This window comes from Streptomyces himastatinicus ATCC 53653, assembly GCF_000158915.1.
GTDB classification, from domain to species: domain Bacteria; phylum Actinomycetota; class Actinomycetes; order Streptomycetales; family Streptomycetaceae; genus Streptomyces; species Streptomyces himastatinicus.
Window position 1 is genome coordinate 4673779 of the sequence record NZ_GG657754.1, and the last position, 55575, is coordinate 4729353.

A 55575-nucleotide genomic window follows, 5' to 3' on the forward strand; every position below is an offset into this window, starting at 1 on the left:
AGCGGACGAAGACGCCCGCTTGGCCTGCCAGGTCGAGGAAGTACTGCGGTGCCACGCCCAGCACCACCGTGACCGCTACGCCGATGGCGATGGCCGAGGAGGTCAGGGGGCTGGGGACGGCCACCGACGGGCCGTCCGTGCGGGGTTCGCTGAAGAACATCAGCACGATGACCCGGATGTAGAAGAAGGCCGCGATCGCCGACGAGATCACACCGATCACGACCAGCGCACCCGCGCCCCCGTCCGCCGCCGCCTTGAAGACGGCGAACTTCCCCGCGAACCCACTGGTCAGCGGGATTCCGGCGAAGGCCAGCAGGAAGACCGCGAAGACGGCGGCCACCAGGGGCGAACGGCGGCCGAGACCGGCCCACTTCGAGAGGTGGGTGGCCTCGCCGCCCGCGTCGCGCACCAGGGTGACCACGGCGAAGGCGCCGAGGGTCACGAAGGAGTACGCGGCGAGGTAGAAGAGGACGGAGGAGATGCCCTCGGGGGTCGTGGCGATGACACCGGCGAGGATGAACCCGGCATGGGCGATGGAGGAGTAGGCCAGCAGCCGCTTCACATCGGTCTGGGTGACGGCGACGATCGCGCCGCCCAGCATGGTGACGATGGCGACGCCCCACATCACCGGCCGCCAGTCCCAGCGCAGCCCCGGCAGGACGACGTACAGCAGCCGCAGCAGCGCACCGAAGGCCGCCACCTTGGTGGCCGCGGCCATGAAGCCGGTGACCGGGGTGGGGGCGCCCTGGTAGACGTCCGGCGTCCACATGTGGAACGGGACGGCGCCGATCTTGAACAGCAGGCCCATCAGCACCAGCGCCCCGCCGAGGAGCAGCAGCGCGTCGTTGCCCATGGTCCCGGCGAGCGCCGGGGTGACGTTGCGGACCTGGCCGTCGACGACATCGGCGATACCGGCGTACGCGACGGTGCCCGCGTACCCGTACAGCAGGGCGATCCCGAAGAGCAGGAACGCCGAGGAGAAGGCGCCGAGCAGGAAGTACTTGACGGCGGACTCCTGGGAGAGCATCCGGTGGCGCCGGGCGAGCGCACACAGGACGTACAGCGGGAGGGAGAAGACCTCCAGCGCGACGAAGAGGGTCAGCAGATCGTTCGCGGCGGGGAAGACGAGCATGCCGCCCACCGCGAAGAGGACCAGCGGAAAGACCTCGGTGGTGGTGAACCCGGCCTTGACCGCGGCCTTTTCACCCTCGCCGCCGGGCACGGCGGCGGCCTGGGCCGCGAAGTTGTCGACGCGGTTGCCGTGGACGACCGGGTCGAGCCGCCGCTCGGCGAAGGTGAACACCGAGACCAGCGCGACCAGGAGAATGGTGCCCTGGAGGAAGAGCGCGGGCCCGTCGACGGCGATGGCACCCATGGCCGCGACATGGGCCTTCCCGGTGCCGTAGTCGCTCGCGGCGAGACCGATGACGGCCGCGAAGGCCGCGGCGAGGGAGACGACGGAGACGAACAGCTGCGCGGCGTAACGCTGGGCGCGCGGCAGGAACGCCTCGACCAGTACGCCGATGATCGCGGCGCCGAGCACGATCAGGGTGGGCGCCAGCTGCCCGTACTCGATGTGCGGCGCGGGGATCTTGTCGGGCGCCGCCGCCGCTGTCGTCCACAGGCTGTGGACAGTGGCCGCGTGGGTCACTTGGCACCTCCGGAAGCACCGTCGTGGGAAGCACCCTCGGGCTTGGGGCTGTAGTGGAACCAGCCCGCGTCAGTGACGGGGTGATCGGGCTTGGGATCCTTCTCGTCCACCACGGACAGCGTGTGGTCGACGGCCGGGTTGACGATCGCCGTCAGCGGCTTGGGATAGACGCCGAGGAAGAGCAGCAGCGCGATCAGCGGCGCGACGACGAGCAGTTCGCGCGGCCGCAGATCGGGCATGGACCGCACCTCCTCCTTCACCGGGCCGGTCATCGTGCGCTGGTAGAGGATCAGGACGTACAGCGCGGCGAGCACGATGCCGAGGGTGGCGATCACTCCGGCCACCGGATAGCGGGCGAACGCGCCGACGAGCACCAGGAACTCGCTGATGAAGGGCGCGAGCCCGGGCAGCGAGAGGGTGGCCAGACCGCCGATCAGGAAGGTGCCGGCGAGCACCGGGGCGACCTTCTGCACGCCGCCGTAGTCGGCGATGAGCCGCGAGCCGCGCCGGGTGATGAGGAACCCGGCCACCAGCATCAGCGCGGCGGTCGAGATGCCGTGGTTGACCATGTAGAGGGTGGCGCCGCCCTGGCCCTGGGTGGTCATGGCGAAGATGCCGAGGATGATGAAGCCGAAGTGGGAGATCGAGGCGTAGGCGATCAGCCGCTTGATGTCCCGCTGGCCGATGGCCAGCAGCGCTCCGTAGATGATGCTGATGAGCGCGAGGACCAGGATCACCGGGGTGGCCCACTTGCTGGCCTCGGGGAAGAGCTGGAGGCAGAAGCGGAGCATCGCGAAGGTGCCGACCTTGTCGACGACCGCGGTGATCAGCACGGCGACCGGGGAGGTCGACTCGCCCATCGCGTTGGGCAGCCAGGTGTGCAGCGGCCACAGCGGCGCCTTCACCGCGAAGGCGAAGAAGAAGCCGAGGAACAGCAGCCGTTCGGTGCTCGCCGCCATGTCGAGCTGTCCGCTCGCCCGGGCGTCCACGATCTGCTGGAGCGAGAAGGTGCCGGTGCCCAGGTCGTCGGCGGTGACCGCGTAGAGACCGACCACCGCGGCCAGCATGATCAGCCCGCCCGCCAGGTTGTACAGCAGGAACTTCACCGCGGCGTAGGAGCGCTGGGTCGCCGTCTCCTCCTCGGACCGCTCCCCGGCCCGGTCCCCGAAGCCGCCGATGAGGAAGTACATCGGGATGAGCATGGCTTCGAAGAAGATGTAGAAGACGAAGACGTCGGTGGCCTCGAAGGAGATCACCACCATCGCCTCGACCAGCAGGATCAGCGCGAAGAAGCCCTGGGTGGGCCGCCAGCGGCGGTTGGGCCGGGCGCCTTCCAGGGGATCGGCGTCATGCCAGCCCGCCAGGATGATGAAGGGGATGAGCACGGCGGTGAGCGCGATCAGGGCGACCGCGATGCCGTCCACGCCCAGTTCGTAGCGGACCCCGAAGTCCTTGATCCAGGCGTGGGATTCGGTGAGCTGGAAGCGGCCGCCGTCCGGGTCGAAGCGGACCAGGATGACCGCGGCGAGGGCGAGGGTGACCAGGGAGAAGGCCAGCGCCACCCACTTGGCGGCGGCCCGCCGGGCGGCGGGCACCGCGGCGGTGGCGACCGCGCCGAGCGCGGGCACCGCGGCCGTGGCCGTGAGCAGGGGAAATGACATGACTCAGACCGCCCTCATCAGCAGGGTCGCGGCGATGAGCACCGCCGTACCGCCGAACATCGAGACCGCGTACGTACGGGCGTAGCCGTTCTGGAGCTTGCGCAATCGGCCGGAGAGTCCGCCGACTCCGGCAGCGGTGCCGTTGACCACGCCGTCGACCAGCTTGTGGTCGACGTAGACCAGACCGCGGGTGAGGTAGCGGCCGGGCTGGACGAGCGCGACGTGGTTGAAGTCGTCCTGGAGCAGGTCGCGGCGGGCGGCCCGGGTGAGCAGGGAGCCGCGCGGCGCGGTGCGCGGCACGGGCTTGCGCCCGTACTGCGCCCAGGCGAGGGCGACGCCGATGGCCAGGACGACCATCGTCCCCGCGGTGACCGTCGCGGCGCTGAGCGGGGAGTGGCCGTGGCTGTGTCCTGTGACCGGCTCCAGCCACTTCAGGAACGCGTCGTTCAGGCTGAACAGACCGCCCGCGAAGACCGATCCGAAGGCCAGGACGACCATGGGGATCGTCATGGACTTCGGCGACTCGTGCGGATGCGGCATCTCGCCGGGGCGAACCTCGATACCGGGCTCGACGCTGGGCGCCTTGTCCGGGTCGGGCGCGGGCTCCCACCGCTTCTCGCCGAAGAACGTCATCAGCATCACGCGCGTCATGTAGTACGCGGTGATGGCCGCGCCCAGCAGGGCCGCGCCGCCGAGGATCCAGCCCTCGGTGCCGCCCTTGGCGAAGGCCGCCTCGATGATCTTGTCCTTGGACCAGAAGCCGGAGAGCCCCGGGAAGCCGATGATGGCGAGGTAGCCGAGCCCGAAGGTGACGAAGGTGACCGGCATGTACTTCCGCAGGCCGCCGTACTTGCGCATGTCGACCTCGTCGTTCATGCCGTGCATGACCGAACCGGCGCCGAGGAAGAGCCCCGCCTTGAAGAAGCCGTGGGTGACCAGGTGCATGATCGCGAAGACATAGCCGACCGGGCCGAGCCCGGCGGCCAGGATCATGTAGCCGATCTGCGACATCGTCGACCCGGCCAGGGCCTTCTTGATGTCGTCCTTCGCGCAACCGACGATCGCACCGAAGAGGAGCGTGACCGCGCCGACCGCGACCACCGCGGCCTGTGCGTCGGGCGCCGCGTTGAAGATCGCGCCGGAGCGGGTGATCAGGTAGACGCCCGCGGTCACCATGGTCGCCGCGTGGATCAGGGCCGAGACCGGGGTCGGGCCCTCCATCGCGTCACCGAGCCAGGACTGGAGCGGCACCTGGGCCGACTTGCCGCACGCGGCGAGCAGCAGCATCAGCCCGATGGCGGTGAGCTTGCCCTCGCTCGCGTCCTCCGCGTTCGCCAGCACGGGGGCGAAGGCGAAGGTCCCGAAGGTCGTGAACATCAGCATGATCGCGATGGACAGGCCCATGTCGCCGACGCGGTTGACGATGAACGCCTTCTTCGCCGCCGTCGCCGCGCTCGGCTTGTGCTGCCAGAAGCCGATGAGCAGGTACGAGGCGAGGCCGACGCCCTCCCAGCCGACGTACAGCAGCAGGTAGTTGTCGGCGAGGACGAGCAGCAGCATGGCCGCGAGGAAGAGATTGAGATAGCCGAAGAAGCGGCGGCGCCGCTCGTCGTGCTCCATGTAGCCGATCGAGTAGATGTGGATCAGCGTGCCCACACCCGAGATCAGCAGCACGAAGGTCATCGACAGCTGGTCGAGCTGGAAGGCGACGTCCGCGCGGAAGCCGCCCACCGGAATCCAGCTGAAGACCTGGCTGTGCAGGGCGCGGTCGTGCTCGCCCCGGCCGAGCATGTCGGCGAAGAGCACGGCGCCGATCACGAAGGAGGCGCCCGCGAGCACCGTGCCGAGGTAGTGGCCCGTGCGGTCCAGCCGCCGGCCCCCGCACAGCAGCACGGCAGCGCCGAGCAGCGGGGCCGCGACGAGCAATCCGATGAGGTTCTCCACTTGAACGCGACCCCTTCTAGAGCTTCATCAGGCTGGCGTCGTCGACCGAGGCCGAATGGCGGGAGCGGAAGACGGTCACGATGATCGCGAGGCCGACCACGACCTCCGCCGCCGCGACGACCATCGTGAAGAACGCGATGATCTGGCCGTCGAGGTTGCCGTGCAGCCGGGAGAAGGTGACGAACGCCAGGTTGCACGCGTTCAGCATCAGCTCGACGCACATGAAGAGGACGATCGCGTTCCGCCGGATCACGACCCCGGCCGCACCAATGGTGAACAACAGGGCGGCCAGGTAGAGGTAGTTGACCGGATTCACTTGGCGGCTCCCTTGCGGTGCTCGGCGTCCTCGGAAGCGCCCGCGGCGCCCTCGGCACCCTCGGCCTCGGTGCCCTCCGGCTTCCGCCGCCCGAGCCAGCGCTCCGAGCGCTGCTCCAGCGCCGCCAGCTCCGCCAGCGCCTCACCGGAGACGTCCCGGACCTGGCCGCGGCCGCGCAGCGTCGCGTTGACGCTCAGCTCGGACGTCGTGCCGTCGGGCAGCAGACCGGGGATGTCCACCGCGTTGTGCCGGGCGTAGACACCCGGGGCGGGCAGCGGCGGGACGTGCTTGCCGGTGCGCACGCGCTCCTCGGACTGCTCGCGCTGGCTGCGCGCGCGCTCGGTGCGCTCGCGGTGGGTCAGCACCATCGCGCCGACCGCCGCGGTGATCAGCAGCGCGCCGGTGATCTCGAAGGCGAAGACGTACTTGGTGAAGACCAGGGCCGCCAGGCCCTCCACATTGCCGCCGGAGTTGGCCTGCCCCAGCCCGTCGAAGGTCTTCAGCGAGGCGTTCCCGATTCCGGCGCACAGCAGGATGCCGAAGCCGAGCCCGCACAGGGCGGCGAGCCAGCGCTGCCCCTTCAGGGTCTCCTTCAGCGAATCGGCCGCGGTGACGCCGACCAGCATCACGACGAAGAGGAAGAGCATCATGATCGCGCCGGTGTAGACGACGATCTGGACGACGCCCAGGAAGTACGCCCCGTTGGCGAGGTAGAAGACCGCCAGGACGATCATGGTGCCCGCCAGGCTGAGGGCGCTGTGCACGGCCTTGCGCATCAGGATCGTGCACAGCGCGCCGATCACGGCGACCGTGCCGAGCACCCAGAACTGAACGGCCTCACCGGTGGAGGTGGTGGAGGCCGCCGCGGCCAGTGCGCCGCTCATGCCTCCACCTCCTCTTCGGCCTGCTCGCCGTCCTTTTCCGAAGACCCTGAAGACCCTGCCGGCTCGGGCGTTTCGCCCTTGCTGACCGCGACCTGACGGGTGGTCCCGGGCGCGGCCTCGGTCACCAGCCCGCGGTAGTAGTCCTGCTCGTCCGTCCCCGGATAGATGGCGTGCGGGGAGTCGACCATGCCGTCCTCGAGGCCCGCGAGCAGCTCTTCCTTGGTGTAGATGAGCGATTCGCGGGTGCGGTCGGCCAGCTCGTACTCATTGGTCATGGTCAGCGCCCGGGTGGGGCACGCCTCGACGCACAGGCCGCACAGGATGCAGCGCAGATAGTTGATCTGGTAGACGCGGCCGTAGCGCTCACCCGGCGAGTAGCGCTCCTCCTCGGTGTTGTCCGCGCCCTCCACGTAGATCGCGTCCGCCGGGCAGGCCCAGGCGCACAGCTCGCATCCGATGCACTTCTCCAGCCCGTCCGGATGCCGGTTGAGCTGGTGACGTCCGTGGAAGCGGGGCGCGGTGGGCTTCTTCTCCTCGGGGTACTGCTCGGTCAGCCGCTTCTTGAACATGGCCTTGAAGGTCACGCCGAAGCCGGCCACCGGGTTCTGGAAGTCAGACACCATCGGCCTCCTTTCCGTCACTGACAGTGTCGGGGCCACCACTGACAATCAGCTCCCGTTCCTGTCGGGAGCGCCGTCGCGGTACGGGCGGCAGGGACTGGCCGGGCAGCGGCGGCACCGGGAATCCGCCCGCCATCGGGTCGAAGGCGGGCTCGGGGCCCTCCTCCACCGCCGGTCCGGCCTCGCCCTTCGCAGCCGCCCCGCGGTCGCGGAAGATGTCGACGACGAAGGACAGCAGCAGCAGCGCGATCACCGCGCCGCCGACGTACAGCACGATCGACTGGTTGTCGTAGTTCTCGTTGCGCAGCGCCCGCACGGTGGCGACCAGCATCAGCCAGACCATCGAGATCGGGATGAGGACCTTCCAGCCCAGCTTCATGAACTGGTCGTAGCGCACCCGGGGCAGCGAGGCGCGGATCCAGATGAAGACGAACAGCGACGAGACGACCTTGCCGACGAACCACAGCAGCGGCCACCAGCCGTGGTTGGCGCCCTCCCAGAAGGTGCTGATCGGCCAGGGAGCCCGCCAGCCGCCCAGGAAGAGGGTCACGGCGACCATCGAGACGGTGACCATGTTGACGTACTCGGCGAGCATGAACAGCGCGAACTTGATCGACGAGTACTCGGTGTTGAAGCCGCCCACCAGGTCGCCCTCGGACTCCGGCATGTCGAACGGCGCCCGGTTGGTCTCCCCGACCATCGCCACGATGTAGATGAGGAACGAGACCGGGAGCAGCACCACGTACCAGCGGTCCTGCTGGGAGGCGACGATCTGCGAGGTCGACATCGACCCGGAGTAGAGGAACACCGCCGCGAAGGACAGGCCCATCGCGATCTCGTAGCTGATCATCTGGGCGCAGGAGCGCAAGCCGCCGAGGAGCGGATACGTCGACCCGGACGACCAGCCCGCCAGCACGATGCCGTAGATGCCGACCGAGGCGGTGGCGAGGATATAGAGGACGGCGATCGGCAGATCGGTCAGCTGCATCGCGGTGCGGTGCCCGAAGACCGACACCTCGCCGCCGGACGGGCCGAACGGGATCACCGCGACCGCCATGAAGGCCGGGATGGCCGCGACGATCGGCGCCAGGACGTAGACCAGCTTGTCGGCGCCCTTGACGACCACGTCCTCCTTGAGCATCAGCTTCACGCCGTCCGCGAGGGACTGGAGCATGCCCCAGGGGCCGTGCCGGTTCGGGCCGATGCGCAGCTGCATCCAGCCCATCACCTTGCGCTCCATGACGATGGAGATCAGCACCGTCAGCATCAGGAACGCGAAGCAGAAGACGGCCTTGATCAGGATCAGCCACCACGGGTCGCGGCCGAACATCGACAGGTCTTCTGCGGCCAGATACCTCATCATGCGGTCACCTCCGGCTCGGTCGCGGAAGCGGTGATCGTGACGACGTCACCGGGGCGGGCCCCCAGATCGCGCTGCGCACCGCCGCCCGTGGAGGCCAGCGGCAGCCAGACGACCCGGTCGGGCATCGGGGTCACGCACAGGGGCAGCTGGACGGATCCGGCCGGGCCGGTGACGCGGAGCGTCTGGCCGTCGGCCACCCCCGCCTCCTCGGCGGTCGCCGCCGAGAGCCGGGCCACGGCGGCGTGCCGGGTCGCCGCCAGCGCCGGATCGCCCTCCTGGAGCCGTCCCTGGTCGAGCAGCAGCCGGTGACCTGCGAGCACGGCCTCGCCCTCGGCGGGCCGGGGCAGCGGGCCCCCGGTCTCCAGCGGGGCGGTGGCGCGCAGCCCCTGCCAGGTGCCGAGCCGGGTCAGCTCGGTACGGGCGGCCGCCAGGTCCGGCAGGCCCAGGTCCGTATCGAGGGCGTCGGCCAGCATGTGCAGCACCCGGGCGTCCGGGAGAGTGTGACGGCGGGTCATCTGGTCCGGTTTGAGCGCGGCCTCGAACGGCCGGGCCCGGCCCTCCCAGTTGAGGAACGTGCCGGACTTCTCGGCCGCCGCCGCGACCGGAAGCACCACGTCCGCCCGCTCGGTGACCTCCGAGGGCCGCTGCTCCAGGCTGACCACGAACTCCGCCGCGTCCAGGGCGGCCACGGCCCGTGCCGGATCGGGCAGATCCGCCACCTCGACCCCGCCGACCAGCAGCGCGCCGAGCCCGCCGCTCGCCGCGGCCTCCACGATCTGGCCGGTGTCGCGGCCCACCTGATGCGGCAGATCGGTGATCCCCCACACCGCGGCGGTCTCCTCGCGGGCCCGCGGATCGTGCGCCGGACGGCCGCCGGGCAGCAGCCCGGGCAGTGCGCCCGCCTCGATCGCGCCGCGCTCGCCCGCCCGGCGCGGGATCCACGCGAGCGTGGCGCCGGTGGCGGCCGCGGCCCGTACGGCGGCGGTCAGTCCGCCCGCCACCGACGCCAGCCGCTCGCCGACGACGATGACCGCGCCCTCCTGGCGCAGTGCTTCGGCGGCCCGCTCACCGTCCTCGTCCAGCCCCGTGCGTCCCGCGATCGCGTCCAGCCACTCGGTCTCGGTGCCGGGCGCGGCCGGCAGCAGGGTGCCGCCCGCCTTCGTCAGGCCCCGGGTGGCGTGGGTGGCGAGCGAGAAAGTGCGCTGGCCGTGCTTGCGGTGCGCCTTGCGCAGCCGCAGGAAGACGCCGGGAGCCTCCTCCTCGGCCTCGAACCCGGCCAGCAGCACCGCGGGCGCCTTCTCCAGCGCGGCGTACGTCAGACCGCTGCCGTCCAGGTCACGGCCGCGGCCCGCGATGTGGGCGGCCAGGAAGTCGGCCTCCTCGTCGCTGTGCACCCGGGCCCGGAAGTCGATGTCGTTGGTCTCCAGGACGGTCCGCGCGAACTTGGCGTACGCGTACGCGTCCTCGACAGTCAGCCGGCCGCCGGTCAGCACCCCGGTGCGGCCGCGCGCCGCGGTCAGCCCCTCGGCCGCCGCCGCCAGGGCCTCGGGCCAGCCCGCCGGTTCCAGCTTCCCCGACTCGCGGTTGCGCACCAGCGGGGTGGAGAGCCGGTCGGGGAGCTGGGCGTAGCGGAAGCCGAAGCGCCCCTTGTCGCAGATCCACTCCTCGTTGACCTCGGGATCGTCCGCGGCGAGCCGCCGCATCACCTTGCCGCGCCGGTGGTCGGTGCGGGTCGCGCAGCCGCCCGCGCAGTGCTCGCACACGCTCGGCGAGGAGACCAGGTCGAAGGGGCGGGAGCGGAACCGGTACGCGGCGGAGGTGAGCGCGCCCACCGGGCAGATCTGGATGGTGTTGCCGGAGAAGTACGACTCGAACGGGTCGCCCTCCCCCGTGCCCACCTGCTGGAGCGCGCCGCGCTCCAGCAGCTCGATCATCGGGTCGCCCGCGATCTGGTTGGAGAAGCGGGTGCAGCGCGCGCACAGCACACAGCGCTCGCGGTCCAGCAGCACCTGGGCCGAGACCGGGACGGGCTTTTCGAACGTCCGCTTCTGGCCCTCGAAGCGGCTGTCGGCCTGTCCGGCGCTCATCGCCTGGTTCTGGAGCGGGCATTCACCGCCCTTGTCGCAGACCGGGCAGTCCAGCGGATGGTTGATCAGCAGCAGCTCCATCACCCCGCGCTGCGCCTTCTCGGCGACCGGCGAGGTGAGCTGGGTCTTCACGACCATGCCGTCGGTGCAGGTGATGGTGCAGGAGGCCATCGGCTTGCGCTGGCCCTCCACCTCGACGATGCACTGGCGGCAGGCGCCCGCGGGGTCGAGCAGCGGATGGTCGCAGAAGCGCGGGATCTCGATCCCGAGAAGTTCGGCGGCGCGGATGACCAGCGTCCCCTTCGGGACGGAGATCTCGATCCCGTCGATGGTGACGGAGACCAGATCCTCTCGCGGCACCGCCGCCTCCCCGCCTCCCGAGGGTGCGTTGGTGGTCACGGTCATGCGGTCACCCCCAGAGTGGTGCGCGGCTCGTCGGCCCAGACGGTGGACTTGGCCGGGTCGAAGGGACAGCCTCCGCCGGTGATGTGCTGCTCGTACTCCGCGCGGAAGTACTTGAGCGAGGAGAAGATGGGGCTGGCGGCGCCGTCGCCCAGCGCGCAGAACGACTTGCCGTTGATGTTGTCGGCGATATCGGCCAGCTTGTCGAGGTCGGCCATGCGCCCCTTGCCGGCCTCCACGTCGCGCAGCAGCTGCACCAGCCAGTACGTGCCCTCGCGGCAGGGTGTGCACTTGCCGCAGGACTCATGCGCGTAGAACTCGGTCCAGCGGGTCACCGCCCGCACCACGCAGGTGGTCTCGTCGAAGCACTGGAGCGCCTTGGTGCCCAGCATCGACCCGGCCGCGCCCACGCCCTCGTAGTCCAGCGGGACGTCGAGGTGCTCCTCGGTGAGCAGCGGGGTGGACGAGCCGCCGGGCGTCCAGAACTTCAGCCGGTGGCCGGGGCGCATGCCGCCGCTCATGTCGAGCAGCTGGCGCAGGGTGATGCCGAGCGGCCCCTCGAACTGGCCGGGGTTGGCCACATGGCCCGAGAGCGAGTAGAGCGTGAAGCCCGGGGACTTCTCGCTGCCCATCGAACGGAACCATTCCTTGCCCTTGTTCAGGATCGAGGGAACCGAGGCGATGGATTCGACGTTGTTCACCACAGTGGGGCACGCGTACAGACCGGCGACCGCGGGGAAAGGAGGCCGCAGCCGGGGCTGGCCGCGGCGGCCCTCCAGCGAGTCCAGCAGCGCGGTCTCCTCACCGCAGATGTACGCGCCCGCGCCCGCGTGCACCGTGATGTCGAGACCGGGAAGTCCGTCCACCCCGAGCTTCTCCCTGCGCCGCTCGGCCGTGCCCAGGTAGCCCGCCTCGTACGCCTCGCGCACGGCCTCGTGCAGGCGGCGCAGCACCGGCACGGTCTCACCGCGCAGGTAGATGAAGGCGTGTTCGGAGCGGATGGCGTGACAGGCGATGACCATGCCCTCGATGAGGGCGTGCGGGTTGGCGTAGAGAAGGGGGATGTCCTTGCAGGTGCCGGGTTCCGACTCGTCGGCGTTGACAACGAGATAGTGCGGCTTGCCGTCGCCCTGCGGAATGAACTGCCACTTCATTCCGGTGGGGAAGCCCGCACCGCCGCGGCCGCGCAGTCCGGCGTCCTTCACCAGCGCGATCACGGCATCGGGGTCCATGGCGAGCGCCTTGGCGCTGCCCTGGTAGCCCTCGTGCCGCAGATAGGCGCGCAGCGTCCAGGAGTTCGCCTCGTCCCAGTGCGCGGAGAGCACGGGTGCCAGCAGCTTCTCGGGGCTGTGCTCGGATCGCTCGGTCGTCACGGTCATCACTCCCCCTCCTCGGCGACCGGACCTGCCGGGTGGTGCGGATCGGAGGCCGAGGTCCGCTGCGGCGCGTCGTGCGAACTGGGATGCGTCGGCGGCGCCTCGTCCTGCGGGGCTCCCCCGTGCCGCGGCGAGACGACCCGGCCGGGCGCGTCCTCCCCCTTGGCCAGCCGCAGCCCGGTGAGCGAGGCGGGACCGGCGGAGCCACCGGCCTCGACGGATCCGGGGCGCGGGTCGGGGAAACCGGCGAGGATGCGCGCGGTCTCCTTGAACGTGCACAGCGGCGCGCCGCGGGTCGGGGTGACAGTGCGGCCCGCCCGGAGGTCGTCGACCAGCTGCTTGGCGGAGCCGACGGTCTGGTTGTCGAAGAACTCCCAGTTGACCATCACCACGGGCGCGAAGTCGCAGGCCGCGTTGCACTCGATGTGCTCCAGGGTGACCTTGCCGTCCTCGGTGGTCTCCCCGTTGCCCAGCTCCAGATGGCTCTGGAGCTCCTCGAAGATCGCGTCCCCGCCCATCACCGCGCACAGGGTGTTGGTGCACACCCCGACCTGGTAGTCGCCCGAGGCCTTGCGCCGGTACATGGTGTAGAAGGTGGCGACCGCGGTGACCTCGGCGGTGGTCAGGTCCAGCACCTCGGCGCAGAACCGGATGCCGGTACGGGTGACATGGCCCTCCTCGGACTGCACCAGGTGCAGCAGCGGCAGCAGGGCGCTGCGGCTGTCCGGGTAGCGGGCGATCACCTCCGCGGCGTCCGCCTCCAGCCGGGACCGCACCTCGGCCGGGTAGTCGGGGGCCGGCAGCTGCGGCATCCCCAGAGTCACATCAGTCACCGGTCGACACCTCCCATCACGGGGTCGATGGACGCGACGGCGACGATCACGTCGGCGACCTGGCCGCCCTCGCACATGGCCGCCACGGCCTGGAGATTGGTGAACGACGGATCGCGGAAGTGGACGCGGTACGGGCGGGTGCCTCCGTCGCTGGCCATGTGCACGCCCAGTTCGCCCTTGGGCGACTCGACGGCCACGTACGTCTGTCCGGGCGGGACCCGGAATCCCTCGGTCACCAGCTTGAAGTGGTGGATCAGGGCCTCCATCGAGGTGCCCATGATGTTCTTGATGTGGTCGAGGGAGTTGCCCAGTCCGTCCGCCCCGAGCGCGAGCTGCGCGGGCCAGGCGATCTTCTTGTCCGCGACCATCACCGGCCCGGGCTCCAGCCGGTCCAGGCACTGTTCGACGATCCGCAGCGACTGGCGCATCTCCTCCAGCCGGATCAGGAAGCGGCCGTACGCGTCGCAGGTGTCGGCGGTCGGCACCTCGAAGTCGTACGTCTCGTAGCCGCAGTACGGCTGGGCCTTGCGCAGATCGTGCGGCAGCCCGGTGGAGCGCAGTATCGGGCCGGTCACGCCGAGCGCCATGCAGCCCGCGAGGTCGAGGTAGCCGACGTCCTGGAGGCGGGCCTTGAAGATCGGGTTCCCGGTCGCGAGCTTGTCGTACTCGACCAGGTTCTTGCGCATCGTCTTCAGGAACGCGCGGATCTGGTCGACGGCGCCGGGCGGCAGATCCTGGGCGAGGCCGCCGGGCCGGATGTACGCGTGGTTCATCCGCAGGCCGGTGATCAGCTCGTAGAGGTCCAGGACCAGTTCGCGGTCGCGGAAGCCGTAGATCATGACGGTGGTCGCGCCCAGCTCCATGCCGCCGGTGGCGATGCACACCAGATGGGAGGAGATCCGGTTCAGCTCCATCATCAGCACCCGGATGATGGTGGCGCGGTCCGGGATCTGGTCCTCGATGCCGAGCAGCTTCTCGACGCCCAGGCAGTACGCCGCCTCGTTGGAGAAGGGCGTCAGGTAGTCCATGCGCGTCACGAACGTGGTGCCCTGCGTCCAGTTCCGGAATTCGAGGTTCTTCTCGATCCCGGTGTGCAGATAACCGATTCCGCAGCGCGCCTCGGTGACCGTCTCGCCGTCGATCTCCAGGATCAGCCGGAGCACCCCGTGGGTGGAGGGGTGCTGCGGACCCATGTTGACGATGATCCGCTCGTCGTCGGCCTTCGCCGCGGCGGCCACGACCTCGTCCCAGTCGCCGCCGGTGACGGTGTAGACGGTGCCCTCGGTGGTCTCGCGCGCGGAGGCGGAGGCGGCGGAGGGGTTCGCGTGGGTGGCAGACATCAGCTGTACGACCTCCGCTGGTCCGGAGCCGGGATCTGGGCGCCCTTGTACTCGACGGGGATGCCGCCGAGGGGGTAGTCCTTGCGCTGCGGGAAGCCCTGCCAGTCGTCCGGCATCATGATCCGCGTGAGCGCGGGGTGACCGTCGAAGACGATGCCGAAGAAGTCGTAGGTCTCCCGCTCGTGCCAGTCGTTGGTCGGATAGACGTCGACGATCGACGGGATGTGCGGATCGCTGTCCGGGGCGCTCACCTCCAGCCGGATCACCCGGTTATGGGTGATCGACCGCAGGTGGTAGACGGCGTGCAGCTCACGGCCCTTGTCGCCGGGGAAGTGGACGCCGCTGACGCCCGTGCACAGCTCGAAGCGGAGCGCCGGGTCGTCGCGCAGGGTCCGGGCGACCCGCGGCAGGTGCTCGCGGGCGATGTGGAAGGTCAGCTCGTCGCGGTCCACGACGGTCTTCTCGATCGCGTTGTCCGGGAGCAGCGACTGTTCCTCCAGCGCGCCCTCCAGCTCGTCGGCGACCTCGTCGAACCAGCCCCCGTACGGGCGGTTGGCCTGCCCTGGCAGCCGTACGGGGCGCACCAGACCGCCGTAGCCGGTGGTGTCGCCGCCGTTGTTCGCGCCGAACATGCCGCGCTGGACGCGGATGGCCTCGCCCTGGTCACCGCGGCGGCCGGGGAGGTTCTCGGCGTTGAGGTCCTTCTCGGGATTGACCCCGTTACCGTTCGCTGTCACCTCAGCAGCCCCTTCATCTCGATCGTCGGGAGCGCCTTCATCGCCGCTTCCTCCGCCTCACGGGCCGCACGCTCGCGGTTCACGCCGAGCTTCTCCTCGCGGATCTTCTCGTGCAGTTTGAGAATCGCGTCCATGAGCATCTCGGGGCGCGGCGGACAGCCGGGCAGATAGATGTCGACGGGCACGATGTGGTCGACGCCCTGCACGATCGCGTAGTTGTTGAACATGCCGCCGGTGGAGGCGCACACGCCCATCGAGATGACCCACTTCGGGTTCGGCATCTGGTCGTAGACCTGGCGCAGCACCGGGGCCATCTTCTGGCTGACCCGCCCCGCGACGATCATCAGATCGGCCTGCCGGGGCGAGCCGCGGAAGACCTCCATGCCGAAGCGGGCGAGGTCGTAGCGCCCGGCACCCGTCGTCATCATCTCGATGGCGCAGCAGGCCAGGCCGAAGGTGGCCGGGAAGACGGAGGACTTACGGGCCAGCCCGGCGGCCTGTTCGACGGTGGTCAGCAGGAACCCGCTCGGAAGTTTCTCTTCGATACCCATGCGCTGTTTCCCCTATCTCCTCTTGAGCCCCTTTAGTCCCACTCCAGGCCGCCGCGACGCCAGACGTACCCATAGGCGACGAAGACGGTGAGCACGAAGAGCAGCATCTCCACGAGCCCGAACAGCCCCAGGGCGTCGAAGGTGACGGCCCAGGGGTAGAGGAAGACGATCTCGATGTCGAAGACGATGAAGAGCATCGCCGTCAGGTAGTACTTGATGGGGAAGCGCCCACCGCCGGCCGGATGCGGAGTCGGCTCGATGCCGCACTCATAGGCCTCGAGCTTGGCCCGGTTGTAGCGCTTGGGGCCGATGATCGCGGCCATGACCACCGAGAAGATCGCAAAACCTGCCCCGAGTGCTCCCAGTACGAGGATGGGCGCGTATGCGTTCACCGTCCTCGCTCCCTTCAGTCGACGATGACTGGCTGGCGGACCGTACGGACGTGCCCCCGCCCCACGAAGATCGCGTTCATGTGAGGCAGTTCACAAGCCCGTTTCGCCTGCATCTTATGCCCGTCGGTCTGTGATCTGCGACACGGGGTACGCCAACGTCTTTGTGATCTCCACCACCTGACGAAGGATCATGAAGTCGGATGAGCGGTGATCTTGTACGTGAAGCATCCATTCGGTCACGAGAGGTGACATTCGAGGACGTCATCACAGGTGAGCGCGGTGCGCCCCTACCAAGACATGGTACATACATGCAAATTTGAGACGGGCACCGTCAGCTGATATTGGCCCCCCATCCTCATGGGTGACCCGCACTCGACCCACCCACGACCTCTCACTCGACCCCGGTCCGAGCCGCGGTCCGGCACCCCTGGATCGCCGCTTCGCGCGTCCGTTCACGAGCATCACAAATAGGACACGGGGGAGTGAGGTATCCCACCCCGGAAGTAGTTGTGGATCTCGATTTGAAGGGAACCATTGGTATGCGGGCCGCATCGGTGATAGGCCGCCCGCCGTTACCGCGCGACGCCAAATGCCATGCGTACGCACATGATCGAGGAATTCGGACATGGCACCGACGCCCGCGATGAAGATCATTTAGCCCGGATTCGGGGCGTGTACGCGTCAAATGTGGTGCAGCCCACTTTTGTTGATCCGGGCCTTTGGGCCCTGGTACCCAGTGACCTATGTCCCCGATCGCACACATACCCAGCCACCGGAAGCCCCGCCGTGCCGCGGCTCCCACGCGTGCACTCCGCGCAGGGGTGACCGGTGGCTTCCTCACCCTCGCGGTGGCCGGCGCTGCCCTGCCCGCCTCCGCCGCCGAGCCCGCCGCCCCCGAGGCGACGCTCGAAATGCCGACCGTCAGCGAATCGCTGGCGAGCACGGCCGCCCAGACCGCTGACGCCACCGAGCAGGCGGCTTCCGGTTATGAGCTCCAGGCCCAGCAGGACCAGGCCGCCGCCCAGGCCAAGACCGCCGCCAAGAAGGCCAAGGCGGTCGCCGACAAGAAGGAGCGCGAGGCCGAGGCCCGCCGCGCCGCCGCGAAGAAGGCCGCCGAGGCCCGGGCCGAGAAGGCGTCCCGCTCCGCCGAGCGCGCCACCCTCTCCACCACCTCGGTCTCCAACGCCACCGGCAACGCCGCCTCGGTGATCAGCTTCCTCAAGGCACAGCTCGGCAAGGCGTATGTGCTGGGATCCAGCGGGCCGTCCTCCTACGACTGCTCCAGCCTGACCCAGGCCGCGTTCAAGCAGGTCGGCATCGACCTGCCGCGGGTCTCGCAGGACCAGTCCACCGTCGGCACCCAGGTGTCGCTGGACAACCTCCAGGCGGGCGACCTGCTCTACTGGGGCAGCTCCGGCAGCGCGTACCACGTCGGCGTCTACATCGGCGACGGCAAGTTCATCGGCGCCCAGAACCCGAGCACGGGCATCGTCGAGCGTCCGCTGGACTACGACCAGCCGACCGGGGCCGTGCGCGTCCTCTGAACCACCTGAGCCGTCTGAACCACCTGAGCCGTCTGAGCCGTCTCAGGGGCTGATTCAGGCTGTTTTCGGCCATGGGGCCGCCGTTCCTGCCGCTCATTGCGGAACGGCGGCCTCACGCCTGTCTACGTGGCGTAGACCTTCTCCACGAACTCGCCGATCTGCTGCTCGGAGAGGTGCCGGGCCAGGTCCGCCTCGCTGATCATGCCGACCAGGCGCTTGTTCTTGTCGATCACCGGCAGCCTGCGGATCCGGTGATCCTCCATCTCCCGCAGCACCTCCGAGACGTCGGCGTCCGAGCTGATCCAGCGCGGCGTGCCCTTGGCGAGGTCCCCCGCCGTCATCCGGGACGGATCACGGCCCTGGGCCACACACCCGACGACGATGTCGCGGTCGGTGAGAATGCCGCACAGCCGCTCCTGACTGTCGCTGATGGGCAGGGCACCCACGTCCAGATCGCGCATCAACTGCGCGGCGCGTTCCAGGTTCTCCGTCGCCGGAATCCACTGCGCGCCCGGGTGCATGATGTCTGCGGCCTTCGTCATGGTGTACCTCCTGAAGGCCCACCGGCGCCGAGAACCGGCCCGTGGGCCCGATCGATCCGGCGTCGCCGCGGCGTACGCGCGCGGCGCCCCCTCCCTTCCATGTCACCACCGCCGGCGGGCCCGCGCGACCGCCCGGTGCCAGACTGAGAACTGTCGTCAGAGCACCACATGAGCCCCTTGCGCACGATCGCTGAAGGAGCAGCCAATGCTCACCACCGATTTCGTCCCCGGCGCACCGAACTGGCTGGATCTCGGCGCACCCGACACCGAGGCGGCCCGGGTCTTCTACGGCGGACTGCTGGGCTGGACCTTCGAGTCGGCCGGTCCCGAAGCGGGCGGATACGGCTTCTTCACCCACGGCCGCAAGACCGTCGCCGCCCTCGGCCCGCTCACCGACGCCGGGTCCCGGTCCGCCTGGACCCCGTACTTCCACACGCCCGACGCCGACGCCACCGCGCGCTCCGTCCTCCAGGCGGGCGGCCAGGTGCGCGCCGTGCCGTTCGACGTCTTCGACGAGGGGCGGATGGGGCAGTTCACCGACCCCGGCGGCGCCCGGTTCGCGGTCTGGCAGCCCGGCAAGACGGCCGGCCTGGAGGCGGTCACCGAACCCGGCTCGCTGTGCTGGACCGAGCTGCACTCCCCCGACCCCGCCGAGGCCCGCGGCTTCTACCGCACCGTCTTCGGCTGGGAGACCGAGGAGATGTCGTTCCCGGGCGGGACGTACACCGTCCTGTCCACCGCGGGCGGCGGCAAGGACGACACCTTCGGCGGCGTCGCCCAGCTCCAGGAGGGGCATTCGACGCCGCCGCAGTGGCTGCCGTACTTCGAGGTGGCGGACTGCGACCGGGTCGTCGCGAAGGGTCAGGAGCTGGGCGGGTCCGTGCTGATGCCCGCCATGACGTCGGAGGGCATCGGGCGGATGGCATGGCTGACGGACGTGGCCGGGGCCCCGTTCGGCGTGATCACCAGCGCGAGCCCCGACGCCTGACCCGCCTGACCCGCCTGACCGCCGTTGAGCGTCAGGCGCGCGGGGCCACCCTCGTCAGGGCGTTGATGATGCGGTCCATCGCGTCGCCGCCCGTCGGGTCCGTCAGGTTGGCCAGCAGCTTCAGCGTGAAGCGCATCAGCATCGGATGCGTGAGCCCGCGCTCCGTCGCCAGCTTCATCACCTTCGGGTTGCCGATCAGCTTCACGAACGCGCGGCCCAGCGTGTAGTAGCCGCCGTACACGTCCTTGAGGACCTGCGGATAGCGCCGGAGGGCCATTTCGCGCTGGGCCGGGGTGGCGCGGGAGTGGGCCTGGACGATCACGTCCGCCGCGATCTGCCCGGATTCCATCGCATAGGCGATGCCCTCGCCGTTGAACGGGTTGACCATGCCGCCCGCGTCACCGACCAGCAGCAGCCCACGGGTGTAGTGCGGCTGCCGGTTGAAGGCCATGGGGAGGGCCGCGCCGCGGATCGGGCCGGTCATGTTGTCCGGGGTGTAGCCCCACTCCTCCGGCATGGACGCGCACCACGCCTTGAGGATCTCGCGCCAGTCCAGCTCCTTGAAGGAGTTCGAGGTGTTGAGCACGCCCAGGCCCACGTTGCTGGTGCCGTCGCCCATGCCGAAGATCCAGCCGTAGCCGGGCAGCAGCCGGTCCTCCGCGCCGCGCCGGTCCCACAACTCCAGCCAGGATTCGAGGTAGTCGTCGTCGTGGCGGGGCGAGGTGAAGTACGTGCGCACGGCCACGCCCATCGGGCGGTCCTCGCGCCGGTGGAGGCCCATGGCGAGGGAGAGCCGGGTGGAGTTGCCGTCGGCGGCGACGACCAGCGGGGCGTGGAAGGTGACGGGCGTCTTCTCCTCACCCAGCTTCGCCTCGACGCCGGTGATGCGGCCGGTGCGGTCGTCGACGATCGGGGCGCCCACGTTGCAGCGCTCGTACAGCCGCGCCCCGGCCTTCTGGGCCTGCCGGGCCAGCTGGTCGTCGAAGTCGTCGCGCTTACGCACCAGGCCGTAGTTGGGGTACGCCGCCAGGTCCGGCCAGTCCAGCTCCAGCCGCAGACCGCCGCCCATGATCCGCAGGCCGCGGTTGCGGAGCCAGCCCGCTTCCTCCGAGATGTCGATGCCCATCGCGACGAGTTGCTTGGTCGCGCGCGGGGTCAGGCCGTCGCCGCACACCTTCTCGCGCGGGAACGCCGTCTTCTCCAGCAGCAGGACGTCGAGTCCCGACTTGGCCAGGTGGTACGCCGTAGTGGAACCGGCTGGTCCGGCGCCGACGACGATCACATCGGCGCTGCGCTCCGAGATCCCGGAGGATGCGCTTCCGGTGGCGCTCGCGGTGGGTGCGGTCTCGCTCACGCAAGGTCTCCCGTGGCCTGGGTAACAGCGTGCCGGTCGCGCCGGGCACTGGACATGGGCAGTCTATGGGGGCGTACTCCGGCAGCTGCGAAGGGCGGCCCTCCCATGACCATGACGCGGCCTGTGATACGGCTCCGCGTGCCCACCCCCGAAGATGCCGCGGCCTGGCACCGGGTCTTCGACGACCCGGAGGTGATGGAGTTCCACGGCGGCTCGTCCCATGACCTCCCCCACTACGAGGAGTTCACCGCCCGCCAGCGCGATCACGCCGAACGGCACGGCTGCTGCTTCTACACGCTGCTCGACGCCTCGGACGAGGTGGTGGGCTTCACCGGCGCCCAGCCGTGGCCCCACGACTGGGGACCGGCGGGCGAGATCGAGATCGGCTGGCGGCTGGGGCGCGCCCATTGGGGCAGGGGGTACGCCACGGCCGCCGCGCGGACGTCCCTGGAGCGGGTGCGGGCAGCCGGGATCGGGCACGTGGTGGCGATGGTGCACGAGCGCAACGAGCGGTCGATCGCGGTGGCGCGGAGGCTGGGCATGCGGGAGGCGGAGCACCTGGTGACGCCGGTGTCGAAGTCCCCCGCCGTGTGCTTCCGCCTGCACCTGTGAACCGGTCGGCGGGGCCGCCGCGTCAGGGCCGGGTGGCGCGGTGCAGGGCCACGATGCCGCCGGTGAGATTGCGCCAGGCCGGACGGGTCCAGCCCGCCGCCCGGAGCCGGGCGGCCAGCTGGGGCTGGTCGGGCCAGGCGCGGATGGACTCGGCGAGATAGACGTACGCGTCCGGGCTGCTGCTGACCGCCGTGGCGATCGGCGGCAGCGCGCGCATCAGGTACTCGCTGTAGACCGTGCGGAACGGGGCCCAGGCGGGGTGGCTGAACTCGCAGACGACCAGCCGCCCGCCCGGCCGGGTCACCCGCAGCATCTCGCGCAGCGCCCCCTCGGTGTTCTGCACGTTGCGCAGCCCGAAGGAGATCGTGACGGCGTCGAAGACACCGTCCGCGAAGGGCAGCCGGGTCGCGTCGCCCGCCGTCAGCGGCAGCCGCGGATGACGGCGCTTGCCCTCGCGGAGCATGCCGAGCGAGAAGTCGCACGGCACCACGTACGCACCGGCCGCCGCGTAGGGCAGCGACGAGGTGCCCGTACCGGCGGCGAGGTCGAGCACCCGGTCCCCGGGGCGGGCGTCGACGGCGCGGGCGACCTCCTTGCGCCACAGCCGGGCCTGGCCGAGCGACAGCACGTCGTTGGTCAGGTCGTAGTTGGCCGCCACGTCGTCGAACATGGCGGCGACTTCGTGCGGCTGCTTGTCCAGGGATGCTCGGGTCACCCGCCCATTGTTCACCTCGCCCCCGCGCTCGCCCCGCGCAGGGGGCACGCGCCGCTCCGTACGGGGGTCGGCGGCGGGGTCGGCGGCCGGGTCAGCGGCGGCGGTGCACCAGGCGCCCGGCGAGCACGGTGGCCAGGCAGGCCCCGTCCGCGCCGAAGACCGCCAGATCGGCGCGGACGGCCTCGGTCAGGGCGGGCGGGCGCGGCCGGTCGTCGAAGACGGCGACCTCGTTGCGTTCCGCTGCGGCGCGCAGCCCGGGCTCGGCGACGTGCTCCGCCAGGACCGCCGTCGCGCCCAGCCGCAGCAGGGCGTGGATCCGCTCCCGGGGCGTCGGCGCGTCCGGCACCGGCCCGTCGTGGACGAGGGCGGGGCCGAGGGTGCCGGGCCACTGCCGCACCCGGGCCTGCGGATGCGCGGCCCGCAGCTCGTCCAGGGGGCCGATGGCCGCGACGCGGCCGCCGTCGACCAGGACCCCGCCGTCGTGCAGGACCGCGCCGCCCTCGCCCAGGGTGTACCGGACCACCGGCGCCGCGTGCAGCGTGCGCATCAGGAGGCGTCGATCAGCTTCAGCTCGGGGTGGGCCTTGCCGGAGTCGATCGCCGTCGAGGACAGGTGCGAGACGACGTGGTCGTCCACCGGGTCGTTCGCCGGGTCGTCGTGCACCACCAGGTGCTCGTACGTGGTCGCGCGCTGCGCGGGCACCCGCCCGGCCGTACGGATGAGGTGGAGCAGCTCCATCCGGTTGGAGCGGTGCTTCGCACCGGCGGAGGAGACCACGTTCTCCTCCAGCATCACCGAGCCCAGGTCGTCCGCCCCGTAGTGCAGCGACAGCTGTCCGGCCTCCTTGCCGACGGTCAGCCAGGAGCCCTGGATGTGGGCCACGTTGTCGAGGAAGAGCCGGGCGATCGCGATCATCCGCAGGTACTCGAAGACGGTCGCCTGCGTCTGGCCCTTCAGGTGGTTGTTCTCGGGCTGGTAGGTGTACGGGATGAAGGCGCGGAAGCCGCCCGTCCGGTCCTGTACGTCGCGGATCATGCGGAGGTGCTCGATCCGCTCCGCGTTGGTCTCACCGGTGCCCATGAGCATCGTGGAGGTGGACTCGACGCCGAGGCTGTGGGCGATCTCCATGATCTCCAGCCACCGCTCGCCGGACTCCTTCAGCGGGGCGATGGCCTTGCGCGGCCGTGCGGGCAGCAGTTCGGCGCCCGCGCCCGCGAAGGAGTCCAGACCCGCGGCGTGGATGCGGCGGATCGCCTCCTCGACCGATACGTCCGAGATGCGCGCCATGTGCTCGACCTCGGAGGCACCCAGCGAGTGGATCACCAGCTCGGGGAACGCCTTCTTGATGGCCGCGAAGTGCTTCTCGTAGTACTCGACGCCGTAGTCCGGGTGGTGGCCGCCCTGGAACATGATCTGGGTGCCGCCCAGTTCGACGGTCTCGGCGCAGCGCCGCAGGATGTCGTCGAGGTCGCGGGTCCAGCCCTTGGCGGTGTCCTTGGGCGCGGCGTAGAAGGCGCAGAACCGGCACGCCGTCACACACACATTGGTGTAGTTGATGTTCCGCTCGATGATGTACGTCGCGATGTGCTCGGTACCCGCGTAGCGACGGCGGCGTACGGCGTCGGCGGCGGTCCCCAGGGCGTGCAGCGGCGCCGACCGGTAGAGGTCGAGCGCCTCCTCCGGGGTGATGCGCCCCCCGGCGGCGGCGCGGTCGAGGACTGCCTGCGTGGCGTGTGCGGTCACCGGGGCGTCCCTTTCGGAGGTGTTCGGGCGGACCGACCCAGCGTACGCCCCCACACCTCAGCGCAAGCGGCGCAGGGTGCCGGTCGGGTCGCCCGCCTGCCGGTCCTTCGCCCGGTACTTCAGGGTGCCGTCGGAGCCGAGGGTGTACTGCTCGTCCGTCGAGCTGTCGCTGCACCCCGTCCGGGGTCCGTCCCCCCGGAAGCGGGCGTCGAGGTGCAGTTCCTTCTGCGTCGCGGAAATCAGCTTCCAGGTGAAGTCGCAGCGCACCACGGACAGCTTCACCCGGCCCGACGCGACCTGCTGGCCGGTGGAGCCGCGCTGGAAGGTGATGGTCATGGTGCCGACGGGGATGCCGTTCTGGGAGGTGAGGTCGCCCTGCCAGGTGCCGAGGAACCCCTTGGGCACATCCGATCCGCCGGACGAGTCCGACGCCCCCGGGCTGGCCGGGCGGGTATGGGACGTGCCGCCGTCGGCCGACGTGTCGCCGCCCGGGTCCCCGGACATGTTCTGGACGAGGAACACCGCGGTCGTGGCGATCGCGAGCGCGCCCGCGACGGACAGCACCAGGGAGCAACTCAGCGCCTTGGGCCGCTTCTTGCCGCCGAGGGCGGCGGAGAGCGCGAAGCCCCGGCCGCCCTGCTGCCCGGCGGCGTCGCCGCCGCCGCTCGACGGCCGGCTGGGGGGCGGGGTCGCGGGGTCGCCCGGCCCGTGGCCCGGCTGGTTTCCGTACGACGGCTGGTTCGCGTACGCCGGGGGCGGGCCGAACGCACCCAGCATGGGGGCCGACGCGGGCGATGCGACGGGAACGGGGGTGCCGGACGCGGGTGTTCCGGAGGCAGGCACGGGCGTGCCGGACGCGGGTGTCCCCGACGCGGGCGTTTCCGTCGCGGCGGGCGGTGGCGCGACCGCCTCCGCCTCCAGGTCGAGCAGTTCGACCGCCTGCCGGCTCACCCGCTCGACCAGCGCGCCCGGCAGCCAGCCGGACCGTACGAGCCCCGAGGCGCCGTCGGCGGGGGCCAGGCGGCGCGCGATCTGCTCGGGGGTGGGGCGGTCCGCCGGGTTCTTGGCCAGGCACTCGGCGACCACGTCGCGCAGCTCACCGGTCAGCTCCGGCCCGAGCTGCGGCTCCTCGTGGACCACCTTGTAGAGCAGCGAGGCCGAACTGTCGCCGGGGAAGGGCTGCTCGCCGGTGGCCGCGTACGTCAGCACGGCGCCCAGCGAGAAGATGTCGGCCGGACCGGTCACCGGCTGGCCGAGGATCTGCTCGGGCGCCATATAGCCGGGCGAGCCGATGGAGGCGCCGGTGGAGGTGAGGGAGACGGTGCCCTCGGTGGCCCGGGCGATACCGAAGTCGATCAGCCGTGGGCCGTCGAGGGCGAGCAGCACGTTGGACGGTTTGACGTCGCGGTGGACCAGGCCCAGCCCATGGACGGCGTCCAGCGCCTCCGCCAGCCCGGCGGCCAGGGTCCGTACCGAGGACTCGGGCAGCGGACCCTCTTCGTTGATGGCCTGGCTGAGCGAGGGGCCCGCCACATACCCGGTCGCCACCCACGGAACGCGCGCCTCCGGGTCGGCGTCGAGGACCGGCGCGGTCCAGGAACCACCGACCCGGCGCGCGGCGTCGACCTCGCGCCGGAAGCGCGCGCGGAACTCTTCGTCGAGCGCGAACTGCGCGTGCACCACCTTCACCGCAACCGTGCGCCCGCCCGCGCTACGACCCAGGTACACCACGCCCATGCCGCCGGAGCCGAGCCGACCGAGCAGCCGGTACGCCCCGATGACCTGCGGGTCCTCCGCTCCCAGCGGCTGCATGTGCCTCCCCCTCGACTGCGCCGGACCAGCTTAGGCGGGCATGACAGCAACGGCACAGCCCGGTCGGCTAACCCTTCGGGGCGGTGTCCAGCAGATCCACCCGGACGTCCGCCGGGAAGCCGGTCGTCGGGCCGGTCCGGCGGGCGAACTCGGCGATGCCTTCCAGCTGATTCGCGCCCAGGGAGAAGTCGAGGGTGGTGAAGTAGCGCTCCAGCACCGACGGCTCCAGGTCCTCCCAGCGCGCGGCGTGCTCGGCGACCTTGCCCGCCTCTTCCAGGGAGAGGTTCCGGGACTCCAGGAACGCCCGGTGCACCTCGCGCACGATCTCCGGCTCGCGCTCCAGGTACTCGCGGCGGGCGGCCCAGACCGCGAAGACGAAGGGGAGGCCGGTCCACTCCTTCCACATCTGCCCCAGGTCATGGACCTGGAGGCCCAGCTTCGGGGCGTGGTGGAGGTTGGCCCGCAGCGCGGCGTCGCCGATCAGCACCCCCGCGTCGGCCTCCTGCATCATCAGGCTGAGGTCGGGCGGGCAGGTGTAGTAGTCGGGCTCGATCCCGTACCGCTCGGCGAGCAGCAGCTGGGCCAGGCGTACGGAGGTCCGCGAGGCCGAACCGAGCGCGACGCGCTCCTTGTCCAGCTGCTCCAGCGGCACCTTCGAGACGATCACGCACGACATGACGGGCCCGTCGCAGCCCACCGCGATGTCGGGCAGCGCCACCAGGTCATCGGCGTTGCGCAGGTACTCGACGAGGCTGATCGGGCCGATGTCGAGGCGGCCCTCGACGAGCAGGTCGTTGAGCGTGTCGGGGGACGCCTTGGTCAGCTCGAAGTCGAGCAGCGAGCCGGTCCTGGCGAGACCCCAATACAGCGGCATGCAATTGAGGTACTGGATGTGGCCGACCCTCGGCCTGTCGCGGCGGCCCAGCGAGCCGGGGATGACGCTTTCGGCGGCGTCCGGTGTACTCCGCGAGGGGGAACTCGGTGAATTGTCCACAACCGGAGGCTAGCGCCGCTCTTCCCGCGAACCAGCGGCGGGGGGGACCCGGATGGCCCCGATATCTCGCGGCATCTCGCGGCGCCGAGGGCTCGACCTGCGATCCTGTCCCGCCCAAGAGATCCGGAAACCCTCGTATTCGTGATCTTCGACTCTTTCCCCTTGGACACAGAGCGTGCTAGGCTCGCCGCAAGTTGCAGTTTGGTTTCCCTTGCAGTACAGAGCCTGCGGAGCATGTAACCGCGGGCTTTTGTAGTTTTCAGACTTCTTGCAGGTTCTGGAGCAGGGCAACCCTTTGGCCCAAGGAGGGCTTTATGGCTACCGGAACCGTCAAGTGGTTCAACGCCGAGAAGGGCTTCGGCTTCATCGCCCAGGACGGCGGCGGCCCCGATGTCTTCGTTCACTACTCCGCGATCAACGCGTCTGGCTTCCGCTCCCTGGAGGAGAACCAGGCCGTGACCTTCGACGTCACCCAGGGCCCGAAGGGCCCGCAGGCTGAGAACGTCAGCGCGGTCTGAGTTAGCAGTACCCAAGGAGCCCTGCTCCCCCGCATCGGCGGGGTGGCGGGGCTCCTGCCTTTTCTGGCCTTTTCCATTCACGGATCGTTCATTTTCTTTCGAAAGCGAAACCCCGAACTTCACGCTCCGTAAGGTGACAGCGACACACCGTCGACATCGCCCATTCGGTCGGGTTAACGTTTCAACCATGGGGCGGACCAAGGGTCGGGGGCGGCGAACGGTCACGGTGCACCACGTACGGGCCGCGGTGCACGGCGCGCAGCGGCTCGGCGTCGACACCGCACCGCTGCTCCAGCGGGCCCGGATACCGCCTCTGCTGCTCGGCGACGACCGCGCGCGCTTCTCCCCCGAGCAGTTCGCCCGGCTGGTGCGCGCCCTGCACCGGGCCACCGGGGACGAGTTCCTGGGGCTCGGTTCCGCGCGCAGCCGCCCCGGCACGTTCGCCATGATGTGCTACGCCTCGCTCGGCTGCCCCGACCTCGGCACCGCCCTGGAGCGCGGCGCGCGCTTCTACCGGCTCTTCCCCGGCGGGCCGAACCTGGCACTGGAGCGCGGCGAGGGCCAGGAGGCGGTGTTCGGCCTCCGCGGGCAGTTACGCACCCGCCATGAGAGCCAGATCGTCGCCGAATGGCTGATGCTCATCTGGCACCGGCTCGCGGGCTGGCTGATCGGACGTCGGATCCCGCTGCTGTGGACCCAGTTCGCCCACCCCGCGCCCCCGCACGCCGCCGAATACGAGCAACTGTTCGACTGCACCCCGTACTTCGGCGGGGACCGTACGGCCGCCGGATTCGATCCCCGCTGGCTGTCCGCGCCCGTGATCCAGGACGAGGCGTCCCTCCAGGCGCTGCTGCGCCGCGCGCCCGACGGACTGCTCGGCCGCCCCGAGTACGGCACGACCGTCGCCCAGCAGGTGCGCCATGTGCTCGCCGGTGGGCTGCGGACGGGCGGGCCGCGGACCGGCGGCGGACCGACCGGCGGCGGGCCGACCGGGGGCGGGCCCGGCGTCCGCCGCGCCGGACGGCTGCCGGAGCTGCGGGAGGTCGCGGCCCGGCTCGCGGTCAGCCCGGCGACGCTGCGCCGTCGGCTGGACGAGGAGGACACCTCGTTCCAGCGGCTCAAGGACCAGGTGCGGCGGGACGCGGCGATCGGCAGCCTGCGCGAGACCGGCGAGCCGATCGAGGAGCTGGCGGTGCGGCTGGGCTTCTCCGAAGCCGCCGCGTTCCACCGGGCGTTCCGGCGCTGGACGGGGATGACACCGGGCGCGTACCGGCTGACGTACGGCCGCACGGCCGGGTGAAACGTAAGGCCAGCGAATCTGAGCGCTCCGGTCAGCAACAGCCCAACCACACGTCTCTACGGTCCCCCACACAGCACCGCAGCACCATCGCAGAAATCGGAGAGCGGTATGCGCACCCGCACCACCGTGCTCACCGCCCTCGCCGCCCTGACCCTGCCGGACGCGCTGTCCACCGCACCAGCGGCCCTGGCCACGACCGACACCACCCGGACCGCCACCACCCAGGGCAAGCCGGGTGACATCGTCACCAAGTCCCCGACCTCCTTCCGCACCGTGCCCGGCGCGCCGGTCACCACCCGCTCCTGGCACATCACCTACCGCTCGACCACCGCCCGGGGCACCGCGAACACCGTCTCCGGCACCGTCATCGTCCCCGACGACGGCAAGAACGGCCCCCGCCCGCTCGTCACCTGGGGCATGGGCGCCGTCGGTCTCGCCGACGGCTGTGCGGCCTCCGGCCGCTTCCCGCAGGGCACCAGCTCCGAGGGCCAGCTGATCGACCTCGCGCTGCGCCGCGGCTGGGCCGTCGCCGTCAGCGACTACGAGGGCCTGGGCACCCCCGGCGACCACACCTACACGGTCGGCCGGTCCGAGGGGCACGCCCTGCTGGACGCGGCGCGCGCCGCGCAGCGGCTCCCCGAGGCGGGCCTCTCACCGGACGGCCCGGTCGGGATCATGGGGTACTCGCAGGGCGGCCAGGCGGCGGGCTGGGCCGCCCAGCTGCGCGCCTCGTACGCGCCCGAGCTGCGGGTGAAGGGCACGGTCGCCGGGGGCGTCCCCGCCGATCTGCCCGCCACCCTCGAGTACAACGACGGCAGTGTGGGCGCCGGGCTCGCCCTGATGGCGCTCGCCGGGCAGGACGCCGCCTTCCCCGAACTGGCGCTCGACTCCTACCTCAACCAGAAGGGCAAGGACGACGTCGCCTTCATGCGGAACAACTGCGTCTCCATCAGCACCATCGCCGGGCTCTTCCAGAACCTGTCGGACGTGACCGTCAAGGATCCGCTGGCCTCGCCGCTCTGGCAGGTCGCGCTGCGCGCCTCCTATCTCGGCGACCGCGCCCCCGACCATCCCGTCTACCTCTACCAGGGCACGGTGGACGAACTGATTCCGTACCAGGTCGGCGCCGACCTGCGCACCCGGTGGTGCGAGAAGGGCGCGCAGGTGGAGTGGAAGAGCTACCCGACCGACCATGTGACGACCGCGATCACCGGGGTCCCGGCGGCCATGGCCTGGCTCGGCGGGCGGCTCGCCGACGAGCCGGCCGCCGGTAACTGCGGCACCTGAGCCCCGGTGCATGCATAACGGCCTCCGGTTCCCCCGGGAGGCCCTGTGCGCATGCGGCGTCCCGCTGCCCCTCGTACGTTGAAGCTCTCGGGCCTCACACGAACGAGGGGTTTGCGGACGTGGGTCGATGTAAAGGTGCCCGTTTCACCCGGCGGTGTATACGCGTCGCGGTGAGCGCGTGCCTGACCGCCGGGCTGTGCGCGGGGCTGCCCGCACCACCGGCCGTCGCCGCCGACTGCCCGAACGACCCGAACACGGCCGGATCGGTGGACGGTTCGGAGCTGACGTACACCCTGCACACCCGGTACACCGCGGAGTGGGCGCGGGCCCGGGAGGACTGGAACGCCCTGGGCAAGGTCGACATCAAGCCGCACACCGGTACGGCCTACGCGGACGTCGACGCGACCGATGTCGACCGAGCCGACATCGGCTGGTCGGGGCTGTGGGAATCGCATGAGCTGGGCTCCGACGACATCGTCCTCAACGCCCACTTCCTCGCCTCGTACTCGGCCGACGTGAAGCGCGGCGTCGTCACCCACGAACTGGGCCACGCCCTCCGGCTGGGCCACCGCTCCTCCCCCGGAGCCGTCATGTACTGCAACGACACCCGCACCGCCTTCGCCCCGACGGCCGCCGACATCTCCGCGTACCGGGCCGTGTGGGGCTCATGAGCCCCCGCACCGGGACGATCGCACTGGCCACGGCCCTGGTGGCGGCGGGCGGCTGCGCGGCGGCCTGGTTCGAGGTCCCCTACGGCAGTACGCACTACCACCCCACCTACGCGGTCCGGCTGGACACGCCCGGGCTCGCCGCGGGCTGGGCCGATGACGTCTTCATCGGCAAGGTCACCGCCCGCGAGGGGGTGCGGCGCACCGACGGCGACCGGCTGCTGTGGACGACGTACCGGGTCGAGGTCCAGTCCGCCCTCAAGGGGAAGGTGTCCGGGAGCGTACGAGTCGCCCAGGAGGGGGGCGACGATCCGCTGCGGCGGCAACGGATCGTGGTGGGCGAAGCCCCGGCGCTGCTGCCGGGGCGGACGTATCTGCTGGCCACCCGGGTGGCACCGGACGGCTGGCACACCGCACCGTCCAACTTCCTGCCGCTGGACCTGGCGCCGGACAAGGCGGGCTCGGACAGCGGAACGGACTCGTCCGCGGCCTGGCGGGAGGGCGTCAGCCATCCGGTGTCGCAGCGGGACGCACACCCCTCGGCGGTGTCCCGCGCGGCGGACCCGGCGGCGCTGTACGCGCGGGCGCGCCTCGACTGACCTGCGCCGGAGCGCCTAGCGGGCGGGCGACCAGCCCTGTCCGCGCAGCAGGCTCCCGAGCCCCGCCCAGGCGAAGTTCATGAGGGTGGCCGCCGCCTCCTGGGCCGAGGTGCCGTCCGGCTCCGCGCCGTCGCCCACCCAGTCCGCCAGCGACTCGGCCGCCCCGACCAGCGCGTGCGCGAGCCCGGACACCTCGGCGGCCGCCATCCGCCGCTCCGGCGACGGCGCGCCCTTCCGCGCCGCCGCCGCGATCAGCTGGGTCACGAACGCCACGATCTCCGCCCGCATCGCCGCCACTTCGTGTGCGTAAGGGTGTCCGTTGCGTGCGCGCCTGAACGTGCAGCAGCGCCCATCCGTCCGGGTGACGCGCGGTGTGCGCGAAGAAGCCGCTCAGCCCGCTCCACAGCTGGCGGTCCGGCGGCGCGCCCCGCTCGACCGCGCCCCGCACCGCGGCCACCAGCAACGCCGCCTCCCGCCGGAGGCACGCCGCGAAAAGCTCTTCCTTGGAGTTGAGGTACAGATAGACCAGTGGTTTGGACACCCCGGCCAGTTCGGCGATGTCGTCCATCGAGGCGTGCTGGTAGCCGCACCGCGCGAAGGCCCGCACCGCCGCGTCCAGCATCTGCTGCTCCCGCACCACCCGCGGTACGCGCTTGCTCCTCGTCGCCCCGCCCACGCGGACCGCCCCCTTACGACAGTGCCCCCGCACACTCTTTCGCCCACCAGCCTACGGCGGACCGGGACGAAGATCACGTGCTCGGCACCTCACTCTTGTCACGGCTCGCGGCTCCCTTCACAGTGTCAACAGCGCATGTGCAACGCCCCGTTCAGCTCCACCGTTCAGCTCCGCACGCACCGAGCGAAGGAGATACGGACGATGCCCTCCCGCCGCCGCGCCGCCGCAGCATTCGCCGCACTGGCCGCCGCGCCCCTGCTCCCCACCCCCGCCGAGGCCCGCTCCCGGCCCCGGCCCGCCGACCTCGCCCGCGGCACCGCCACCGACCGCGCGCGCATCACCGCCGCCGACCGCGTCAGCGAACGCGTCCTCGACCTGACGATCCAGTCCCCCGCCCTCGCCCGCGACGGCCACGCCCGCGTCCTGCTGCCCCGCGACTACGACCGCCGGCCGCACCACCGCTGGCCGGTCCTGTACCTCCTGCACGGCTGCTGCGACCCCGGCCCGGGCTGGCAGGCATGGACCCTCAACACCGACGTCGAGGGGCTGACCGCGTCCCTCCCCGCCCTGGTGGTGTCCCCGGAGGGCGGCCCGTCCGGCTTCTACTCGAACTGGTGGAACGGCGGCGCCTACGGCCCGCCCGCCTGGGAGACCTTCCACCTCGCCGAGCTGCGCCCGCTGGTGGAGCGCACACTGCGCGGCGACGGCCGCCGGGCGATCGCGGGCCTGTCGATGGGCGGCTTCGGCGCCCTGTCGTACGCGGCCCGCCACCCCCGGCTCTTCCGCGCGGCCGCGTCGTTCAGCGGCGTCGTCCACCCGCTGCGGAACCCGGGCGGCGTCCAGGGCATCGTGAGGCGGTACGGGGCCGACCCCACCGCCCTGTGGGGCGACCCCGAGGCCCAGTCCGCCCTCTGGGCGGCCCACGACCCGTACACCCAGCTCACCCGGCTCCCCCGCGGCTACCCGGTGTACGTCTCCTGCGGCGACGGCACCCCCGGGCCGCTGGACCCCGCGGGCAGCCCCGTCGACACCGGCGAACAGGGCCTCGGGCTGATGGCCCAGGACTATGTACGCCGCGCCCGGGCCCATGGGCTGGCCCTCACCGCCCGGCTCTACGGCCCCGGCACCCACACCTGGCCGTACTGGGAGCGCGAACTGGGCCGTGCGCTACCCCTGCTGACCGCCGCCCTCGCCCGTCGCTGAGCTGAGCGGGGGTACGTCCTCCCAGGCCACCAGGCGCGGCGAGGAGGGCGGGTTCCCCACCTCGCGCCGCGCCCGCGCCGTGGCGGCCAGTTCGTCGCGGAGATCGGCGAGTTCGACCACGCGCCGCTCTCCGCGCCGGGCCACGGCCGCCGCGGCGGCGGCCATGACGACATTGACGATGTCGCCACCGGCCATGCCCTCGGATTCGTCCGCCAGGACGTCGGCGGTGACCTCGGGGTGCAGTGGCAGTTCCTTCGGGAGGAGTTTCGTCCACAGCTCGCGCCGCGCGGCGAGGTCGGGGAGTTCCAGCCGGATATGGGCCAGGATTCGCCGGACGAACGCCACATCGTAGTTTTCCGGGAAGTTGGTCGTGAAGACGACGACCCCGTCGAAATGGTCCAGTTCGGTGAGCATCACCGAACGGGACACATTGACGCTGTGGTCGGCGCTCTGGGTGACCCGGCTCAGGCGGCGGCCGAGAATGGAATCCGCCTCGTCGAAGACGAGCACGGCATCGTGCCGACGGGCCTCGGCGAAACAGCGCACGATGTTCTTCGGCGTCTCCCCGACGTAACGGGATTCGATCTGGGCGTAGCTGACCCGGAGATACGGACGGCCGAGCCGGTGGGCGATGGCCTCCGCGCACGCGGACTTACCCGTACCGGGCGGGCCGTACAGGCTCACCACCGCACCGCCGCGGTGCGGGGAAATCGACGCCAGGTTCCATTCCTTGAACAGCACGTCCCGGTGTGCGACCACGTTCAGCGCGGTGTCGACGCGTCTGCGGACCACATCCGCGAGGACGAGATCGCCGAAGGTCCGGGCGGGCTGCTCCACCCGGAAGTCGACCGCCTCCGCCTCGGTCGTGTTCGTCGCCTCAGTCGCGGTGGCCGGTCCGGCCGCCCCGGCGCCGGATTCGGCGAACGTCCAGCGCCGCGGCACGGTGTTGCGTCCCTCGTCCATTCACTGCCCCCCGTATCAGTGGTGTCAGCTCGCCACGGACCAGTGCCGGCTGACCTCGTCGATTTCCTGACGGATGAACTCCGCGCGGACGCCGTCGGGAATGTCGTCCCAGCCGGTGACGGTCTCGGTCACCAGAGCGCTTTCGGGATTCCCGAATACGCAGCGGACGACGGTGTGCGCGTCCGACCGCCCGGTCGCGGGCCTGATGAACACCACCTCCACCTCCCGCACTTCCGATAGGAGCCGGGCGCGCAGCCCGGCGGCACCGGAGCCGAGAACGGCGGCCCGGATGTCATCGGGGCGCGTGTCCATACGCGCCGCCCAGTCCTCGGCCAGGGCATCCAGCACGACGGCGGTGAGACGGCCGCCCCCCGCGCGCCCGGCGGGCCGCGGCCATTGCCGCGACGCGACCAGGGCCGCCGCCACCACCACTACACCGACGCCCGTCCACCACCACAGCGACATGTGCCCGTTTCTTTCTCTGCGGCTCATTCTTCGAGTTCCTGGTCGCGCATCCTGGTCACGTCCATGCGATAACTGCCCCCGTCGCCGGCCACCAGCGACTTACGGTATTTCTCGGGAAGGTCGTCCCAGGCGACGTCCTCCTCGACCACGATCCGCTTGACCGGCGCGTCACCGCTCAGATGGTTCTTCATCAGCGCGGTCATGCGCCGGACATAGGTGTTCGGGGCCACCCCCTTCTCGAACTCGATGACCTGCTCGAGCAGATAGGACCGCAGCTGCTTCCAGGCCGCCTTCACATTTCTGCGGGCCGCCGTGGCGTACTTGTCCAGCGCGGTGAAGGCGAGCTTCACCGTTTCGGTCATCCAGGGAAGGTGCTCGGCCACCCAGGGGAAAAGCTGCTCCCGGGCCCAGACCATGATCCGATTCCACAGGGCCAGCCCGATCGCCATGATGATCAGGGGAATGAAGAAAGCCATCAGACCCTCCCCAGCGGAAGACTCAAGGTGACGCCCTCGTCGCCGTCCCGAATGATCCGCGCGCGCACGTCCTCGGGTATGTCGCCCCAGTCGATCTCCTGCTTGATGCGCTTGCGCCGCACCTTCTGCCGATCGGCTCCGTACAGCATCTCGATGATCCGCACCCCCGTCTCCCCGGGCCGGGCCCGGTATTCGACGGTCACCGCGACGATCTCCCTGCGGAGCGTGTCGATCACCGCCTGTTTCGCCCGCGGCAGTTCCGGCCGGATGGACGACCCATGCGGCTCACCGCACATCTCGACCAGGGCGCTGAATACGTCACCCGCCGACAGACCCAGAACGGGCTCGCACTCCTCGGCGAGGATCCCGTACACGACGATCGAGTCGGATTCCGGCGGTGCCTCCAGGGCCGCGATCACGACATCGATCATCTTCAGGATGTGGCGCAGCGCGATTTTGCCGACAACACCCCGCTCGGCCCCCGGTTTCGGCAGCACGGACTTGTCCGCCATCTCCCGGAGCGCCTTTTCGATCATGTCCCGCGCGGATCGCAGCGATTTCCCCGCTGTGGTGTCAGGCATGCGTGTTCCCCCCGTTACGACCGCATGTACACGAAGCACATATTAGCGCCGTAACACTCAATAACACATAGCATGAAAGGAATTGACAGCAATGCAGCACACTCTGATCACAAAAGTGCCCCCGGAGCCTCAATGAGGTCCCGGGGGCACAGACGTACCGGCGTACGGGGCGGCGTACCGGCGGCCGCGCCGATACGAAGCGGCTACACGGTGGCCAGTTGGCGCTCCGGGCCGGCGGGCTCGTCGCGGTCGTCCAGGGGCGAGGAGGTGGCGTGGGTGTAGGCGTCGTGGTCGAGGATCTTCTCGCGGGCCGAGACCACGACCGGCACCAGGGCCTGTCCGGCGACGTTCGTGGCCGTCCGCATCATGTCCAGGACCGGGTCGATGGCCATCAGCAGGCCGACGCCCTCCAGGGGGAGGCCGAGGGTGGAGAGGGTCAGGGTGAGCATGACCGTCGCGCCCGTGAGGCCCGCCGTGGCGGCGGAGCCGATGACCGAGACGAAGGCGATCAGCAGGTAGTCACCGATGCCCAGGTGCACACCGAAGATCTCGGCGATGAAGATCGCGGCGAGCGCCGGGTAGATGGAGGCGCAGCCGTCCATCTTGGTGGTCGAGCCGAAGGGCACAGCGAAGGACGCGTACTCCTTGGGCACGCCCAGGCGTTCGGTGACCTTCTGGGTGAGCGGCATCGTGCCGACCGAGGAGCGGGAGACGAAGGCGAGCTGGATCGCGGGCCAGGCGCCCTTGAAGAAGCTCAGCGGGTTGACCTTGGCGACGGTCGCCAGCAGCAGCGGGTAGACGCCGAACATCACCAGCGCGCAGCCGATGTAGACGTCGGCGGTGAAGGTCGCGTACTTGCTGATGAGGTTCCAGCCGTACTCGGCGATGGCGGAGCCGATGAGGCCCAGGCTGCCCAGCGGGGCGAGGCGGATGACCCACCACAGGGCCTTCTGGAGCAGCTCCAGCACCGACTGGCTCAGGTTGAGGATCGGCTGCGCCCGCTCGCCGAGCTGGAGGGCCGCGACGCCCGCGACGGCGGCCATGAAGACGATCTGGAGGACGTTGAGCTCGGTGAACGGCGTGATGACGTCCGTCGGCACGATGCCGGTGAGGAAGTCCAGCCAGGACCCGGCCTCCTCGGGCTTGGCGCCGTCCTTCGGGGTCAGGCCGGTGCCCCCGCCCGGGTTGGTGAGCAGGCCGATGGCCAGGCCGATGGCGACCGCGATGAGCGAGGTGGCCATGAACCACAGCAGCGTGCGGGTGGCCAGCCGGGCGGCGTTGCTGACGTTCCGCAGGTTCGTGATCGATATCAGGATCGCGAAGAAGACCAGCGGGGCGACGGCGAGCTTCAGCAGCTGGACGAAGATCGAGCCGATCTTGTCGAGCGTGGTGACCAGCCAGCCGACGTCACCGCTGCGGGCGACCCAGCCGAGCACCACGCCGAGGACGAGACCCAGCAGGATCTGCGCCCAGAACGGCACCTTGGGCAGGCGGAAGGACGACGTCCGGCCGGACGTCTCGGGGAGGGACGACAACGGACACACTCCGGGGGAGGTAAGAGGGCGAGAGAAAGCCAGGAGTCCGTACGGGATCTCCGGCCGCTGTACGACGAAGGGGTCAGCGGCGGTGACAGGCCGCGGACCGACAGCGGCAAAGATCGATGTGCAGGCGCGCCACGAGCGGAACGCTCGCTGCGATACGGGGCGCGGCTGCTGTCTTCATGACAAGTACATTAACACTGCCGCTTTGGGGAACCCAAAGAAAATCTTTGACCTTTCGGACCGGCCGCGGGGCATCCGGGGTGGCCGGAAACAGCTCAACGCCCTCCGGGCCAGCGGCTGCTGGCCCGGAGGGCGTTGGACAGGTGTGCGGGGTGTGAGGAGCCTTACACCGGGTTACGCACCGGCGCGCGAACCGTCCTGCACGGACGCGGCGGTCGCGTCGGACTCCGTGGTCGAGGCGTCCTCCTGGCTCTGGCTCGCCGCCAGCCGCTCCTTGGCCCGGTCCACGCGCTCGGCGACCTGCACCGCCATCGCCTCGCGCTGCTTGCGCAGCAGGACGAAGCTGAGCGGGGCGGAGACGATCAGCGCGAGCAGGACGACCCAGAACAGGTTGGAGGCGCCGAGGCCCGAGGGGACCACGCGGAAGTAGACCAACGCCCACATGATCAGAAAGCAACCGGCGAAGATCCCCAGGCGCATACCGGTGTAGCGGAACGTGGCGCTCGGCTTGAGTGACACGACGGGGTCCCCTTTCTCCGGGAAGTCCTCCTGGAAGTTTCTGCCCTCCCAGTCAATCACGTCCGGTTTCTGATCAATTCAGCGGTAGCCACATGGTGATGTCGTCACGGAAGTCGTCGTCCGCGACCTTGATCGCCCCCGGCACCCGGCCGACCTCCTTGTAGCCGCAGGACGCGTAGAACCGGTCCACCCCGGTGCCGCCCCGGCAGGTGAGCCGTATCCCCTGGACGCCGTCCATCCCGCGGGCGGCGTCCTCCACGGCGGCCATCAGCTCGCGGCCGTATCCCTTGCCCTGGTGGGAGGGGTGGACCATGACGCTGTAGAGCCAGCACCAGTGCCGCATCAGCCGGTGGGTGTTGAGGGTGAAGAAGGCGGTCGCGGCCGCCGCGCCGGTCTCGTCCCGGCCGACGAGCAGCCGGGTGCGCCCCTCGGCCATCGCGGTGAGGTGCTTGATCAGCTCGGGACGTACGTCCTCCGTGGTCACCGGCGGTACGAAGCCGACGGCGCCGCCCGCGTTCGAGACGTCCACCCAGAGCGTGCGGATCGAGTCGAGCAGCCCAGGGGTGGTCTCGGGGTCGAGGTCGAACGTCAGCGGCATGCGGACGACGATATCCGAGCAGTCGCCCGAAGACGTCCCGGCCTCAGCGCAGGGTCTCCGCGACGACCCTCAGGTCCGACACCAGGCCCCGGTAGACCGCCTCGCGGTCGTCGGCCCGCAGCACGGCGGACGGGTGGATCGTGGCGAGCATCTCGTGGCCGTCCAGCGCGGGGCACGGCAGCAGCATCCCGCGCTGCTTCGTCACCCGGAACGACGGCCCCAGCAGCGCCTTCCCTGCGGTCGCGCCGAGCGCCACGATCACCTCGGGGTCGATCACGTGCACCTCGGCGGCCAGCCAGGGGCGGCAGGCGGTCATCTCGCGCAGGCTGGGCGGCTTGTGGATGCGCCGCTTGCCGCGCTCGGGGACGACCGTGAACTTGAAGTGCTTGACGGCATTGGTGATGTACGTCTCGTCCGGGTCCACCCCGGCCTCGTCCAGCGCCCGGGTCAGCACCTTGCCCGCAGGCCCGACGAACGGCCTGCCCTGCCGGTCCTCCTGGTCGCCGGGCTGCTCGCCAACGAGGACGACACGGGCGTCCGGGGCGCCCGCGCCGAACACGGTCTGGCTGGCCTCACGGTGCAGCGGACAGCCGCGGCATCCGGCGGCCGCCTCCCGGAGCGCGTCCAGCCCGGCGCCGCCGGGCACGAAGGGCTCGGCGGTGTAGGCGTCCTCGGGTGCCGTACCGGGGCTCATGCGCCCCGGGTACCCGCCGCGCCGCCCCTCAGACGGTGGGCCTCACACCCGCATCGGCTGCGGCGACTCGCGCCGGGCCGGGTCCGGGCCCTCGTACTCGCGGATGGTCTCGTACCGGGTGTTGCGCTCCACCGGGCGGAAGCCCGCGTCCCGGATCAGGTCGAGCAGATCGTCGCGGGTCAGCTTGTTCGGCGTGCCGTAGTTGTCCGCGTCGTGCGTGATCTTGTACTCGACGACCGAGCCGTCCATGTCGTCCGCGCCGTGGTTGAGGGCGAGCTGCGCGGTCTGCACCCCGTGCATCACCCAGAAGACCTTGACGTGCGGGACGTTGTCGAACAGCAGCCGGGAGACCGCGAAGGTCTTCAGCGCCTCCGCACCGGTCGCCATGGAGGTGCGCGCCTGGAGCCGGTTGCGGATCTTGCCGTCCTGCATGTCCACGAAGTCGTGCTGGTAGCGCAGCGGGATGAAGACCTGGAAACCGCCGGTCTCGTCCTGGAGCTCACGCAGCCGCAGCACGTGGTCCACCCGGTGCCGGGGCTCCTCGATGTGCCCGTACAGCATGGTGCACGGGGTCTTGAGGCCCTTCTCGTGCGCCAGCCGGTGGATGCGCGACCAGTCCTCCCAGTGGGTGTCGTGGTCGACGATGTGCTGCCGGACCTCCCAGTCGAAGATCTCCGCGCCGCCGCCGGTCAGCGACTCCAGACCGGCGTCGATCAGCTCGTCCAGGATCTCGGACGCGGACATTCCGGAGATCTTCTCGAAGTGGTGGATCTCGGTGGCGGTGAACGCCTTCAGCGACACCTCGGCGGGCAGCGCCTCCTTGAGCGCCTTCAGCGACCGCGGGTAGTAGCGCCAGGGCAGGGTGGGGTGCAGCCCGTTGACGATGTGCAGCTCGGTGAGCTTGTCGTTCTCCATCGCCTTGGCGAGGCGAACGGCCTCCTCGATGCGCATCGTGTACGCGTCCTTCTCCCCCGGCTTGCGCTGGAAGGAGCAGTAGGCGCAGGACGCGGTGCACACGTTCGTCATGTTGAGATGACGGTTGACGTTGAAGTGGACGACGTCGCCGTTCTTGCGGGTGCGCACCTCATGAGCGAGTCCGCCCAGCCAGGCCAGGTCGTCGGACTCGTACAGGGCGAGACCGTCCTCACGGGTGAGCCGCTCGCCCGCGAGCACCTTCTGCTCCAACTCCCGCTTGAAACCCACATCGTGTGTCGCTGCGCTCATGCGACGGCCGCCTCCCATGCGTCTGGCCCTACGTCGTCGTGCCGGTGTCGGCCTTCGCCGAGACTACGCCTCGGCGTCCTCGGGAAGTTCTCCGACCCGGTTCTCCCACTTCGTGGAGAGCACGATCGTGGAACGCGTCCGGGCGACGCCCTTGGTCAGGGACAGTCTGCGGACGGTGCGCTCCAGACCGTCCACGTTCGAGGCGCGCACCTTGAGCATGTACGAGTCGTCGCCCGCGATGAACCAGCAGTCCTCGATCTCGGCGAGGTCGCGCAGCCGCTGCGCCACGTCCTCGTGGTCGGCGGCGTCGGAGAGCTGGAGGCCGATGAGGGCGGTGACTCCGAGGCCGAGGGAGGCCGCGTCCACGGTCGCGCGATAGCCGGTGATCACCCCGGCCGCCTCCAGGCGGTTGATCCGGTCCGTGACGCTGGGGCCGGAGAGGCCGACGAGCCTGCCCAGCTCCGCGTACGAGGCCCTGCCGTTCTCCCGCAGGGCCTGGATGAGCTGCCTGTCCACCGCGTCCATATGCCGTGCGCCTTCCATTATTCAGGGTTAGAGCGTCATTACATGTAGAATCTAAGGCATCAGGACCACAAGTCCTGTAAATCCTCTAGGCATTCGGCCTGTTACCTCAGGAGATGACAGTCACCGTGTACACGATCGAAGGTCTTGAAGCCCGCATGCTGGAGCTGCGGGAACTGGCCGGCCGCTCGCGTGCCGTGGTCCGCACCCCCGACCGTCCCGTGTCCCGCACGGCCCGCCGCGCGGCCGTCGTCGCGGCCCGTGCCGCCCGCGCCAGGAAGCGCTGGACGCGCTAGACACCCCGGCCCCGGGACATCCGCTAGCCGGTCTCCGGTCCCCGGTCTCCACCGAGCTCCCCCTCCCACCGGCGGTACAGCTTGTGCGGCACCCCCGCCGCGTCCAGCACCCGCCCCGCGACGAAGTCCACCAGATCCTGGATGTGCGTCGCCCCCGCGTAGAACGCCGGCGAGGCAGGCAGCACCACGGCGCCCGCCTCGTCCAGCGTCACCAGGTGCCGCAGGGTCTGGCCGTTCAGCGGGGTCTCCCGGACCGCCACCACGAGCGGGCGCCGCTCCTTCAGCGTCACGCTCGCGGCCCGCTGGAGCAGATCCTTCGAAAGCCCCAGCGCGACCCCGGCCACACACGCGGTGCTCGCGGGGACGATCAGCATCCCCTTGACCTCGTAGCTGCCCGAGGACGGCCCGGCGGCCAGGTCCCCGGCCGCCCAGTGGGTCACGTCCGCCGAGTCCACCGGCACGTCGAAGGCGTCGGGCGTGCCGTCCGCGCCGCGCGCCAGCCAGCGGCGCAGATCCTCCCGCCAGTGCGCGTCCCGGAATCCGATCCCCGTCTCGTCCAGCAGCGTCAGCCGCGAGGCGCGGCTGATCACCAGATCGACCGCCTCCCCCGCGTGCAGCAGCGCGCGTAGCACCGACGCGGCGTACGGCGTCCCGGACGCGCCGGACACGCCGACCACCCAGGGCCGGCGTCTGCTCACTTCTTCGTGCGGCCTGTTCGGCCCGTGCGGCGGCTCCACACACCGAGCCTATCCGGCGGCTCTCACGGGCCGAGGCCCCGCACCACCAGGTCGAGCAGAGCGCAGCAGAACAGGGCGATTCCGATGAAGCCGTTCACCGTGAAGAAGGCCCGGTTCAGGCGGGAGAGGTCGTCGGGGCGCACGATCGTGTGCTCGTACGCGAACGCCGCCGCCACGATCACCAGCCCCAGCCAGAAGAAGGCCCCGGCGCCGGTCGCCAGCGCGTACCAGACCAGCAGCAGTGTGGTGATCACATGGCAGACGCGCGCCCCGTGGAGCGCCCCCGCGATGCCGAAGCGCGCCGGTACCGACCGCACCCCGTGCGCCCGGTCGGCGGCCACGTCCTGGCAGGCGTAGATCAGGTCGAACCCGCCGATCCAGATGCCGATCGCGAGGCCGAGGATCACCGCGTCCCACGACCACTCCCCGGTGACGCCGATCCAGGCGCCGATCGGGCCCATGGCCTGGGCGAGGCCCAGGATGGCGTGCGGGAAGTCGGTGAACCGCTTGCCGTACGGATAGACCACCATCGGCACGACCGCGACCGGCGCCAGCGCCAGGCAGAGCGGATTGAGCAGCGCGGCGGCACCGAGGAAGACGACCAGCGCGACCAGCGCCCCGGTCCAGGCGGTGCGCACCGAGACCGCGCCGGTGACCAGCTCGCGGGAGGCGGTCCGGGGGTTCCGTGCGTCGATCTCGCGGTCGATGATCCGGTTGGCGGCCATCGCGAAGGTACGCAGGCCCACCATCGCGACCGTGATCAGCAGCAGCTCGATCCAGTGGACGCGCTCGTCCCACAGCAGCATCGCGGTCAGCGCGGCGGTGTACGCGAAGGGCAGCGCGAAGACCGAGTGCTCGATCATCACCAGGCGAAGGAAGGCCTTGGTGCGGCCGGGCTGCGGTACGGCGGCGGCAGCGGCGGAACTCACAGCCCGTACTCCGGTTCACCCCCGCGGTGGCGGGGAGAGCCCGCCACCGCGCTGCCTTCTTCCATCATTACCTCGGACCTCACAGCCCGTACTCCTTCCAGCGTCGGGTCACCCGATCGGCTACCTCCGGATCGGACTCGACCATGTGCGGCCAGCCGCCGTCGCGGGTGTAGCCCTCCTCGGGCCACTTGGCGGTGGCGTCGATGCCCGCCTTGCCGCCCCAGAACTGCTGGTACGAGGCGTGGTCCAGATGGTCGACGGGGCCCTCGACCACGCTCAGATCGCGGGCGTAGTCGGTGTTCCCCAGCGCGCGCCAGGACACCTCGTGCAGATCGTGTACGTCACAGTCGGCGTCGACCACGACGATCAGCTTGGTCAGCGACATCATGTGGGCACCCCAGATGGCGTGCATGACCTTCTGCGCGTGCTTGGGGTACTTCTTGTCGATCGAGACGATCGCACAGTTGTGGAAGCCGCCCGACTCGGGGAGGTGGTAGTCCACGATGTCCGGGATGATGATCTTGAGGAGCGGGAGGAAGAACCGCTCTGTGGCCCGCCCCAGCGGCCCGTCCTCGGTCGGCGGACGGCCCACCACGATCGACTGGAGCAGCGGACGGGACCGCATCGTCACACAGTCGATGGTCAGCGCCGGGAACGGCTCCTGCGGTGTGTAGAAGCCGGTGTGGTCGCCGAACGGGCCCTCCGGCAGCATCTCCCCGGGCTCCAGCCAGCCCTCGATGACGACCTCGGCGGCGGCCGGGACCTGGAGCGGCACCGTCTTGCAGTCGACCATCTCGATCCGCCGGCCCTGCACGAACCCCGCGAACAGGTACTCGTCGATGTCACCGGGGAGCGGCGCGGTCGACGCGTACGTCACGGCGGGCGGCGCGCCGAAGGCGATCGCGACCGGCAGCTTCTCCCCGCGCCGGGCCGCGACTTGGTAGTGGTTGCGGCTGTCCTTGTGGATCTGCCAGTGCATCCCGATGGTGCGGCGGTCATGGCGCTGGAGGCGGTAGAGGCCGAGGTTGCGCACCCCGGTCTCCGGATGCTTGGTGTGGGTGAGGCCGAGGTTGAAGAACGAGCCGCCGTCCTCGGGCCAGGTGAACAGCGCCGGGAGCGCGTCGAGATCGACGTCGTCGCCGGTCAGCACCACCTCCTGGACGGGTGCTTCCTTCACCTTCCTCGGCGGTACGTGCGCCATGGAGCCGAGCTTGCCGAACGCCTCGCGCAGCCCGACGAAGCCCTGGGGCAGCTCGGGCTTGATCAGGCCGCCGATCTTCTCGCTGATCTCGTCGTACGAGCGCAGGCCCAGGGCCTTGAGGAGCCGGCGGTCCGTGCCGAACACGTTCATGGCCAGCGGCATCGCCGCGCCCTTGACGTTCTCGAAGAGCAGCGCGGGACCGCCCGCCTTGTTGACGCGGTCCACGATCTCGCCGATCTCCAGATACGGATCGACTTCGGCCTTGACGCGCTTGAGGTCGCCTTCCCTGTCGAGCGCCCGCAGAAAGGAACGAAGATCGTCATAAGCCATGCGTCCCAGTATCCGGTACGCACTACCCTGGTCCCGTAACTGGGGCCCGCCAGGCCGGTCCCCGAACACCACACGCAGGGGGATCGCCTCATGCTCCGGGTGCTGATGATCCTGGTGCCGCTGGCACTCAGCATCTACGCGTTCATCGACTGCATCACCACCGAAGAGCAGGACGTCCGCTATATCCCCAAGCCGCTGTGGGCGATCCTCGTCCTGCTGTTCCCGGTGGTGGGATCGATCTCCTGGCTGCTGGTGGGCCGCAAGCGGGCCACGGCGGCCGAGACCCGGCGCTCATGGGTCGCCCCGGACGACAACCCGGAGTTCCTGAAGTCCCTGGGCGAGCGGCGCGACGGGCCGGAGCGGCCGGAGGACGACGTCGAGCAGCCGCCGAAGGAGCGCGACGAGGAGCTGCTGAAGGACTGGGAGGCGGATCTGCGCCGCCGCGAGGAGGAGCTGCGCCGCAAGGGCGGCGACGGCCCGGAGGACAACACGCCGCCCGCGTCCTGACGGGGCGCGGGCGGCGTGAGCGGCGTGGTGTACCGGGTCAGACTCCGGCGTAGGAGTGCTTGCCGGTGATGAAGATGTTCACGCCGTAGTAGTTGAACAGGTAGCAGGCGAAGGCGATCAGCGCGAGGTACGCGGCCTTGCGGCCCTTCCAGCCCGCGGTGGCCCGGGCGTGCAGGTAGCAGGCGTAGGCGACCCAGGTGATGAACGACCAGACCTCCTTGGGGTCCCAGCCCCAGTAGCGGCCCCAGGCCGCCTCGGCCCAGATCGCGCCCGCGATGATCGTGAAGGTCCACAGCGGGAAGACCGTGGCGTTGATGCGGTACGCGAACTTGTCCAGCGACGCCGCCGACGGCACCCGCGCCAGCACGGACTTGACGGCCTGGCGGTACTGCTTGCCCTCCGGGTTCTCCAGCTGCGCCTCGTAGCGGTCGCGGAAGAGGTAGAGCAGCGTGGAGACGGCCCCCATGTACAGCGAGGCGCCGGAGATGATCGCGCAGCTGACGTGGATCCACAGCCAGTACGAGTGCAGGGCCGGAACCAATTGGTCGCTGTCGGTGTACAAGACAGAGACAGCGAGTCCGAGGTCGAGGAGGACCGTGGTGACCAGGGGCAGACCGATCCAGCGGACGTTCTTCTTCAGCGCGAGCAGCACGAGGTACGTGGCGACCGCGACCATGCCGAACGTCGTGGAGAACTCGTACATGTTGCCCCAGGGCGCGCGCTCCACGGACAGCGCGCGGGTGAGGACACCACCGGCATGAGTGAGGAACGCCAGCACGGTGAGGCCCACCGCGATCCGGCCGTAGACGTCGCCCTGCTCGGTGCCGCCCGCCGCGCCCGGCCCGTCCGGGACGTCGCGGCTGCCCGGTGCGGACCGGGTGATGACCTTCGGGCGCTCCAGCACGGCGGTGCCGCCGCCCTTTTCGGCCGTCCGCACCGTCACCGAGGCCCGGTTGGCGGCCGCGGTCTCGGGGGTGATCGCGGCGGCGGTGCGGCCGACGGCGCTGCGGCTGCCGAAGACCCACTCGGCGATATGGGCGAGGAAGGCGAGGGTGTAGACCGCCATCGCCGTGTAGATCAGCACATTGCTGTAGTGGGCGAGATTCTCGTTGACTGCGGCCGCGAGGTTCACGCGCGCGCTCCTTCTGCGGGATCTGCGGGGTCTACAGGCTCTGCGGTATCGCCGGGCTTCTCGGGATCCGCGGGAGGCGCGTCCGTCTGTAGCCGGACGGCCAGTTCGGCGAGCTCCTCGGGGAGCTTGGCGTATTCGCTGCGGCCGAGTCCGGCCATCTCGACCACGGTCGCGCCGTCGTCGCCCTTCGCCGCCCGGACCCAGACCCGGCGGCGCTGGATGAACAGCGAGCCGACCAGGCCCACCAGGGCCCCCACGGCACCCAGCAGGGCGGTCTGGTCGCCCGGCTTGTGCGAGATCTGGAAGCTGGCCCAGCTCTTGACGCCGTCGAAGGTCAGCGAGCCCTCGCCGTTCGGCAGCTTCATGGTGTCGCCGGGCGCGAGCGCCCGGGCGAACTTGGTCTTCCCGTCGGGCTCCAGGTACTGCTTCATCCGCGACTTGTCGAGCTGGTACACGCTCTGCGGGGTACCGCCGTCGATGCCGAGGCTGCCGTGGTAGGCCGTCAGCACCAGTGCCGGATTGTCCAGCGCCGGGAACTGGGAGAACATGCCCTTGCTGCGCACCCAGGTCGGCAGGAACTGCCCCTGGTACGCGACCTGGTCACGCTTGCCGTTCTTGTCGCGGTAGTCACCGAGCTTGATCACCATGCTCTCGGTGAGGTTGGCCCCGTCGATCGGCAGCCCGACCACCGGCCCCTTGTGCACCACATCGCCCTGGCCGTCCCGGACCGTGACGACCGGCGAGTAGCCGTGGTTCAGCAGGAAGACCTTGTAATTCTGGATCTCCAGCGGCTCGTTGACCTTGATCGACTTCTTGCGGGCGGCCCCGTCCACCCCGTCCCAGTAGGTGACATCGGCGCGGAAGGTGCGCGGCGTGCGCATCTGGGGGCCGCTGCGCTCGTAGGTCGCGTGGAACTTGTCCAGCTGGAAGCTGAAGGGCGCCAGGTCGTCGCTCTGGAACAGCTGCCCCGTCTTGATGTCGTCGTATTGGGTCAGGCTGTTGGAGAAGCCGCCGCCCTCGGTGATCAGGCTGCTGCCCTCGGTCTTCCACAGCTGGCCCGCGGCGAAGGAGACCAGCAGCACGATCAGCGCGGTGTGGAACAGCAGATTGCCGACCTCGCGCAGGTAGCCCTTCTCGGCGGCGACCGCGTTCCCCGTGAGCTGGCTGCGGAAGCGCCTCCGCTTCATGATCCGCTGCGCCGCCTCCAGCACCTTCTCGGGCTCGGCGTCGCTGCGCCACGTGGTGTAGGCGGGCAGCCGGGTGAGCCGGCGCGGGGCGGCCGGCGGGCGGCCGCGCAGCTGGCCCACGAACTGCCAGGTGCGCGGCACGATGCAGCCGATGAGCGAGATGAACAGCAGGATGTAGATCGCCGAGAACCACACCGAGCTGTAGACGTGGAACAGCTGGAGCTTCTCGTAGATCGGGGTGACGGTCGGGTGCTTGTCCTTGAAGTCCTGGACCTTGAGCTGGTCGATGCTCGTCTGCGGGATCAGCGAGCCCGGGATCGAGCCCAGGGAGAGCAGGAAGAGCAGCAGCAGCGCGACCCGCATCGAGGTCAGCTGCCGCCAGAACCACCGGACCCAGCCGAGCGGCCCCAGCGAGGGGACGTTGATCTCCTCGGCGGGGGCGGTGGACAGCTGCGACCCCGCGGCGCCCAGTTCGCGCTCCTCCGCGCCGCCCGCGCCGCTGTCGGCCGCTTCCTCGGCCGTCTTCGCGGCCGCCTGCCCAGCCGCCTTCTCGGCCGCGGAGTCGGTATCGGTGGTGGACATGGATCAGATCCCAACGTTGAAGCTCTGAGCCCAGCTCTGCGTGTCGCTCATGATGGCGTCCCAGACACCCGTGAGCAGCAGCACCCCCAGGGCGATGAGCAGGCCGCCACCGGTCCGCATCACCCACACGTAGTGCTGTTTGACCCAAGTGAAGGCGCCCAGCGCGCGCCGGTAGGCCACCGCGACGACGACGAACGGCAGCCCGAGCCCGACGCAGTACGCGACGGTCAGCAGAGCGCCGCGGCCCGCGCTCCCCTCATTGAACGCCAGCGCCTGGACGGCGGTGAGGGTGGGCCCCAGGCACGGCGTCCAGCCGACGCCGAACAAGGCACCCAGCACCGGCGCGCCCGCCAGCCCCATCGTGGGCGAGATATGGAAGCGGAACTCCCGCTGTCCGAAGCCCTTCAGCAGCCCCATGAAGGCCAGGCCCATCAGGATCGTGACGGCCCCGAGGATCTTGGAGATGGTCTCCTTGTGCTCCTGGAGCGTCCAGCCGAAGTGGCCGAACAGCGCGCCGCCGGAGACGAAGACGGCGGTGAAGCCGAGTACGAAGAGCGAGGCGCCCGCGACCATCCGGCCGCGCCTGGCCTCCGCCAGATCCGTACCGGTGATCCCGGTGACGTACGACATGTAGCCCGGCACCAGGGGAAGCACACAGGGGGAGAAGAAGGAGACCAGTCCGCCGAGGACGGCGATCGGCAGGGCCAGCAGCAGCGCCCCGGTCAGCACGGTCTCGTTCGCACCGGTGGCGGCGAGCGTAGTCACAAGAGGTCACTTCTCCGCGATGAGCGGGTTGAGCATCTTGCGCACGCTGTCCTCGCTGAGCGGGGTGAGGGCGCGGGCCGCGATCTTGCCGTTCCGGTCGAGCACGATGGTCGACGGGATGGCCTGCGGGTTGAGGCTGCCCTTGGGGAAGCGCAGCATCAGCTTGCCGATCGGGTCGTACAGGCTCGGGTAGTCGACCTTGAACGCCTTCTCGAACCTGAGCGCGGGGGCTCGGTTGCTGTCCCGGGTGTTGATCCCGATGAACTGGACACCCTTGGCCTTGGTGTCCTTGGCGACCTTGGCGAGGTTCGGGGCCTCGGCCCGGCAGGGCGCGCACCAGGAACCCCAGACGTTCAGGACGACGATCTTGCCCTTGTAGTCGGCCACGTCGAGCGGCTTGTCCTCGAGGGTCTTGCCGGACAGCTGGGGAGCGTCCTGGCGGTCCCCCTTGGGCACGGTGTCGACGCCGCCCTTGCCCTGCACGAACTTGGTATCGGCGGATCCGCCCGAGGTGCCGCCGCTACCGCAGGCGGAGAGGGACAGCGCGGCAACCGCGGCCCCGGTGGCCAGCACGGTTGCGCGACGGCAGGTCGCGAGGCGCCGAGGGGCGCGGCAGGCACTCATGTGAAAAGTTTCGCATGGCCCTTTTGCGGATCTTCGCCACCCCCCTCGGCCCCCTGCGGAGCGAGACGATCAGCTACTGCCGGCGGTCCACGCCTGGCCCACCCCGAGCCCCCGCAGATCCGCGAGCACCTCCGGGTCCTGCGCGTCCAGCCAGTCCGTGAGCTGTTTGAAGGACACCAGCCGCACGTCCTTGTTCTTCTCGTCGGCCATGTGCTTGAGCGCTTCCTCGACGGCGTCCATATAGATGCCGCCGTTCCACTGCTCGAAGTGGTTGCCGATGAAGAACGGGGCGCGATTGGTCTCGTACGCCCGCTGGAAACCGGCGATGTACGCGTCGGTGGCCTGCTTGCGCCAGCCCGGGTAGTTGGCGGGCGGCGCTTTCGTGGAATTCTGCGACTGGTTCGCCAGGACGTTGTAATCCATCGAGAGCACCTCGAAGGAATGGCCGGGGAAGGGAATCTGCTGGAGCGGATAGTCCCACAGCCCCATCTTCTTCGACGGCCACACCTGACGGCCGCCGGGCGAACTGGCGTCATAGCGCCAACCGAGCTTACGGGCGGTCGGCAGCAGATTCTGCTGTCCCAGCAGACAGGGAGTGCGCCCGCCGATCAGTTCCTCACGGTAATCGAAGGGCAGCGGATCGACATCCTTGAATCCGGTGTTCGTACGCCACTGCGTCACGAACGACACGGCCTGCTCGACCTCCGACTCCCACTGGGCGGACGTCCAGTTGGCGACGGTGCCGCGGCCGGAGCAGAAGTGGCCGTTGAAGTGGGTGCCTATCTCATGGCCCTCCAGCCAGGCCAGACGCACGTTCTCCAGTGTCGCCTTGATGTGGTCGTCGGTGAGATAGCCGATGTCGGAGGCGCCCACCGGGTTGTTCGGCGGCTTGTACAGCGACTTTTTCGATTCGGGGAGGCAGTAGAGCCCGGAGAGGAAGAACGTCATGGTCGCGCCGTGGTCCTCGGCGAGCTTACGGAAACGCGGGAAGAGGCCGTTGCCGACCTCTCCCGCACCGTCCCAGGAGAAGACCACGAACTGCGGCGGCTTCTGCCCCCGCTCAAGACGCTCCGGCTTGGGATCCTTCGGCCGGTTCACCCCACGGGAAGTTGAACCATCACCGATCGGCTTTGCCTGCGCCGTCCTCTTCGGCGCCGCCTTGTCCGACCCCGATGACGAACAGCCGACAGCGGTCAGTGACGCGACCGCTCCCATACCAAGACCGAGGATCCCCCTCCGGCTGACCTCACGCATAGCGTCCTCAATTCGCACTCGCCGTACTGGTTGTCCGGGCCACGGACGACCTTTGAGATGGCGAGACGAATAGCGGGGTTCCGAACGGACGCGGTCAATTACAGTCCCGGCACATTTCCCCGGGAACGATGACGCAATGCGATGAGACGCCTACAGCGCGCTGGTTATGCGCCGAACCCCTTGGAGGCCCCCTTCACCGGCTTGGCACCCGCGAGGAGATGCGCGGGGACGAGATCGCGCGCCGGTTCGCTGTAGCCGATCGACACGATCTTGTCGCCGCGGTAGGTGAAGGTGGTGAGGCTGGCCAGGGTGCACTGCCGCTTGCGCGGGTCGTGCCACAGCCGCCGCCGCTCCGCGAAGCTGCGCACGATCCAGATCGGCAGCTGATGGCTGACGCAGACCGCCTCGTGCCCGCGGGCGGCGTCGCGCGCCGCGCCCAGCGCCCCCATCATCCGCACCACCTGGTCGATGTACGGCTCGCCCCAGGAAGGGCGGAAGGGGTTGGTGAGATGACGCCAGTTGGCCGGCCTGCGCAGCGCGCCGTCGCCCACCCCGAAGGTCTTCCCCTCGAAGGCGTTCGCCGCCTCGATCAGCCGCTCGTCGACGGCCACGTCCAGACCGTGCGCCTTGCCGATCGGCACGGCCGTCTCCTGGGCCCGCTCCAGCGGGGAGGCCACGACATGGGTGATGTCGCGCTCAGCGAGGTGCTCGGCGACCCGGTCGGCCATGCGGCGGCCCAGCTCGGACAGGTGGTAGCCGGGCAGGCGCCCGTACAGGACGCCCTCCGGGTTCTCCACCTCGCCGTGGCGCATCACATGGACGACGGTGATGTCGTTCTCGCTCTGTGTCATGTCACCCATCATTCAGTCGCCTCGGCGGCGGCCCGCGCCGCCCCCGGCAGAGCCTCCGCCACCCGCTCCAGCGCCCGCTCGTCATGGGCCGTCGACAGGAACCACGACTCGAAGGCCGACGGCGGCAGATAGACGCCCTGGGACAGCATCGAGTGGAAGAAGGGGGTGAAGCGGAACGCCTGCTGCGCCTTCGCCTTGGCGTAGTCCGTGACGTCCTCGTCGGTGAAGAAGACCGTGAACATGCTGCCCGCGTTCTGCACGCGGTGCGCGACGCCCGCCTTGGCCAGCTCCTCGGTCACCAGCGCCCGCAGCTGCGCGGAGGCCGTGTCGACCTTGTCGTACGCCGCGTCGTCCAGCAGCCGCAGCTGCGCCACCCCGGCCGCCGTCGCGATCGGGTTCCCGGACAGCGTGCCCGCCTGGTAGACCGGGCCGGCCGGGGCGAGCTGCGCCATCACATCGGCGCGGCCGCCGAAGGCCGCGGCCGGGAAGCCACCGCCCATGACCTTGCCGAAGGTCATCAGATCGGGTACGACCCCGTCGAGCCCGAACCAGCCGGACCTGGAAACCCGGAAGCCTGTCATGACCTCGTCGGAGATGAAGAGCGCGCCATTGTCGGCGCACAGCTCCTTCAGGCCCGCGTTGAACCCGGGCAGCGGCGGCACCACGCCCATGTTGCCCGGCGAGGCCTCGGTGATCACACAGGCGATCTCGCCCGGGTGCGCGGCGAACGCCGCCCGCACGGCCTCCAGGTCGTTGTAGGGCAGCACGACGGTCTCCCCCGCCTGCGCGCCCGTCACACCGGGGGTGTCCGGCAACCCGAAGGTCGCCACCCCGGACCCGGCCGCGGCCAGCAGGGCGTCCACATGGCCGTGGTAACAACCCGCGAACTTGATCACCTTGGGGCGGCCGGTGAACCCGCGGGCCAGCCGGATCGCCGACATCGTGGCCTCGGTGCCGGACGACACCAGGCGCACCTGCTCGACGGGGCCGACGCGGGCCACGATCTCCTCGGCGAGTTCGACCTCGCCCTCGCCCGGCGTGCCGAACGACGTACCACGGGCGACGGCGGCCTGCACGGCGCCGATCACCTCGGGGTGCGAATGGCCGAGGATCATCGGTCCCCACGAACACACGAGGTCGACGTACTCGCGTCCGTCGGCATCGGTGAGGTACGGACCGTCACCGGACACCATAAAGCGGGGCGTACCTCCGACGGCGCGGAAAGCCCGAACCGGAGAGTTCACGCCGCCGGGCGTCACGACGGCCGCGCGATCGAAAAGCGTCTGCGAAACTGGGGCTGCGTACGGATAGCTCACGCACGCCATGTTGTCAGAGGGTGACGGAGTCCTGCCGCCGGGCGTTTCACAACGCCGATGCGGGGGAGGTCTCAGTCATATTGATCAGTTTGATCAGGTCGCAATGATCGGGTTGCGCGGCGGTGGCTGCGAGTGGTCGGGTGGAGATATGCATCGCGGTGGCGAACTGGGTGAAGGGACTGACGATCGAGGCCCCGAGCGTGCCCGCCCCGGACGCCATCGGCGAGAAGACGCGGGCAGGGCAAGCAGGAGCGGGGGCCGCATGGGGGTGACCTACAAGTACTTCGGCGCGCCCGACGGGGCCACCGCCGCACGGGTCCCCATCTCCATGCGCCCCGAGGAGCTCGGCGGCGACGAGCTGGGCCACGGCATGTTCACCAAGATCAAGCCGGAGACGGTGGCCGCGATGGTCCTCACCGGCATCGAGGGCGTGCCGCTGCACAAAGTGCCCCCGCTCGAACTCGTCGTCCTGCACCCGGACTACGCCGTCGTCAAGCTGCCGATGACCGCCGTCGACCCGCTGCGCGGCGTCGGCGAGGAGGCGGTGGGCGCCGCGGCCTTCATCTGGTCCACGGTCCCGGACCGCGGCGGTCCGCGCGACGCCTTCCTGGTCTACCAACTGCTCCACGAGTGGCAGGACTTCAGCCACCGCCTGCATGAGGCCGGCCACCAGCCGTACTGCCTGGTCTGGCCCTGACCAGTGCTGTTCTAGCCTTCCCCCATGCTCATCGCACGCTCCGTCAGCCTGTTCGTCCTGGCCGCCCTCCTGGAAATCGGAGGCGCCTGGCTGGTCTGGCAGGGTGTGCGCGAGCACAGGGGATGGGCTTGGATCGGCGCCGGGATCGTCGCTCTCGGCGCCTACGGTTTCGTTGCCACGCTCCAGCCGGACGCGAACTTCGGCCGCATCCTCGCGGCGTACGGCGGCGTCTTCGTCGCCGGATCACTCGCCTGGGGCATGGTCGCCGACGACTACCGGCCCGACCGCTTCGATGTCATCGGTGCGTTGATCTGTCTGGCCGGAGTCGCCGTGATCATGTACGCGCCTAGAAGGTGAGCGGGCGGCCGTGGTGAGCGTGGTCGCCGTTGTCCTCCTCCTGGGTTGAGCTGAGGACGCAGCCGGTGTCCGGGTCGATCAGCACGCGGGTGATGGTGTCGTCGCACTCGACGTCCACGGCCCACACCTGGTGCTTCTCGCCGTTCTTGTGCTGCGGGTCGTGCTGCTTGTGGTCGTCCCGCTGCTTGTCGCCGTGGCGCTGCGGGTCACGGTGCTGCTGGTCCTTGCGGTGGTCGTCCTTGCGGTGATCGCCCTTACGGTGGTCGTCCTTGCGGTGGTCGTCCTTGCGCGGGTCATCCTTGCGGTGGTCGTCGTGACGGGGGTCGTCCTCGGGGCAGTCGTCCACCAGCTCGGCGCTGACGGCCTGGCCGCCGACCTCGCACTCGGCGATCTCCACGGCCTGCTGAAGGGTCACCGGCCCGCTCTGCGCGGCGTCGGTGGTGGCCGTCTCGTGGTTCTGGTGGGCGTGGGGGTCCTTGCGGGTGTGGTCGTCCTTGCGGGCGTGGTCGTCGTGGCGGGCGTGGTCGTCGTGGCGAGCGTGGTCGTCGTGGCGAGCGTGGTCGTCGTGGCGAGCGTGGTCGTCCTTACGGGCGTGGTCGTCCTGGTGGTCGCCGTGGGCCGACGGGGCGCCGAAACGGTCCTGCGGCGTGGCGACGGGCTCCTGGACCACCTCGGGCTGCGCCACCGCGGCCTGGGCCGGCTCGGCGTACTGGGCCATGCCGCGCTGCTGGTAGCCGTGGCCTTGCGGGGCGCTGGTCTCGCGCTGCCAGCGGGTCGGGCGCTCCGGCCGCTCCATCCGACCGTTCGGCCGAGCGTTCTGGCCCTCGGCGGCGGCCTGCCCGCTGGCGGCTTGGCCGTTGGTGGCCTGACCGTTGCCGTTCTGGCCCTTGCCGTACCAGCCGCTGCCGGACTGCCCGTTGCCCGCTTGGCCGTTGGCAGCCTGACCGTTGGTGGCCTGACCGTTGGTGGCCTGACCGTTGGTGGCCTGACCGTTGGTGGCCTGGCCATTGCCGTTCTGGCCCTTGCCGTACCAGCCGCTGCCCGACTGGCCGTTGGCGGATTGGCCGTTGCCGTACTTGCCGCTCTCGTGGCGACCGTCGTCGTGCTTGCCGTTCTCGTGACGACCGTCCTCGTGGCGACCGTCGTCGTGGCGGCCATCCTCGTGACGCCCGTCCTCGTGGCGACCGTCGTCGTGGCGGCCGTCGTCGTGGCGACCGTTCTCGTGGCGACCGTCGTCGTGGCGGCCGTCCTCGTGGCGGCCATCGTCGTGGCGACCGTTCTCGTGGCGGCCATCGTCGTGGCGCCCGTCCTCGTGGCGACCGTCCTCGTGGCGACCGTCCTCGTGGCGGCCATCGTCGTGGCGGCCATCGTCGTGCTTGCCGTTCTCGTGGCGCCCGTTGTCGTGGTGGCCGTTCTCGTGCTTGCCGTTGTCGTGCTTCTGCTTACCGTTGTCGTGCTGGCGGCCATCCCCATGGTTGCGGTCGCCGTGCCGCTCCTGGTCCTGGGGGCATGCGGAGGCAGACGTCGAGTGCGAGCCCGGCGTGGTGCCCGCGGCCCACGCGACCGACGGCGCACCGGCCACCAGAGCCGCCGCCGCGAGGGCACCGGCGGAGGCGACTCCCCAGCGACGGAAGGACTGACGGGACCGGTACAGCATTCTGTTCTGATGGGTCATGACCTGAATTCACTCCTTGGGGCATGCGAGAGTCCGAGACCGGCGGCGCGCCGGACGCAGTGCACCCTTCCCCGGGGCCATGAGCGGATAGCGGTTTCCGATCTTCAGTCCCCCGATCGGCCGCAGATCAGAAGGTCATATCCTGCGTATGGATCACGGTGCGATTTTCCTACCGCACTCACGCACGCCACATCGCCACAGGAGGGTCGATGACCACCCGTACCGCAGTCATCACCGGTGCCAGCAGTGGGATCGGGGCGGCCACCGCCCGCAGGCTCGCCGAGGCCGGATTTCGCGTCGTCCTGGCCGCGCGCCGCAAGGAGCGGATCGAGGCGCTGGCCGCGGAGCTGACGGAGGCGGGGCACGAGGCCGTGCCGTACGTCCTGGACGTCACCGACCGGGACGCCGTGGCCACCTTCGCCGATCACTTCGACCGCTGCGACGTCCTGGTCAACAACGCGGGCGGGGCCATCGGAGCCGAGACCGTCGGGGCCTCCGACCCGGCCGACTGGCGGGCGATGTACGAGGTCAACGTGATGGGCGTGCTCCATGTGACACAGGCCCTGCTGCCCGCCCTCGTCGCCTCCGGCGACGGCACGATCGTGGTGCTGTCCTCCACGGCGGGCCACATCCAGTACGAGGGCGGCGGCGGTTACGCGG

56 protein-coding genes and 1 pseudogene (1 of these 57 only partly in view) are annotated in these 55575 nt (G+C 70.2%); 14 read left to right on the forward strand and 43 right to left on the reverse strand.

The features are described 5' to 3' along the window. The 14 genes from nuoN to SSOG_RS19500 all read right to left on the reverse strand — a co-directional run. The coding region (gene nuoN / locus SSOG_RS19435; RefSeq protein ID WP_009715951.1) for an NADH-quinone oxidoreductase subunit NuoN at positions 1-1651 on the reverse strand (1651 nt) is incomplete at its 3' end. Further along, positions 1648-3312: an NADH-quinone oxidoreductase subunit M gene (locus SSOG_RS19440; RefSeq protein ID WP_009715952.1), complete on the reverse strand. Its 1665-nt coding sequence runs from the start codon at positions 3310-3312 to the stop codon at positions 1648-1650. The genes SSOG_RS19440 and nuoN, both read right to left, overlap by 4 nt. Before the next feature lie 3 nt (positions 3313-3315). Beyond that, a complete protein-coding gene (gene nuoL, locus SSOG_RS19445; protein ID WP_039938092.1) occupies positions 3316-5256 on the reverse strand; it encodes an NADH-quinone oxidoreductase subunit L in 1941 nt (646 codons plus the stop codon). A 16-nt stretch (positions 5257-5272) separates the two neighbouring features. Beyond that, the gene (gene nuoK / locus SSOG_RS19450) at positions 5273-5572 is read right to left on the reverse strand and encodes an NADH-quinone oxidoreductase subunit NuoK (protein WP_009715954.1); all 300 of its coding nucleotides are present in this window, start codon (positions 5570-5572) and stop codon (positions 5273-5275) included. Next, positions 5569-6456 (reverse strand): NADH-quinone oxidoreductase subunit J, encoded by an 888-nt coding sequence (locus SSOG_RS19455; RefSeq protein ID WP_009715955.1) that lies wholly within the window; start codon positions 6454-6456, stop codon positions 5569-5571. The genes nuoK and SSOG_RS19455 overlap by 4 nt, the downstream gene beginning before the upstream one ends. After that, the gene (gene nuoI, locus SSOG_RS19460; RefSeq protein WP_039938093.1) at positions 6453-7079 is read right to left on the reverse strand and encodes an NADH-quinone oxidoreductase subunit NuoI; all 627 of its coding nucleotides are present in this window, start codon (positions 7077-7079) and stop codon (positions 6453-6455) included. Before nuoI ends, SSOG_RS19455 begins: the two co-directional genes overlap by 4 nt. Beyond that, positions 7069-8439 carry an NADH-quinone oxidoreductase subunit NuoH gene (gene nuoH, locus SSOG_RS19465; RefSeq protein WP_009715957.1) on the reverse strand — a complete coding sequence of 457 codons (1371 nt, stop codon included), beginning with the start codon at positions 8437-8439 and terminating at the stop codon, positions 7069-7071. Before nuoH ends, nuoI begins: the two co-directional genes overlap by 11 nt. Continuing rightward, positions 8436-10931 carry an NADH-quinone oxidoreductase subunit G gene (locus SSOG_RS19470; protein WP_039938095.1) on the reverse strand — a complete coding sequence of 832 codons (2496 nt, stop codon included), beginning with the start codon at positions 10929-10931 and terminating at the stop codon, positions 8436-8438. Before SSOG_RS19470 ends, nuoH begins: the two co-directional genes overlap by 4 nt. Beyond that, positions 10928-12307, reverse strand: a complete 1380-nt coding sequence (gene nuoF, locus SSOG_RS19475; protein WP_009715959.1) for an NADH-quinone oxidoreductase subunit NuoF — start codon at positions 12305-12307, stop codon at positions 10928-10930. Before nuoF ends, SSOG_RS19470 begins: the two co-directional genes overlap by 4 nt. Beyond that, the gene (gene nuoE, locus SSOG_RS19480) at positions 12307-13116 is read right to left on the reverse strand and encodes an NADH-quinone oxidoreductase subunit NuoE (RefSeq protein ID WP_050799902.1); all 810 of its coding nucleotides are present in this window, start codon (positions 13114-13116) and stop codon (positions 12307-12309) included. Before nuoE ends, nuoF begins: the two co-directional genes overlap by 1 nt. Before the next feature lie 17 nt (positions 13117-13133). Further along, complete coding sequence (locus SSOG_RS19485) at positions 13134-14477, reverse strand: NADH-quinone oxidoreductase subunit D (protein WP_009715961.1); 1344 nt, start codon at positions 14475-14477, stop codon at positions 13134-13136. After that, positions 14477-15214, reverse strand: a complete 738-nt coding sequence (locus tag SSOG_RS19490; protein ID WP_009715962.1) for an NADH-quinone oxidoreductase subunit C — start codon at positions 15212-15214, stop codon at positions 14477-14479. Before SSOG_RS19490 ends, SSOG_RS19485 begins: the two co-directional genes overlap by 1 nt. Next, positions 15211-15765, reverse strand: a complete 555-nt coding sequence (locus SSOG_RS19495; RefSeq protein WP_009715963.1) for a NuoB/complex I 20 kDa subunit family protein — start codon at positions 15763-15765, stop codon at positions 15211-15213. Before SSOG_RS19495 ends, SSOG_RS19490 begins: the two co-directional genes overlap by 4 nt. A 32-nt stretch (positions 15766-15797) precedes the next feature. Next, positions 15798-16157, reverse strand: a complete 360-nt coding sequence (locus SSOG_RS19500; protein ID WP_009715964.1) for an NADH-quinone oxidoreductase subunit A — start codon at positions 16155-16157, stop codon at positions 15798-15800. Between the two features lie 743 nt (positions 16158-16900). Between SSOG_RS19500 and SSOG_RS19505 the strand changes: the two genes are divergently transcribed. After that, positions 16901-17701: a C40 family peptidase gene (locus SSOG_RS19505; protein WP_078510344.1), complete on the forward strand. Its 801-nt coding sequence runs from the start codon at positions 16901-16903 to the stop codon at positions 17699-17701. A gap of 122 nt (positions 17702-17823) precedes the next feature. On the opposite strand, the gene SSOG_RS19510 is transcribed toward SSOG_RS19505, so the two are convergent. Further along, positions 17824-18243 carry a CBS domain-containing protein gene (locus tag SSOG_RS19510; RefSeq protein ID WP_009715966.1) on the reverse strand — a complete coding sequence of 140 codons (420 nt, stop codon included), beginning with the start codon at positions 18241-18243 and terminating at the stop codon, positions 17824-17826. Between the two features lie 205 nt (positions 18244-18448). Between SSOG_RS19510 and SSOG_RS19515 the strand changes: the two genes are divergently transcribed. After that, positions 18449-19231: a VOC family protein gene (locus tag SSOG_RS19515; RefSeq protein WP_009715967.1), complete on the forward strand. Its 783-nt coding sequence runs from the start codon at positions 18449-18451 to the stop codon at positions 19229-19231. Between the two features lie 31 nt (positions 19232-19262). On the opposite strand, the gene SSOG_RS19520 is transcribed toward SSOG_RS19515, so the two are convergent. Then, positions 19263-20585 (reverse strand): geranylgeranyl reductase family protein, encoded by a 1323-nt coding sequence (locus SSOG_RS19520; RefSeq protein WP_009715968.1) that lies wholly within the window; start codon positions 20583-20585, stop codon positions 19263-19265. 105 nt (positions 20586-20690) lie between these two features. On the opposite strand from SSOG_RS19520, the gene SSOG_RS19525 reads away from it, so the two are divergent. Continuing rightward, positions 20691-21197, forward strand: a complete 507-nt coding sequence (locus SSOG_RS19525) for a GNAT family N-acetyltransferase (protein ID WP_009715969.1) — start codon at positions 20691-20693, stop codon at positions 21195-21197. A 22-nt stretch (positions 21198-21219) separates the two neighbouring features. Here the strand turns inward: SSOG_RS19525 and SSOG_RS19530 are convergent, their stop codons facing one another. The 5 genes from SSOG_RS19530 to SSOG_RS19550 all read right to left on the reverse strand — a co-directional run bounded on the left by SSOG_RS19530 (position 21220) and on the right by SSOG_RS19550 (position 26404). Beyond that, a complete protein-coding gene (locus SSOG_RS19530) occupies positions 21220-21912 on the reverse strand; it encodes a demethylmenaquinone methyltransferase (protein WP_009715970.1) in 693 nt (230 codons plus the stop codon). A gap of 91 nt (positions 21913-22003) precedes the next feature. Continuing rightward, the gene (locus SSOG_RS19535; RefSeq protein ID WP_009715971.1) at positions 22004-22459 is read right to left on the reverse strand and encodes an imidazolonepropionase-like domain-containing protein; all 456 of its coding nucleotides are present in this window, start codon (positions 22457-22459) and stop codon (positions 22004-22006) included. Continuing rightward, positions 22459-23655 (reverse strand): cyclic dehypoxanthinyl futalosine synthase, encoded by a 1197-nt coding sequence (gene mqnC / locus SSOG_RS19540; protein WP_009715972.1) that lies wholly within the window; start codon positions 23653-23655, stop codon positions 22459-22461. Before mqnC ends, SSOG_RS19535 begins: the two co-directional genes overlap by 1 nt. A gap of 57 nt (positions 23656-23712) precedes the next feature. After that, positions 23713-25467, reverse strand: coding sequence for a serine/threonine-protein kinase (locus SSOG_RS19545; RefSeq protein WP_009715973.1), 1755 nt, complete (start codon positions 25465-25467; stop codon positions 23713-23715). Positions 25468-25534: 67 nt separating this feature from the next. Further along, positions 25535-26404, reverse strand: a complete 870-nt coding sequence (locus SSOG_RS19550) for a menaquinone biosynthetic enzyme MqnA/MqnD family protein (protein ID WP_078510611.1) — start codon at positions 26402-26404, stop codon at positions 25535-25537. A gap of 371 nt (positions 26405-26775) precedes the next feature. Between SSOG_RS19550 and SSOG_RS19555 the strand changes: the two genes are divergently transcribed. From SSOG_RS19555 to SSOG_RS19575, 5 genes are all read left to right on the forward strand, one after another. Continuing rightward, complete coding sequence (locus SSOG_RS19555) at positions 26776-26979, forward strand: cold-shock protein (protein WP_009715975.1); 204 nt, start codon at positions 26776-26778, stop codon at positions 26977-26979. A 187-nt stretch (positions 26980-27166) separates the two neighbouring features. After that, on the forward strand, positions 27167-28279 hold the full coding sequence (locus SSOG_RS19560) for an AraC family transcriptional regulator (protein ID WP_039938098.1): 1113 nt from the start codon (positions 27167-27169) through the stop codon (positions 28277-28279). 108 nt (positions 28280-28387) lie between these two features. Beyond that, positions 28388-29566 carry a lipase family protein gene (locus tag SSOG_RS19565; protein ID WP_039938100.1) on the forward strand — a complete coding sequence of 393 codons (1179 nt, stop codon included), beginning with the start codon at positions 28388-28390 and terminating at the stop codon, positions 29564-29566. Positions 29567-29736: 170 nt separating this feature from the next. Beyond that, complete coding sequence (locus SSOG_RS19570; RefSeq protein WP_234365497.1) at positions 29737-30237, forward strand: matrixin family metalloprotease; 501 nt, start codon at positions 29737-29739, stop codon at positions 30235-30237. Next, on the forward strand, positions 30234-30833 hold the full coding sequence (locus tag SSOG_RS19575) for a hypothetical protein (protein WP_208867362.1): 600 nt from the start codon (positions 30234-30236) through the stop codon (positions 30831-30833). Before SSOG_RS19570 ends, SSOG_RS19575 begins: the two co-directional genes overlap by 4 nt. 15 nt (positions 30834-30848) lie before the next feature. On the opposite strand, the pseudogene SSOG_RS19580 reads toward SSOG_RS19575, so the two are convergent. Then, positions 30849-31455 (reverse strand): annotated as a pseudogene (locus SSOG_RS19580) (TetR/AcrR family transcriptional regulator). Between the two features lie 255 nt (positions 31456-31710). Here SSOG_RS19580 and SSOG_RS19585 point away from each other — a divergent pair. Next, positions 31711-32712: an alpha/beta hydrolase gene (locus SSOG_RS19585; protein WP_009715981.1), complete on the forward strand. Its 1002-nt coding sequence runs from the start codon at positions 31711-31713 to the stop codon at positions 32710-32712. On the opposite strand, the gene SSOG_RS19590 is transcribed toward SSOG_RS19585, so the two are convergent. From SSOG_RS19590 to SSOG_RS19635, 10 genes are all read right to left on the reverse strand, one after another. Then, on the reverse strand, positions 32677-33675 hold the full coding sequence (locus SSOG_RS19590; RefSeq protein WP_009715982.1) for an ATP-binding protein: 999 nt from the start codon (positions 33673-33675) through the stop codon (positions 32677-32679). The two genes, SSOG_RS19585 and SSOG_RS19590, sit on opposite strands and share 36 nt — an antisense overlap. Before the next feature lie 24 nt (positions 33676-33699). Continuing rightward, positions 33700-34167, reverse strand: a complete 468-nt coding sequence (locus SSOG_RS19595) for a hypothetical protein (RefSeq protein ID WP_009715983.1) — start codon at positions 34165-34167, stop codon at positions 33700-33702. Further along, entirely contained in the window at positions 34164-34616 is a 453-nt protein-coding gene (locus SSOG_RS19600; RefSeq protein ID WP_009715984.1) for a hypothetical protein, read from the reverse strand. Before SSOG_RS19600 ends, SSOG_RS19595 begins: the two co-directional genes overlap by 4 nt. After that, positions 34616-35197 (reverse strand): hypothetical protein, encoded by a 582-nt coding sequence (locus tag SSOG_RS19605; protein WP_154685956.1) that lies wholly within the window; start codon positions 35195-35197, stop codon positions 34616-34618. Before SSOG_RS19605 ends, SSOG_RS19600 begins: the two co-directional genes overlap by 1 nt. A 203-nt stretch (positions 35198-35400) precedes the next feature. Next, positions 35401-36732, reverse strand: coding sequence for a dicarboxylate/amino acid:cation symporter (locus SSOG_RS19610; RefSeq protein WP_425385422.1), 1332 nt, complete (start codon positions 36730-36732; stop codon positions 35401-35403). A gap of 360 nt (positions 36733-37092) precedes the next feature. Next, complete coding sequence (locus SSOG_RS19615; protein WP_425385423.1) at positions 37093-37497, reverse strand: DUF4229 domain-containing protein; 405 nt, start codon at positions 37495-37497, stop codon at positions 37093-37095. A gap of 13 nt (positions 37498-37510) precedes the next feature. Beyond that, positions 37511-38035 carry a GNAT family N-acetyltransferase gene (locus SSOG_RS19620; RefSeq protein WP_009715988.1) on the reverse strand — a complete coding sequence of 175 codons (525 nt, stop codon included), beginning with the start codon at positions 38033-38035 and terminating at the stop codon, positions 37511-37513. Positions 38036-38078: 43 nt separating this feature from the next. Further along, a complete protein-coding gene (locus SSOG_RS19625; RefSeq protein ID WP_009715989.1) occupies positions 38079-38729 on the reverse strand; it encodes a UdgX family uracil-DNA binding protein in 651 nt (216 codons plus the stop codon). Between the two features lie 42 nt (positions 38730-38771). Beyond that, on the reverse strand, positions 38772-39953 hold the full coding sequence (gene mqnE / locus SSOG_RS19630; protein ID WP_009715990.1) for an aminofutalosine synthase MqnE: 1182 nt from the start codon (positions 39951-39953) through the stop codon (positions 38772-38774). Positions 39954-40016: 63 nt separating this feature from the next. Continuing rightward, a complete protein-coding gene (locus SSOG_RS19635) occupies positions 40017-40478 on the reverse strand; it encodes an Lrp/AsnC family transcriptional regulator (protein WP_039938108.1) in 462 nt (153 codons plus the stop codon). A gap of 113 nt (positions 40479-40591) precedes the next feature. On the opposite strand from SSOG_RS19635, the gene SSOG_RS19640 reads away from it, so the two are divergent. After that, the gene (locus SSOG_RS19640) at positions 40592-40771 is read left to right on the forward strand and encodes a hypothetical protein (RefSeq protein WP_009715992.1); all 180 of its coding nucleotides are present in this window, start codon (positions 40592-40594) and stop codon (positions 40769-40771) included. 23 nt (positions 40772-40794) lie between these two features. On the opposite strand, the gene SSOG_RS19645 is transcribed toward SSOG_RS19640, so the two are convergent. From SSOG_RS19645 to SSOG_RS19655, 3 genes are all read right to left on the reverse strand, one after another. Next, positions 40795-41469, reverse strand: coding sequence for a UbiX family flavin prenyltransferase (locus tag SSOG_RS19645; RefSeq protein WP_009715993.1), 675 nt, complete (start codon positions 41467-41469; stop codon positions 40795-40797). A 62-nt stretch (positions 41470-41531) separates the two neighbouring features. Continuing rightward, entirely contained in the window at positions 41532-42437 is a 906-nt protein-coding gene (mqnP, locus tag SSOG_RS19650; protein WP_009715994.1) for a menaquinone biosynthesis prenyltransferase MqnP, read from the reverse strand. 79 nt (positions 42438-42516) lie between these two features. Continuing rightward, entirely contained in the window at positions 42517-43968 is a 1452-nt protein-coding gene (locus tag SSOG_RS19655) for a menaquinone biosynthesis decarboxylase (protein ID WP_039938109.1), read from the reverse strand. A gap of 90 nt (positions 43969-44058) precedes the next feature. On the opposite strand from SSOG_RS19655, the gene SSOG_RS19660 reads away from it, so the two are divergent. Further along, positions 44059-44475, forward strand: a complete 417-nt coding sequence (locus SSOG_RS19660) for a PLD nuclease N-terminal domain-containing protein (protein WP_009715996.1) — start codon at positions 44059-44061, stop codon at positions 44473-44475. Positions 44476-44512: 37 nt separating this feature from the next. Here SSOG_RS19660 and ccsB read toward each other — a convergent pair whose 3' ends face one another. The 7 genes from ccsB to hemL all read right to left on the reverse strand — a co-directional run bounded on the left by ccsB (position 44513) and on the right by hemL (position 52195). After that, complete coding sequence (gene ccsB / locus SSOG_RS19665; RefSeq protein ID WP_009715997.1) at positions 44513-45607, reverse strand: c-type cytochrome biogenesis protein CcsB; 1095 nt, start codon at positions 45605-45607, stop codon at positions 44513-44515. Continuing rightward, positions 45604-47376: a cytochrome c biogenesis protein ResB gene (gene resB, locus SSOG_RS19670; protein ID WP_009715998.1), complete on the reverse strand. Its 1773-nt coding sequence runs from the start codon at positions 47374-47376 to the stop codon at positions 45604-45606. The genes ccsB and resB overlap by 4 nt, the downstream gene beginning before the upstream one ends. A 3-nt stretch (positions 47377-47379) precedes the next feature. Continuing rightward, positions 47380-48141 carry a cytochrome c biogenesis CcdA family protein gene (locus tag SSOG_RS19675; RefSeq protein WP_009715999.1) on the reverse strand — a complete coding sequence of 254 codons (762 nt, stop codon included), beginning with the start codon at positions 48139-48141 and terminating at the stop codon, positions 47380-47382. A gap of 6 nt (positions 48142-48147) precedes the next feature. Next, complete coding sequence (locus tag SSOG_RS19680; protein ID WP_009716000.1) at positions 48148-48765, reverse strand: TlpA family protein disulfide reductase; 618 nt, start codon at positions 48763-48765, stop codon at positions 48148-48150. 69 nt (positions 48766-48834) lie between these two features. Beyond that, a complete protein-coding gene (locus SSOG_RS19685) occupies positions 48835-50019 on the reverse strand; it encodes a polysaccharide deacetylase family protein (protein WP_039938116.1) in 1185 nt (394 codons plus the stop codon). Between the two features lie 164 nt (positions 50020-50183). Further along, complete coding sequence (locus SSOG_RS19690) at positions 50184-50870, reverse strand: histidine phosphatase family protein (protein WP_208867363.1); 687 nt, start codon at positions 50868-50870, stop codon at positions 50184-50186. Between the two features lie 8 nt (positions 50871-50878). Continuing rightward, positions 50879-52195, reverse strand: coding sequence for a glutamate-1-semialdehyde 2,1-aminomutase (gene hemL, locus SSOG_RS19695; protein WP_009716003.1), 1317 nt, complete (start codon positions 52193-52195; stop codon positions 50879-50881). A 139-nt stretch (positions 52196-52334) separates the two neighbouring features. On the opposite strand from hemL, the gene SSOG_RS19700 reads away from it, so the two are divergent. Next, positions 52335-52883 carry a hypothetical protein gene (locus SSOG_RS19700; protein ID WP_078510346.1) on the forward strand — a complete coding sequence of 183 codons (549 nt, stop codon included), beginning with the start codon at positions 52335-52337 and terminating at the stop codon, positions 52881-52883. Between the two features lie 24 nt (positions 52884-52907). Beyond that, a complete protein-coding gene (locus SSOG_RS19705; RefSeq protein ID WP_009716005.1) occupies positions 52908-53240 on the forward strand; it encodes a YnfA family protein in 333 nt (110 codons plus the stop codon). On the opposite strand, the gene SSOG_RS54860 is transcribed toward SSOG_RS19705, so the two are convergent. Further along, the gene (locus SSOG_RS54860) at positions 53230-54915 is read right to left on the reverse strand and encodes a hypothetical protein (protein WP_009716006.1); all 1686 of its coding nucleotides are present in this window, start codon (positions 54913-54915) and stop codon (positions 53230-53232) included. The genes SSOG_RS19705 and SSOG_RS54860 overlap by 11 nt on opposite strands. 209 nt (positions 54916-55124) lie before the next feature. On the opposite strand from SSOG_RS54860, the gene SSOG_RS19715 reads away from it, so the two are divergent. Beyond that, on the forward strand, positions 55125-55575 hold the 5' portion of the coding sequence (locus SSOG_RS19715) for an SDR family NAD(P)-dependent oxidoreductase (protein ID WP_009716007.1). The gene runs 305 nt beyond the window's last position; 451 of the gene's 756 nt are visible here — the first part of the coding sequence; its start codon is at positions 55125-55127; its stop codon lies beyond the right edge, outside the window.

Excerpts from the sequence above, each read along its gene's own strand:
- SSOG_RS19560 (WP_039938098.1), top strand. The coding sequence starts at position 27,167 with ATGGGGCGGACCAAGGGTCGGGGGCGGCGAACGGTCACGGTGCACCAC.
- SSOG_RS19620 (WP_009715988.1), bottom strand. The coding sequence starts at position 38,035 with ATGCCGCTGACGTTCGACCTCGACCCCGAGACCACCCCTGGGCTGCTC.
- SSOG_RS19525 (WP_009715969.1), top strand. The coding sequence starts at position 20,691 with ATGACCATGACGCGGCCTGTGATACGGCTCCGCGTGCCCACCCCCGAA.
- SSOG_RS19640 (WP_009715992.1), top strand. The coding sequence starts at position 40,592 with ATGACAGTCACCGTGTACACGATCGAAGGTCTTGAAGCCCGCATGCTG.
- SSOG_RS19495 (WP_009715963.1), bottom strand. The coding sequence starts at position 15,765 with ATGGGTATCGAAGAGAAACTTCCGAGCGGGTTCCTGCTGACCACCGTC.
- SSOG_RS19590 (WP_009715982.1), bottom strand. The coding sequence starts at position 33,675 with ATGGACGAGGGACGCAACACCGTGCCGCGGCGCTGGACGTTCGCCGAA.
- nuoE (WP_050799902.1), bottom strand. The coding sequence starts at position 13,116 with ATGCCGCAGCTGCCGGCCCCCGACTACCCGGCCGAGGTGCGGTCCCGG.
- SSOG_RS19535 (WP_009715971.1), bottom strand. The coding sequence starts at position 22,459 with ATGCGCACGCTGCACGCGGCGCCGGTGGTCCGGTACACCCTGGGCGAG.
- SSOG_RS19635 (WP_039938108.1), bottom strand. The coding sequence starts at position 40,478 with ATGGACGCGGTGGACAGGCAGCTCATCCAGGCCCTGCGGGAGAACGGC.
- SSOG_RS19605 (WP_154685956.1), bottom strand. The coding sequence starts at position 35,197 with ATGCCTGACACCACAGCGGGGAAATCGCTGCGATCCGCGCGGGACATG.
- SSOG_RS19680 (WP_009716000.1), bottom strand. The coding sequence starts at position 48,765 with ATGAGTGCCTGCCGCGCCCCTCGGCGCCTCGCGACCTGCCGTCGCGCA.
- SSOG_RS19470 (WP_039938095.1), bottom strand. The coding sequence starts at position 10,931 with ATGACCGTGACCACCAACGCACCCTCGGGAGGCGGGGAGGCGGCGGTG.
- SSOG_RS19545 (WP_009715973.1), bottom strand. The coding sequence starts at position 25,467 with ATGCAGCCGCTGGGAGCGGAGGACCCGCAGGTCATCGGGGCGTACCGG.
- nuoI (WP_039938093.1), bottom strand. The coding sequence starts at position 7,079 with ATGGTGTCTGACTTCCAGAACCCGGTGGCCGGCTTCGGCGTGACCTTC.
- SSOG_RS19705 (WP_009716005.1), top strand. The coding sequence starts at position 52,908 with ATGCTCATCGCACGCTCCGTCAGCCTGTTCGTCCTGGCCGCCCTCCTG.
- SSOG_RS19690 (WP_208867363.1), bottom strand. The coding sequence starts at position 50,870 with ATGACACAGAGCGAGAACGACATCACCGTCGTCCATGTGATGCGCCAC.
- hemL (WP_009716003.1), bottom strand. The coding sequence starts at position 52,195 with ATGGCGTGCGTGAGCTATCCGTACGCAGCCCCAGTTTCGCAGACGCTT.
- resB (WP_009715998.1), bottom strand. The coding sequence starts at position 47,376 with ATGTCCACCACCGATACCGACTCCGCGGCCGAGAAGGCGGCTGGGCAG.
- SSOG_RS19625 (WP_009715989.1), bottom strand. The coding sequence starts at position 38,729 with ATGAGCCCCGGTACGGCACCCGAGGACGCCTACACCGCCGAGCCCTTC.
- SSOG_RS19660 (WP_009715996.1), top strand. The coding sequence starts at position 44,059 with ATGCTCCGGGTGCTGATGATCCTGGTGCCGCTGGCACTCAGCATCTAC.
- SSOG_RS19685 (WP_039938116.1), bottom strand. The coding sequence starts at position 50,019 with ATGCGTGAGGTCAGCCGGAGGGGGATCCTCGGTCTTGGTATGGGAGCG.
- mqnE (WP_009715990.1), bottom strand. The coding sequence starts at position 39,953 with ATGAGCGCAGCGACACACGATGTGGGTTTCAAGCGGGAGTTGGAGCAG.
- SSOG_RS54860 (WP_009716006.1), bottom strand. The coding sequence starts at position 54,915 with ATGACCCATCAGAACAGAATGCTGTACCGGTCCCGTCAGTCCTTCCGT.
- SSOG_RS19515 (WP_009715967.1), top strand. The coding sequence starts at position 18,449 with ATGCTCACCACCGATTTCGTCCCCGGCGCACCGAACTGGCTGGATCTC.
- SSOG_RS19600 (WP_009715984.1), bottom strand. The coding sequence starts at position 34,616 with ATGGCTTTCTTCATTCCCCTGATCATCATGGCGATCGGGCTGGCCCTG.
- SSOG_RS19700 (WP_078510346.1), top strand. The coding sequence starts at position 52,335 with ATGCATCGCGGTGGCGAACTGGGTGAAGGGACTGACGATCGAGGCCCC.
- nuoF (WP_009715959.1), bottom strand. The coding sequence starts at position 12,307 with ATGACCGTGACGACCGAGCGATCCGAGCACAGCCCCGAGAAGCTGCTG.
- SSOG_RS19555 (WP_009715975.1), top strand. The coding sequence starts at position 26,776 with ATGGCTACCGGAACCGTCAAGTGGTTCAACGCCGAGAAGGGCTTCGGC.
- SSOG_RS19655 (WP_039938109.1), bottom strand. The coding sequence starts at position 43,968 with ATGGCTTATGACGATCTTCGTTCCTTTCTGCGGGCGCTCGACAGGGAA.
- SSOG_RS19510 (WP_009715966.1), bottom strand. The coding sequence starts at position 18,243 with ATGACGAAGGCCGCAGACATCATGCACCCGGGCGCGCAGTGGATTCCG.
- SSOG_RS19575 (WP_208867362.1), top strand. The coding sequence starts at position 30,234 with ATGAGCCCCCGCACCGGGACGATCGCACTGGCCACGGCCCTGGTGGCG.
- SSOG_RS19455 (WP_009715955.1), bottom strand. The coding sequence starts at position 6,456 with ATGAGCGGCGCACTGGCCGCGGCGGCCTCCACCACCTCCACCGGTGAG.
- SSOG_RS19565 (WP_039938100.1), top strand. The coding sequence starts at position 28,388 with ATGCGCACCCGCACCACCGTGCTCACCGCCCTCGCCGCCCTGACCCTG.
- SSOG_RS19505 (WP_078510344.1), top strand. The coding sequence starts at position 16,901 with ATGTCCCCGATCGCACACATACCCAGCCACCGGAAGCCCCGCCGTGCC.
- nuoH (WP_009715957.1), bottom strand. The coding sequence starts at position 8,439 with ATGATGAGGTATCTGGCCGCAGAAGACCTGTCGATGTTCGGCCGCGAC.
- SSOG_RS19595 (WP_009715983.1), bottom strand. The coding sequence starts at position 34,167 with ATGAGCCGCAGAGAAAGAAACGGGCACATGTCGCTGTGGTGGTGGACG.
- SSOG_RS19585 (WP_009715981.1), top strand. The coding sequence starts at position 31,711 with ATGCCCTCCCGCCGCCGCGCCGCCGCAGCATTCGCCGCACTGGCCGCC.
- SSOG_RS19440 (WP_009715952.1), bottom strand. The coding sequence starts at position 3,312 with ATGTCATTTCCCCTGCTCACGGCCACGGCCGCGGTGCCCGCGCTCGGC.
- SSOG_RS19485 (WP_009715961.1), bottom strand. The coding sequence starts at position 14,477 with ATGTCTGCCACCCACGCGAACCCCTCCGCCGCCTCCGCCTCCGCGCGC.